General features: G+C 45.1%; 56 protein-coding genes, 1 tRNA gene, 6 pseudogenes and 1 CRISPR repeat array (2 of these 64 running past the window's edge). Of the genes and pseudogenes, 31 read left to right on the forward strand and 32 right to left on the reverse strand.

Features of this window, described 5'->3' with window-relative positions:
- Together ADU37_RS09305 and ADU37_RS09310 are read left to right on the forward strand one after the other, a co-directional pair.
- Positions 1–372: the 3' portion of a flavin reductase family protein gene (locus ADU37_RS09305; protein ID WP_058947320.1), read on the forward strand. 144 nt of this gene lie to the left of the window's left edge; only the last 372 of its 516 coding nucleotides appear in the window; the start codon falls outside the window, past its left edge; the stop codon is at positions 370–372.
- A 485-nt stretch (positions 373–857) separates the two neighbouring features.
- A CRISPR array of direct repeats spans positions 858–1,572; the repeat unit is 30 nt; unit sequence GTTCCAATAAGACTTCAAAAGAATTGAAAG.
- Positions 1,573–1,619: 47 nt separating this feature from the next.
- Complete coding sequence (locus tag ADU37_RS09310; protein ID WP_058947673.1) at positions 1,620–2,594, forward strand: bifunctional N(6)-L-threonylcarbamoyladenine synthase/serine/threonine protein kinase; 975 nt, start codon at positions 1,620–1,622, stop codon at positions 2,592–2,594.
- Position 2,595: 1 nt separating this feature from the next.
- Here the strand turns inward: ADU37_RS09310 and ADU37_RS09315 are convergent, their stop codons facing one another.
- Genes ADU37_RS09315 through ADU37_RS09345 form a run of 7 tightly spaced genes read right to left on the reverse strand, consistent with a single transcriptional unit; the run spans position 2,596 to position 12,029 of the window.
- Positions 2,596–3,426 (reverse strand): NAD(+) kinase, encoded by an 831-nt coding sequence (locus ADU37_RS09315; protein ID WP_058947321.1) that lies wholly within the window; start codon positions 3,424–3,426, stop codon positions 2,596–2,598.
- A 4-nt stretch (positions 3,427–3,430) separates the two neighbouring features.
- The gene (locus ADU37_RS09320; RefSeq protein WP_058947322.1) at positions 3,431–4,444 is read right to left on the reverse strand and encodes a flippase-like domain-containing protein; all 1,014 of its coding nucleotides are present in this window, start codon (positions 4,442–4,444) and stop codon (positions 3,431–3,433) included.
- Positions 4,444–5,595: an RsmB/NOP family class I SAM-dependent RNA methyltransferase gene (locus ADU37_RS09325; RefSeq protein WP_058947323.1), complete on the reverse strand. Its 1,152-nt coding sequence runs from the start codon at positions 5,593–5,595 to the stop codon at positions 4,444–4,446. Before ADU37_RS09325 ends, ADU37_RS09320 begins: the two co-directional genes overlap by 1 nt.
- 8 nt (positions 5,596–5,603) lie before the next feature.
- On the reverse strand, positions 5,604–6,116 hold the full coding sequence (locus ADU37_RS09330) for a DUF3201 domain-containing protein (RefSeq protein ID WP_058947324.1): 513 nt from the start codon (positions 6,114–6,116) through the stop codon (positions 5,604–5,606).
- A gap of 46 nt (positions 6,117–6,162) precedes the next feature.
- A complete protein-coding gene (locus tag ADU37_RS09335) occupies positions 6,163–7,050 on the reverse strand; it encodes an LEA type 2 family protein (RefSeq protein ID WP_058947325.1) in 888 nt (295 codons plus the stop codon).
- A gap of 33 nt (positions 7,051–7,083) precedes the next feature.
- Positions 7,084–9,786, reverse strand: a complete 2,703-nt coding sequence (locus ADU37_RS09340; protein WP_058947326.1) for a COG1361 S-layer family protein — start codon at positions 9,784–9,786, stop codon at positions 7,084–7,086.
- A complete protein-coding gene (locus ADU37_RS09345) occupies positions 9,783–12,029 on the reverse strand; it encodes a hydrophobe/amphiphile efflux-3 (HAE3) family transporter (RefSeq protein ID WP_058947327.1) in 2,247 nt (748 codons plus the stop codon). The genes ADU37_RS09340 and ADU37_RS09345 overlap by 4 nt, the downstream gene beginning before the upstream one ends.
- Positions 12,030–12,122: 93 nt before the next feature.
- On the opposite strand from ADU37_RS09345, the gene ADU37_RS09350 reads away from it, so the two are divergent.
- The 8 genes from ADU37_RS09350 to ADU37_RS09385 all read left to right on the forward strand — a co-directional run bounded on the left by ADU37_RS09350 (position 12,123) and on the right by ADU37_RS09385 (position 16,564).
- Entirely contained in the window at positions 12,123–12,653 is a 531-nt protein-coding gene (locus ADU37_RS09350; RefSeq protein WP_058947328.1) for a GbsR/MarR family transcriptional regulator, read from the forward strand.
- Positions 12,654–12,686: 33 nt separating this feature from the next.
- Positions 12,687–13,193, forward strand: coding sequence for a CDP-2,3-bis-(O-geranylgeranyl)-sn-glycerol synthase (locus ADU37_RS09355; RefSeq protein ID WP_058947329.1), 507 nt, complete (start codon positions 12,687–12,689; stop codon positions 13,191–13,193).
- A gap of 61 nt (positions 13,194–13,254) precedes the next feature.
- Positions 13,255–13,524: a ubiquitin-like small modifier protein 1 gene (locus tag ADU37_RS09360; protein ID WP_058947330.1), complete on the forward strand. Its 270-nt coding sequence runs from the start codon at positions 13,255–13,257 to the stop codon at positions 13,522–13,524.
- Position 13,525: 1 nt separating this feature from the next.
- Positions 13,526–14,224 carry a ThiF family adenylyltransferase gene (locus tag ADU37_RS09365; RefSeq protein WP_058947331.1) on the forward strand — a complete coding sequence of 233 codons (699 nt, stop codon included), beginning with the start codon at positions 13,526–13,528 and terminating at the stop codon, positions 14,222–14,224.
- A complete protein-coding gene (locus tag ADU37_RS09370) occupies positions 14,214–14,657 on the forward strand; it encodes a molybdenum cofactor biosynthesis protein MoaE (protein ID WP_058947332.1) in 444 nt (147 codons plus the stop codon). The genes ADU37_RS09365 and ADU37_RS09370 overlap by 11 nt, the downstream gene beginning before the upstream one ends.
- A 310-nt stretch (positions 14,658–14,967) precedes the next feature.
- A complete protein-coding gene (locus ADU37_RS09375) occupies positions 14,968–15,456 on the forward strand; it encodes an adenosine-specific kinase (RefSeq protein WP_058947333.1) in 489 nt (162 codons plus the stop codon).
- A 40-nt stretch (positions 15,457–15,496) separates the two neighbouring features.
- Positions 15,497–16,057: an XTP/dITP diphosphatase gene (locus tag ADU37_RS09380; protein ID WP_058947334.1), complete on the forward strand. Its 561-nt coding sequence runs from the start codon at positions 15,497–15,499 to the stop codon at positions 16,055–16,057.
- 54 nt (positions 16,058–16,111) lie between these two features.
- Complete coding sequence (locus tag ADU37_RS09385) at positions 16,112–16,564, forward strand: Lrp/AsnC family transcriptional regulator (RefSeq protein ID WP_058947335.1); 453 nt, start codon at positions 16,112–16,114, stop codon at positions 16,562–16,564.
- A gap of 91 nt (positions 16,565–16,655) precedes the next feature.
- Here ADU37_RS09385 and ADU37_RS09390 read toward each other — a convergent pair.
- A tRNA-Trp gene (locus ADU37_RS09390) sits at positions 16,656–16,795 on the reverse strand.
- Between the two features lie 123 nt (positions 16,796–16,918).
- Here ADU37_RS09390 and ADU37_RS09395 point away from each other — a divergent pair.
- From ADU37_RS09395 to ADU37_RS09410, 5 genes and pseudogenes are all read left to right on the forward strand, one after another.
- A pseudogene (locus ADU37_RS09395) lies at positions 16,919–17,567 on the forward strand (IS6 family transposase).
- A 731-nt stretch (positions 17,568–18,298) separates the two neighbouring features.
- On the forward strand, positions 18,299–23,029 hold the full coding sequence (locus ADU37_RS09405; protein WP_058947337.1) for a DUF3883 domain-containing protein: 4,731 nt from the start codon (positions 18,299–18,301) through the stop codon (positions 23,027–23,029).
- Positions 23,030–23,422: 393 nt separating this feature from the next.
- Positions 23,423–23,997, forward strand: a pseudogene (locus ADU37_RS11115) (ABC transporter substrate-binding protein); the annotation flags it as partial.
- Positions 23,992–24,099, forward strand: a pseudogene (locus tag ADU37_RS11700) (iron ABC transporter permease); the annotation flags it as partial. The pseudogenes ADU37_RS11115 and ADU37_RS11700, both read left to right, overlap by 6 nt.
- 1 nt (position 24,100) lies before the next feature.
- Positions 24,101–24,586 (forward strand): annotated as a pseudogene (locus ADU37_RS09410) (ABC transporter ATP-binding protein); the annotation flags it as partial.
- On the opposite strand, the gene ADU37_RS09415 reads toward ADU37_RS09410, so the two are convergent.
- From ADU37_RS09415 to gapN, 3 genes are all read right to left on the reverse strand, one after another.
- A complete protein-coding gene (locus ADU37_RS09415; RefSeq protein WP_058947339.1) occupies positions 24,575–25,663 on the reverse strand; it encodes a VIT1/CCC1 transporter family protein in 1,089 nt (362 codons plus the stop codon). The pseudogene ADU37_RS09410 and the gene ADU37_RS09415 overlap by 12 nt on opposite strands.
- 50 nt (positions 25,664–25,713) lie before the next feature.
- Positions 25,714–25,890 carry an HTH domain-containing protein gene (locus ADU37_RS09420; protein WP_058947340.1) on the reverse strand — a complete coding sequence of 59 codons (177 nt, stop codon included), beginning with the start codon at positions 25,888–25,890 and terminating at the stop codon, positions 25,714–25,716.
- 83 nt (positions 25,891–25,973) lie between these two features.
- The gene (gene gapN / locus ADU37_RS09425; protein ID WP_058947341.1) at positions 25,974–27,494 is read right to left on the reverse strand and encodes an NADP-dependent glyceraldehyde-3-phosphate dehydrogenase; all 1,521 of its coding nucleotides are present in this window, start codon (positions 27,492–27,494) and stop codon (positions 25,974–25,976) included.
- 153 nt (positions 27,495–27,647) lie between these two features.
- Between gapN and ADU37_RS09430 the strand changes: the two genes are divergently transcribed.
- The gene (locus tag ADU37_RS09430; RefSeq protein ID WP_058947342.1) at positions 27,648–28,172 is read left to right on the forward strand and encodes a ferritin family protein; all 525 of its coding nucleotides are present in this window, start codon (positions 27,648–27,650) and stop codon (positions 28,170–28,172) included.
- A gap of 155 nt (positions 28,173–28,327) precedes the next feature.
- Here ADU37_RS09430 and ADU37_RS11450 read toward each other — a convergent pair whose 3' ends face one another.
- Positions 28,328–28,495, reverse strand: a complete 168-nt coding sequence (locus tag ADU37_RS11450; RefSeq protein ID WP_158508494.1) for a hypothetical protein — start codon at positions 28,493–28,495, stop codon at positions 28,328–28,330.
- A 95-nt stretch (positions 28,496–28,590) separates the two neighbouring features.
- Here ADU37_RS11450 and ADU37_RS09435 point away from each other — a divergent pair, with 95 nt between their 5' ends.
- Both ADU37_RS09435 and ADU37_RS09440 read left to right on the forward strand, forming a co-directional pair.
- Positions 28,591–29,217 carry a DOMON domain-containing protein gene (locus ADU37_RS09435; protein WP_058947343.1) on the forward strand — a complete coding sequence of 209 codons (627 nt, stop codon included), beginning with the start codon at positions 28,591–28,593 and terminating at the stop codon, positions 29,215–29,217.
- A gap of 5 nt (positions 29,218–29,222) precedes the next feature.
- Positions 29,223–29,576: a hypothetical protein gene (locus ADU37_RS09440; RefSeq protein ID WP_058947344.1), complete on the forward strand. Its 354-nt coding sequence runs from the start codon at positions 29,223–29,225 to the stop codon at positions 29,574–29,576.
- Here ADU37_RS09440 and ADU37_RS09445 read toward each other — a convergent pair.
- Positions 29,573–30,103, reverse strand: coding sequence for a GNAT family N-acetyltransferase (locus ADU37_RS09445; protein ID WP_058947345.1), 531 nt, complete (start codon positions 30,101–30,103; stop codon positions 29,573–29,575). The two genes, ADU37_RS09440 and ADU37_RS09445, sit on opposite strands and share 4 nt — an antisense overlap.
- Before the next feature lie 93 nt (positions 30,104–30,196).
- Between ADU37_RS09445 and ADU37_RS09450 the strand changes: the two genes are divergently transcribed.
- The 6 genes and pseudogenes from ADU37_RS09450 (at position 30,197) to ADU37_RS09475 (ending at position 33,672) form a co-directional block, all read left to right on the forward strand.
- Entirely contained in the window at positions 30,197–30,667 is a 471-nt protein-coding gene (locus ADU37_RS09450) for a peroxiredoxin (protein WP_058947346.1), read from the forward strand.
- A 12-nt stretch (positions 30,668–30,679) separates the two neighbouring features.
- Positions 30,680–31,156 (forward strand): ferritin family protein, encoded by a 477-nt coding sequence (locus ADU37_RS09455; RefSeq protein WP_058947347.1) that lies wholly within the window; start codon positions 30,680–30,682, stop codon positions 31,154–31,156.
- Positions 31,157–31,330: 174 nt separating this feature from the next.
- Positions 31,331–31,507: pseudogene (locus tag ADU37_RS09460) on the forward strand (DNA protection protein DPS); the annotation flags it as partial.
- A 78-nt stretch (positions 31,508–31,585) separates the two neighbouring features.
- On the forward strand, positions 31,586–32,626 hold the full coding sequence (locus ADU37_RS09465; protein ID WP_058947349.1) for an encapsulin: 1,041 nt from the start codon (positions 31,586–31,588) through the stop codon (positions 32,624–32,626).
- Positions 32,627–32,657: 31 nt separating this feature from the next.
- Positions 32,658–33,167: a hypothetical protein gene (locus ADU37_RS09470; protein ID WP_058947350.1), complete on the forward strand. Its 510-nt coding sequence runs from the start codon at positions 32,658–32,660 to the stop codon at positions 33,165–33,167.
- Between the two features lie 58 nt (positions 33,168–33,225).
- A complete protein-coding gene (locus ADU37_RS09475) occupies positions 33,226–33,672 on the forward strand; it encodes a ferritin family protein (protein WP_058947351.1) in 447 nt (148 codons plus the stop codon).
- On the opposite strand, the gene ADU37_RS09480 is transcribed toward ADU37_RS09475, so the two are convergent.
- Positions 33,640–34,200 carry a ferritin family protein gene (locus ADU37_RS09480; protein WP_058947352.1) on the reverse strand — a complete coding sequence of 187 codons (561 nt, stop codon included), beginning with the start codon at positions 34,198–34,200 and terminating at the stop codon, positions 33,640–33,642. The genes ADU37_RS09475 and ADU37_RS09480 overlap by 33 nt on opposite strands.
- A 133-nt stretch (positions 34,201–34,333) precedes the next feature.
- Here ADU37_RS09480 and ADU37_RS09485 point away from each other — a divergent pair, with 133 nt between their 5' ends.
- From ADU37_RS09485 to ADU37_RS09515, 7 genes are all read left to right on the forward strand, one after another.
- A complete protein-coding gene (locus tag ADU37_RS09485) occupies positions 34,334–35,146 on the forward strand; it encodes a mechanosensitive ion channel family protein (protein ID WP_058947353.1) in 813 nt (270 codons plus the stop codon).
- Positions 35,147–35,237: 91 nt separating this feature from the next.
- Positions 35,238–36,557 (forward strand): beta-galactosidase trimerization domain-containing protein, encoded by a 1,320-nt coding sequence (locus ADU37_RS09490; RefSeq protein ID WP_238981963.1) that lies wholly within the window; start codon positions 35,238–35,240, stop codon positions 36,555–36,557.
- Positions 36,554–37,912, forward strand: a complete 1,359-nt coding sequence (locus tag ADU37_RS09495; RefSeq protein WP_058947354.1) for a glycosyltransferase family 2 protein — start codon at positions 36,554–36,556, stop codon at positions 37,910–37,912. The genes ADU37_RS09490 and ADU37_RS09495 overlap by 4 nt, the downstream gene beginning before the upstream one ends.
- Entirely contained in the window at positions 37,906–39,201 is a 1,296-nt protein-coding gene (locus tag ADU37_RS09500; RefSeq protein ID WP_238981964.1) for a helix-turn-helix domain-containing protein, read from the forward strand. Before ADU37_RS09495 ends, ADU37_RS09500 begins: the two co-directional genes overlap by 7 nt.
- Positions 39,140–39,595: an archaeosortase family protein ArtF gene (gene artF / locus ADU37_RS09505; RefSeq protein ID WP_394325713.1), complete on the forward strand. Its 456-nt coding sequence runs from the start codon at positions 39,140–39,142 to the stop codon at positions 39,593–39,595. Before ADU37_RS09500 ends, artF begins: the two co-directional genes overlap by 62 nt.
- Before the next feature lie 141 nt (positions 39,596–39,736).
- Positions 39,737–40,483, forward strand: a complete 747-nt coding sequence (locus ADU37_RS09510) for a hypothetical protein (RefSeq protein WP_144433254.1) — start codon at positions 39,737–39,739, stop codon at positions 40,481–40,483.
- Positions 40,484–40,487: 4 nt separating this feature from the next.
- Entirely contained in the window at positions 40,488–42,989 is a 2,502-nt protein-coding gene (locus ADU37_RS09515) for a 6-pyruvoyl-tetrahydropterin synthase-related protein (RefSeq protein ID WP_082663052.1), read from the forward strand.
- Positions 42,990–43,297: 308 nt separating this feature from the next.
- Here the strand turns inward: ADU37_RS09515 and ADU37_RS11895 are convergent.
- The 18 genes and pseudogenes from ADU37_RS11895 to ADU37_RS09605 all read right to left on the reverse strand — a co-directional run.
- Positions 43,298–43,378, reverse strand: a pseudogene (locus tag ADU37_RS11895) (hypothetical protein); the annotation flags it as partial.
- A gap of 46 nt (positions 43,379–43,424) precedes the next feature.
- On the reverse strand, positions 43,425–44,168 hold the full coding sequence (gene heR, locus ADU37_RS09525; RefSeq protein WP_058947358.1) for a heliorhodopsin HeR: 744 nt from the start codon (positions 44,166–44,168) through the stop codon (positions 43,425–43,427).
- 56 nt (positions 44,169–44,224) lie between these two features.
- Positions 44,225–45,007, reverse strand: coding sequence for an SDR family oxidoreductase (locus ADU37_RS09530; protein WP_058947359.1), 783 nt, complete (start codon positions 45,005–45,007; stop codon positions 44,225–44,227).
- Positions 45,008–45,025: 18 nt separating this feature from the next.
- Positions 45,026–45,820, reverse strand: coding sequence for a glycine betaine ABC transporter substrate-binding protein (locus ADU37_RS09535; RefSeq protein WP_058947360.1), 795 nt, complete (start codon positions 45,818–45,820; stop codon positions 45,026–45,028).
- Between the two features lies 1 nt (position 45,821).
- Complete coding sequence (locus ADU37_RS09540) at positions 45,822–46,439, reverse strand: ABC transporter permease (protein ID WP_058947361.1); 618 nt, start codon at positions 46,437–46,439, stop codon at positions 45,822–45,824.
- The gene (locus tag ADU37_RS09545; protein ID WP_058947362.1) at positions 46,426–47,055 is read right to left on the reverse strand and encodes an ABC transporter permease; all 630 of its coding nucleotides are present in this window, start codon (positions 47,053–47,055) and stop codon (positions 46,426–46,428) included. The genes ADU37_RS09540 and ADU37_RS09545 overlap by 14 nt, the downstream gene beginning before the upstream one ends.
- Before the next feature lie 9 nt (positions 47,056–47,064).
- Positions 47,065–48,159 carry an ABC transporter ATP-binding protein gene (locus ADU37_RS09550; RefSeq protein ID WP_144433256.1) on the reverse strand — a complete coding sequence of 365 codons (1,095 nt, stop codon included), beginning with the start codon at positions 48,157–48,159 and terminating at the stop codon, positions 47,065–47,067.
- A 25-nt stretch (positions 48,160–48,184) separates the two neighbouring features.
- Positions 48,185–49,087 (reverse strand): glycine betaine ABC transporter substrate-binding protein, encoded by a 903-nt coding sequence (locus ADU37_RS09555; protein WP_058947363.1) that lies wholly within the window; start codon positions 49,085–49,087, stop codon positions 48,185–48,187.
- Between the two features lie 79 nt (positions 49,088–49,166).
- Positions 49,167–49,976 (reverse strand): ZIP family metal transporter, encoded by an 810-nt coding sequence (locus ADU37_RS09560; RefSeq protein WP_058947364.1) that lies wholly within the window; start codon positions 49,974–49,976, stop codon positions 49,167–49,169.
- Between the two features lie 58 nt (positions 49,977–50,034).
- Entirely contained in the window at positions 50,035–51,369 is a 1,335-nt protein-coding gene (gene rbcL, locus ADU37_RS09565) for a type III ribulose-bisphosphate carboxylase (protein ID WP_058947365.1), read from the reverse strand.
- A 136-nt stretch (positions 51,370–51,505) separates the two neighbouring features.
- The gene (locus ADU37_RS09570; RefSeq protein ID WP_058947366.1) at positions 51,506–52,024 is read right to left on the reverse strand and encodes a ferritin family protein; all 519 of its coding nucleotides are present in this window, start codon (positions 52,022–52,024) and stop codon (positions 51,506–51,508) included.
- A gap of 317 nt (positions 52,025–52,341) precedes the next feature.
- Entirely contained in the window at positions 52,342–52,716 is a 375-nt protein-coding gene (gene sorA, locus ADU37_RS09575) for a superoxide reductase SorA (protein ID WP_058947367.1), read from the reverse strand.
- A gap of 10 nt (positions 52,717–52,726) precedes the next feature.
- Positions 52,727–52,888: a rubredoxin gene (gene rd / locus ADU37_RS09580; RefSeq protein WP_058947368.1), complete on the reverse strand. Its 162-nt coding sequence runs from the start codon at positions 52,886–52,888 to the stop codon at positions 52,727–52,729.
- Between the two features lie 78 nt (positions 52,889–52,966).
- Complete coding sequence (locus ADU37_RS09585) at positions 52,967–53,482, reverse strand: rubrerythrin family protein (protein WP_058947369.1); 516 nt, start codon at positions 53,480–53,482, stop codon at positions 52,967–52,969.
- An 87-nt stretch (positions 53,483–53,569) separates the two neighbouring features.
- Positions 53,570–54,658: an NAD(P)/FAD-dependent oxidoreductase gene (locus ADU37_RS09590; RefSeq protein WP_058947370.1), complete on the reverse strand. Its 1,089-nt coding sequence runs from the start codon at positions 54,656–54,658 to the stop codon at positions 53,570–53,572.
- Positions 54,659–54,668: 10 nt separating this feature from the next.
- Entirely contained in the window at positions 54,669–55,208 is a 540-nt protein-coding gene (locus ADU37_RS09595) for a ferritin family protein (RefSeq protein WP_058947371.1), read from the reverse strand.
- A gap of 116 nt (positions 55,209–55,324) precedes the next feature.
- The gene (locus tag ADU37_RS09600; RefSeq protein ID WP_058947372.1) at positions 55,325–55,954 is read right to left on the reverse strand and encodes a DUF1122 family protein; all 630 of its coding nucleotides are present in this window, start codon (positions 55,952–55,954) and stop codon (positions 55,325–55,327) included.
- Positions 55,955–55,989: 35 nt separating this feature from the next.
- Positions 55,990–56,591, reverse strand: partial view of an FprA family A-type flavoprotein gene (locus ADU37_RS09605; RefSeq protein WP_058947373.1) — the final stretch only. The gene runs 625 nt beyond the window's last position; only the last 602 of its 1,227 coding nucleotides appear in the window; the start codon falls outside the window, past its right edge — the gene reads right to left on this strand; the stop codon is at positions 55,990–55,992.

A 56,591-nucleotide genomic window follows, 5' to 3' on the forward strand; every position in this document is an offset into this window, starting at 1 on the left:
TCCCATAGGTTGATCTCCAAATACAAGGAGTTTGTCATCAGCGTTCCAAGTTTGGAAATGCTTCGAGACGTCTGGATAGCGGGAACAAAAAGCGGGCCATCAAAGCTTAAGGAGATGAGCATAACCTTAGTTAACTCCACTAAAATAAAAACACCAAGCATAAAGGAGGCGTTGGCGAACATAGAATGCAAGGTGGTGGATGCTAGGGATTACGGGGATCACACGTGGTTCGTGGGTGAAATCGTTGGCTACACCTACAAAGAGGGAGCTTTCAAGAACGGGAAGCCAGACGTTATGGAGGCAAACTTTCTGGCACATGCGGCATGGACGGACTTCGTTACCTTCGAGAAGAAGATTTATAAAACAGAATAATCTTCGAATATCATTATATCACGATGTAAACTGATATTTTTGAATTTTTCAGCTTTTTCCGTTCGTATTTTGATTTTTAGCCTCCAAGGTTGCTTTGGGTGTTTTTAGTAACTGAAGGTTATTATCGAACAAGGAGTTATGATATTTTGAGGTTTTTGTAACGAAATTTTTTCGAGTTTTTGAGCGAAGGCTTCTCAGGAATTATTTAATGTCCTCTCCTCGCGGGAATTCGACCATTTTTAATTTAAAGTGTTTTTATTAGCCTATTTTTAATTTTAGCCTTCGTTCTGTCTCTGGAAGTCTCGTGGACAAGACTGGACATGGGAGAAAAAGAGTAAGTTCAGGCGAGCGAGTGTTTCGGAGTCTTTTCTGAGGGCCCGGATTCGAGCTTTTTGAGGGGAGTTTTATCAACCCTTTGACGAAAAGCTTATAAGATTCAAGCCATCTAATTACTTTGTAAGGAATTTCAAGGAAAATTCACCCCTGTTCCAATAAGACTTCAAAAGAATTGAAAGTCTCTCACATATAATGTAACTTCTGACAATGCATTTTCAAGTTCCAATAAGACTTCAAAAGAATTGAAAGACGGAGCAGTGCATGTAAAGAACGTGGCCGGGACTGGTTCCAATAAGACTTCAAAAGAATTGAAAGCTTTTGCTCCGGCAAAAGCTTGTGGGCAGTCAAGTTGGTTCCAATAAGACTTCAAAAGAATTGAAAGAGGACTGCTACTGTCTGTGGGACTTTTAGGTTAAGGGTGTTCCAATAAGACTTCAAAAGAATTGAAAGTAGGGCATGTCGAATGTCGTCCCTTACTGCGTAATCTAGTTCCAATAAGACTTCAAAAGAATTGAAAGACTGTCACGACTACGGGTATCAACTTTGTTGACATAACGTTCCAATAAGACTTCAAAAGAATTGAAAGGACGGCTTTAGCCTCCCCGCCCAGCACACATATGAGCTCTAGTTCCAATAAGACTTCAAAAGAATTGAAAGGGCAATGGGTATACTGTCTCAGTTGCGTATATTTCGTGTTCCAATAAGACTTCAAAAGAATTGAAAGTCCCCGGCTTGCGGATGACAATTCTGTCCGGGTAGACCTCCGTTCCAATAAGACTTCAAAAGAATTGAAAGCCCTGTAGCCTTCCTGTTCACACTATCCCAACTCTCAATGTTCCAATAAGACTTCAAAAGAATTGAAAGCTCTTTAATGAACAACACTTTTAAACCCTCTCCAAATATCTCTTTTGATGATAGCGTTAGGGATAGAGGGAACGGCACATACACTTGGCATAGGGATTGTGACGGAAGATAAAGTTCTCGCCAACGTATTTGACACTCTCACAACCGAAAAAGGTGGCATACACCCGAAGGAAGCCGCTGAACACCATGCAAAACTCTTAAGACCCCTTCTAAAAAAAGCCCTCAAAGAGGCTAAGATTAGCATAGGGGATGTAGATTTAATTGCTTTCTCCCAGGGGCCGGGTTTAGGGCCGGCTTTGAGGGTTGTGGCAACTGCCGCAAGGGCCTTAGCTATAGGATACAACAAACCAATTGTTGGAGTCAATCACTGCATCGCCCACGTGGAAATTACAAAGATGTTCGGAGTAAAAGACCCTGTTGGTCTTTACGTAAGCGGGGGCAACACTCAAGTGCTGGCTTTGGAGGGCGGGAGATACAGGGTTTTTGGAGAAACCCTCGACATAGGCATAGGGAACGCCATAGATACGTTTGCCAGAGAGCTCGGTTTGGGATTTCCTGGAGGGCCAAAGATAGAAAAGCTCGCTCAGAAAGGGGAAAAATACATTGAGCTCCCCTATGCCGTTAAGGGCATGGATTTAAGCTTCTCCGGAATTTTAACGGAGGCCGTTAGAAAATACAAGACTGGGAAGTATAGGGTTGAAGATTTGGCGTATTCTTTCCAAGAAACGGCCTTTGCAGCTTTGGTTGAGGTTACCGAAAGGGCTGTAGCGCATACAGGAAAAGAGGAAGTAGTCCTTGTGGGAGGAGTTGCCGCCAATAACCGCTTGAGGGAAATGCTTAGGATAATGTGCGAGGATAGAGGTGTGAAATTCTTCGTGCCGCCTTATGACCTATGCCGGGACAACGGGGCGATGATAGCCTATACCGGCCTGAGGATGTTCAAGGCCGGCATAAAGTTTAGCCTTGAAGAGACGATAGTCAAGCAAAAGTTTAGAACCGACGAGGTGGAGGTAACCTGGTAGCTTAAAACTTCTTCTTTATCTTCAACGTGTATTTTGGGTAGATTCTTTTCGAGAACCTCACGAACCTTGTTTTTCTCGGGGACTTCTCAATTCTTATTCTCGAATGGGGTGGAAGTTGGGTATAGAACTGTCCATCAACGGTGAGGATAATTTCCCTTTCCGTCAATACCTCTATCTCAATTGATGAAGAGTCCGGGACAACAAGGGGTCTTGCGGTAAGGGCGACTGGAGCTAGGGGGACTAGGAGAATAGCATGCAACCGAGGATCAACTAAAGGGCCTCCAGCTGAAAGGGCGTAAGCCGTTGAGCCTGTAGGAGTTGATATTATCAACCCATCGGCCCTTATCTCCTCGGCAAGCTCCCCGTCGATGTAGTATTTGAGGTGGGTTATCTTACCCGGAATTCCGGTTAAAACCACAACGTCGTTAAGCGCATCGGGGATTTTCAACCCCTCAACAAAAGTTCTGATTTTCATCCTCTCATCTATAAAATAGTCCCCCTCAAGAACTCTGGAAATAGCGAAAAAAGTTTCTGCAGGTTCAACCTCTGCCAAAAATCCCAAAGTCCCCATGTTTATTGCCAAAATGGGGATATCCTTAGGAATTTTGTGCTCGACCCTTAGAACACTTCCATCTCCTCCAATGACTATCATCATGTCAACGTCCATTCTCTCAAGGGGGATTACATCGTCGGGAGAAAAATGTGGAAAATTCTCATGGGCCTCTTCATCAACGTAAACATCATAACCACTTACCTTGAGAAAGTCGTATACCCTATATGCAAGCTTCAAAGCCTCCTCACGATCTCTTCGAGCGGCGATTCCAAACTTCATGATCTCACGCTCTGTCCTTGCCTAGCTTTGTGCCGAGATAAGCGCTCAATCCTCCCCCAATAATTGTTGGGAGCCAGAAGGATATAAACCTATCTAAGATGGTTGCAGTGACTGCTAAACTCTTATTGATCCTCAAGCTGAGATAGAGGGCAGAGTTAACTGCCTCCGTTATTCCCACTCCTCCGGGGAGGATACTTATCATTCCCAGGGCAATGCCGGCCATTTGAACAATTAAGATTTTTTGGAGCTCAAGATGGTATCCGATGCTCTCAAAGACAAAATAGGTTCTGAGCAGCATGAAAACCCAGAGGGCTAAAGAATAGAACAACGTCTTGCCCAGCACAACGGGGTCTTTGGAAAGCTCCACGAAAGTTTTCCTGAAATCTATTATAGATTTTTTGAGCTTTTCTTCAAGCGTCTCCTCTACCCCCGCAAATTTTTCTGGGAATATACGCTTTATAACCCCTGCTATTTTATTAAGCACCCTAAAAGCCAGAGTCTCATTCAAAGAAATCATAAGGCTTATAATCACTATCAAAAGGAGCACCAGTGTTGAGATGGAAAGAACAGACAGCAAGAGCTTTATCCTTAATGAGAGAGCATATTTGAATGCGACAAGGGTGAAAAGCAGAACGGGAATGACATCCAGAATCCTATCGGCCATTATGGTTGCAAAAACCTGGCCATAACCGCTGTTGGACTTTTTGGTTATCACGTACATTCTAGCCGGCTCTCCTCCGGCTCTAGCACCGGGGGTTAGATTGTTTGCAAATATTCCCACTATGGTGGCAATTATAACGTCCCTTATCCGAACCTTCACTCCGGCTCTTTTTAGAAATATTCCCCACCTAAAAGCCCATGCAAGGGTTGCAAGAATTTGCATAAGCAATGCCAAGAGAAAGTATTCGGGCTTGGCTTCCATCACAAGCTTCAACGTCTCCTCTATTCCGGCCCACCATATAAGTGCCATTATAACCCCAATCCCAACAAAGATCATGAGGGAGTTCCTTTTCTTCATCAGCTCACCTTCCTTAGCTTTGCAATGAAGAAGCCTTGGGTGAGGTGCTTATGGGGATAAAAGCGTTGTACCTCCTTTATCCCCAATCCGGGTGAGCCTATAAAAATTTTCTGCTCCTCAAGTTTTAGCCCCTTCTTTAGCATATACTGCACATTTCCCTCATTTTCCTCGTAGCTTAAGGTGCATGTGGAGTAAACAAGTATCCCCCCTCTTCTAAGGCTATTTATTGCGGCGTTTATGAAATGCCTCTGGTACCTTGCCGTCGCTTCAATTTCCTTTGGCGTTTTGCCTTCCCAGAGCTTTGGCCTCACTCCCAGAGCCGTGCACGGAGCATCCAGAAGGATTTTGTCGGCCTTAATCCCAAGATCCGGCAGATTTCTTGAGTCCATTTGAAGGAGCTTAACATTTTTTACCCCGAGTCTCTTGAGCTCTTTCTCCATTTTGGCAAGTCTGTTTTTTGATTTGTCTATTGCTATTATCTCCCCCCTGTTTTCAAGGAGCTGTGCTATGTGAGAAGTTTTTCCACCCGGGGCAGCTGCCATATCAATTATAAGGTCTTCTTCCTGTGGTTCCAGAATATGGGCAACAACCATGGAAGGAAGGCTTTGCGCATAGAAATAGCCCTTCTCATAGGCCTTCAACTCATTCAGACTCGGTAGTTTGAATTTGGGGAGGGTTACTTCAACGGCTATTCCCCTTGTGGCAACCACCATCTCCTTGGCGCTCATCCGTGCAATCCCTATGCCCACGAGAAGTCCTTTTGGATCCCTGATCTGGACTTCATCTCCCTCTTTTATCCCTTTATCGGCCTTTAATACGCCGGGAGCATAGAGCTGAGCCCCCTGGTAAACGCTCTCCGCTGCAAATTTATTTGCAATGACTTCTGGCAACTTAGGTTCATAGTCGTCGGAAAAATTCGGACCTTCCCTTTCAAAATAGATGCCTTCCTCAAGATATGGACTTCTTTTTGGTTTTAGCCCTTCTTTTCTAAGCTCTTCCATGAGCTTCTGCCTGCTTATCTTGAGTGTGTTGACCCTTATGTAGTACTTCTCTACCGGCTCCCTTAGCTTTTTCATTATCTCCTCCGCTTCACTCCCAAAAAGGTTGTAGTAGTACCTCTGTAACTCTTCTGGAAAAGCTTCCTTGTACATGAAATCACCTAAATCTCAAGGGTCTCATATCGTTTTGCCAGTTCTATAAATTCGAGGAGCTTGTTTTCAATATCTTGGCTATCTTTGGCCTCGACCTCAAACTGAAAAACCTGTTCTTGACTTTTTTCTATTTCTCCATAAACTTCATCGGGGTTTCTGGGGGTGTTGTGATTGTAGATGTCCTCCAAAAAGTTTTCCGTCCCGTAAATATAGCTTTGCGGGAATTTCTTGAGAAACTCAACGACAAATTCTTTGGTTATTTTTTCCTTAGGAATCGCAAACACGAAGTAAAAGCTCTGAATCGTTGCCCCCACTTCTCCCTGGGGTTTTATCTCAAAGGCGGGATGAGGATAGAGCATTTCCCTCCACTCGCCCTCAAGAAAAATGTAGGCATTGAAAACTTCCTCCACAGGCTCAACCTTAAAGCCAAGGGGCCTAAGCTTTTCCCTCAGCACCTCGTTTAACTCAAAAATCTCGCCCCAGATTTTGTTTAGATGATTGTGAATTTCGATCATTCTCATCCTCCCACCTCAAGGAAAAATAGAAGGGAAAATTTAAAGGTTTAGGTCAACCCAAAGCCAGGTTCAGCTGTTCAATTATGTTCGTCTCAACTCTCTTCTTGATTTCTGGGAGCGGCATCTCCATTTCCTGGTTGAGCACCTTCACACTTAGAGTGAGCTTCAGCGTTACCTCGCTCCTCTCCCCTCTCTTTATGTGCTCTGCAATTACCTCTGGAAGAACGTTCGTGTCAACTACCGTTCTTATTTTTGCCGTGCCCCTGCCGTTTGCTGGGATTATGACTTTCTCAAGGAGCTCTCCCTGTGCTACTTGGTACCCATTGGCATCTATGTAATATTTAACCCCAAAAAGGGGCAGGGGGAAAGGATTGGGGTTGTAAAGCTTTAGATCGCTTAGAATCTCAATGCTATTCTCGTTTATTTCTCCCCATTTAGATGGCATTCCCTCTATTGCGGGAGTTTTGATTAAGTCCCCGGAGCTTTCTATCGTTATATTGCCAATGTAGGAGAGCAGGTCAGTCTTGAGTGGCTGTGAAAAACTTCCCCCAATGATTGGAATGCCAAATATTGAACCTCTCACCTCTATCTTGATATCACTCTGCTCCCCGTTTCTTATGTGCTCCTTTAGGGCTTCAACTATCTCTCTGTTTTTAAGAACAAGCACTCCCCTCGCACTGTCCTTTAAGAATCCAATTTTCAGGTCTTTTAGCGTGCCCACCTTTATTCCTGCCCAGTATAAATCCGCTTCCTTAATATTTATCGAAATCGGGAGGGATTTCCCAAAATATACTGCTGCGTCAAGTTCAATAGTGTTCTCATCAACATATCCCCACTCGGCTCTTATTTGGGGGGTTAGAGTAATTAGCGTATAGCCCAAGTAAGCTACCCAAAGAAACACGATGAGTCCTATAACCCCAAGTATCTTGCCTATGCCCATAGCTTTCACCTAAAAATTGAAAAAATTGAAAGCTTAAAAGGGTTTGCCACCTTTTTTCCCTCTCCAGTACGTCCATAAGATTACTACCAGAGCTAGAATCCCGACAAACACCCCAACGGTTCTCAGATTCCTTTTTGTCTTTATATTTTCCTTAACGGGAATTGTAATTGATTCCTCGAAGACGTACACGTTGTCGTCTCCGCTCTCTTTATCACCAACTGCCCTGATCCTTACCTGAATCGTGTAATCTTTGGGAATGGCGTTGTTTGCAATGCTCAGCTCCAAAACACCTTCCCCTTCTTTGCCCGGGTCAAGAGTTCCAATGTAATCGGATCTCTTTGAGAGTGTGAAGGGCTGATCGGCTTTCACAACGCCTTCTATTATCACGTTTTCGGCCTGCTCTCCACCGATGTTTTTGACCCTTATGTACACAAGCACCTCCTCACCCTGCGTGGGTGTTTTGTCAAAACTGACCTTCTCAACGGTTATCTTTGGTTTTTCATTCACTATTACTGGTATCTTGATTGTGTCCTCTCTAACATTGCCCGATGAGTCTTTGTATTCCATCTTTATCGGGATTTCGTAGGTTCCGCCTTTTGCCCCCTCTCTAACGTTTACTTTGAAGCTAGCTTTTGCTGAGTCCCCTTGTCTTAGAGTGCCTATGTTTATTATCTGCTCGCTCGTCTCACTTAATTCGAATGGATCCTCGGGCATTGGTTTTAGGATTACGTAACGAGCACCTCCACTGCCTATGTTCTCCACTTCAAAGTTTATCTCCACGTTGTTTGTTCCAGCCAAAACCCTGCTCGGAGACGTTGAAACCTTTGAAATTATTATATGCTCCCTGCCGAGAATTGGTATGCCAATTAACCTGTCTTCCGTTAGTTTTTCGTCATTTGGTGTGCTAAGATACTCCAGCGAAACCTTTAGGGGATAAATACCGTTTTCGAGCCTTTCATTTGCCTTTAAGTGAAACTCCAGAATCTTCTCTTCTCCCGGAACTAACTCGGGTAAGTACTTTACGTTATCCTCTCCAATGGGCAGGAAAGCATCGATGTTCTCCCTAGCGAGCTGCTCCATTATTTGGTTTATGGCAACTTGAAGGTTTTCGCTCATACTCTGGCTTCCCTGTATCGGAAGGTTCTGGAGGAAAGAGAGATCGACTTTTGTAACATCTCCGGGCACACTCACTTCGCTCGGCTCTATTCTGAAGGAAAAAGCCCTTGCCCTCTCTTCGCCTACGTTTTTCACCTTTACCTTGAGCACAAACTCATCTCCAGGCTCTATTGCCTTTGGATCCATTTCAACACTCTCAATCTCGATAAAGGCTTGATTTCTTCTCACAACTTGAATTGAAAAGTCAAAGGTCTGCTCCCTCTGCTCTTTTGAATCACCGCTGTAGTAGGTAACCTTCAGCCTCATCGGATAGCTTCCTGTGGAGGCATCTTCACTCACGTGCAGCCTGAACTTATACTCCATGACCTTGTTGGTTCCCACTATGTAGGTAAAGTGCTGCTTTGTTGTGTTATCGATTAATATCGCCCCATTTTGGAATTCCAAAGAGGGAGAGAGATCAACAAGCACCTCTTTTGCCGGCTCGAAACCAAGGTTTCTAAGACCAATGGTTACCTCAAAATCCTCTCCCGGGTGAACTGCTTCGGGTTTTTCGATGTTCTCTATCTCAAAAGTTGCTTCCCCCTCTCGAATTACGGTTATGGAGAAATAATCAAAACCTTGCAACATTTGCAAATTCTCTCCTCTCTGCACGTAATATGCAAGTGAAATGTAGAGGGGATAAATACCGGGAGCGATGTTTTCATTTACCTTGAATTTGAACTCAATTACTTTCTCCTCTTTTCCGTCAAGATATTCTACGTACTTCACCGCGCTATCAACCGGCAAAAGAACACTCTGCACAACTCCGCTCTGGGATGCAACTTGGGCTATTACCTCACCTGCCCCTCCACCGGAAGGAGCCAATGAAACCGGTGTCGGGGACACAACCACCGTGATAAACCTTGCCTTTAACGCCCCTTCATTCTTTATGTGCACTTTAACGGTTATTTCATCACCCGGCCTAACTTTCTTCGGAGTTTCAGCCCACGCCGTAAGGTATGCCGGTATCATCGAGGCTTTCCATTCAGAAGGGCCGCTTATGCTTATTCTTGCACCGTTTGGATAAATCTGAAGGGCTGTAATAGCCACTTTCTCCCCATCAACCTCAACTTCTATGGTCTCGTTTTCACCTATGAGGCTTATATTGGGATAAGTGACCGTCATAAGAAGGTCTTCTTTCGAGATACCCAGTTCGGGATGCTCTTCGACGGTTTTGAACACCGCATCCACAATCTCCTCTTGGGAGGCACTGCTGAGCCACAGATAGAATTGAGCTAACTCTATGAGATTTGTTGTGTTGTAGCCGAGAGTTTCTGCCATTGCGTAGAGGAAGGTAGTATTTGTGAGAAGCTTTTGTATTTTTTCTGGGTTGGGGACTTTAAACGAGGTATAGTTCATGTTGAGTACCTTGTTGTCCTTTATGATGAGTATCATGGCCTTGTACCCGTTCTCTACGTAGTCCTTCTGGACATCCTGGAGGACAACCACAAGCGGTCCTACGAGTATTGAGTCGCCTTTGTTGAGATAACCCTCAAAGAGAAGCTCTTCCTCAGCCATAACAAGATTAAAACCCCCCATGACAATCAGCAGCACCAGTATAGGTCCGAGGTATTTTCTCATTTTTCCTCACCCCTTATCTTTTTTCCATAAAACAGCTGGAGCAAAGCAGGTGTTACCGTAAAAGCGGCAAACATTGAAGCGAAGATTCCAACCGCTAGAGTTTTTCCAAAGTCGTGTATTGCGGTGAGCTCTCCACTAAGCAAAGCTAAAAATCCTCCAGCCGTAGTTAAAGCCCCAACCAAGATCCCGGGGCCAACTCCTTCGACAGCAGAGATTAAGGGATACGGATTGCCCTCCCTAAGTTCTTCCAAAAACCTGTGGGTGAGGTGCATTCCGTAGTCAACTCCAAGACCAACTATCATCGAGATAACCCCAGCTAAAGTTTGAGTGAAAGGTATGCCCGCGAGCCCCATGTAGCCAACGGTCCAAAGGGCACCAAGGAACATGGGGAGTATCATCGCAATCGAAACTAACGGCCTTCTGAAGAGCAGTATAACTACCAGCACAACAAGAACGCTACCATAGGTGGATATTTTGCCGAGCTCTTGATTTGTAAGGCCATCTAAAACGTAGTTTAGGTACAAATCTCCAGCGGGTCTTATCTCAACTCCCGGGGGAAAATCAGCGTTTTTTGCCTGCTCTTCAAAGTAGCGCATAATAGCCCTAAAGTCATCCGGCCTAACTCCACCGAAGTTACCCCTTAGCTGAATCAGAGTCATCGAGTAGTCCTCATTTATGGGAGCTCTACCCTCTTTTATGGCCTCCTTTATTTTTTCCTTGTCTTCGGGAATGTAACCGTATTTTCTGACAACTACATCCGCTATGCTGTTGGTCTCAAAGACATTGTTGTAATGAGAATCTGCAAGTATCTCCTGCTCAAAGCGGTATATGTCCCTCACTATTGTTGGGTCCCTTACATCGTCTGCCTTCACTATTAAATCCAGCTCGTCCTGGCCTCCGAATTCATATCTAACATTCTTCATGGCCTCAATTTCTGGTATGCCTTCGGGAATCATTTTCTCAAGTCTGACCTCCGTTGTCACCTGAGTTAAACCATAGAGAAACACGAGGGTAATCAGAGATACAATAAGCAGAGTTGTTTTTGGATGTCCCTTAATGATCCTGCCAAGGGTGTTAAAGGACTTAGCAATAAAACCCGAATGAGCCCTTATCTCCGGAACTTCGTGTTTGCCTGTGATTTTCTTCATAATATCCTCGTAGAGGATTATAAGTGAGGGGGTTATTACAACCGCATTTATTGCTGCTAAGCTGAGGCCCATTATCAAGACAAAGCTTAGCCTTTGAAGAGAGGGGAGGAGAGAAAAGGCCAGTGCAAAAAATCCCGCTATAGTCGTTAGAGCTGCTCCCAATAGGGCCTTCCCCGTCTCTGCCACGGCTTCTTCTGCAGCCTCTTCAATACCTCTACCCTTTTTCCTTTCCTCAAAATAACGGTTGGTTACGTGAACTCCATAATCAATCCCCATTCCAACTATCATTGCCCCAACTACGGTAGTTACCATGTCTATTGGAATCCCAAGCAGTCCCATAAAACCAAGGGTCATTGTTACGCCAAATACCAGAGGTATAAGGGGAAGCATTGCCCTAAAAACGGATTTGTAAAAATAGATCAGCAGAAACGCCACGAAGAGGAAGGCAATTGCCATTGTCCTGTTTAGATCACCTTGAAGCATTGCCAAGATTCTATACGTGATTCCAATTGTTCCGGTTTGAATAACCTCCACATTTTTTGGGAAGCGTACCTCATTTATATCCCTCTCAATGTCCTCATAAACCCTCTGCACCGCTTGAGATCCAGAGCCCGCAGTAAGAGCGGCTATTACAATGGTCGTTCTGTAATCGGAGCTTATCAACCCCTGCAGGGCTTCTGGGGGGAGAGTATTCAAAACAAATCTAACTTCTTCTTCGTTCTCAGGCAATCTGCCAAGAATTTGAATAAAAATATCAGCAATGCTTGTCGTGTCCGTTACATATTCGTGCTCCCTTAAACGCTCCTCGAGCTCGTAGATTGACTTTATAACCTCGGGATCCCGAATATCGTAAACCCCTCCCTCTTCAATAGATGCCACCTTGACAATTATAAGAGCAGAATCCCCACTTTGAAATTCATTTTGGAGTGTCAAATAATCTCTCACTGCCGGTAAATCTTGGGGAAGCTGTTTAGTGAGGTCACTTTCGAATTCCAGCAGCTGTACCCCGTATACGGAGAGAACTAGCAAGAATAGAGCTACCAATGAAAACGCCACCCTGTATCTCACTATTACCCTCGCGAGCCTCTTGAGCATTCTCCCACCTCTGAACTTTTGAACTTTCGGAATTTTCCGAAAGATTTATAGCCTTCAAATTTTAAAAACATTGTGGAGATAGGAGGTGAAGGCATGGGTGTTGAGGAGGCTAAGAGGATCATGATGGAGCATTTCGCAAATACCGCAAGGAAATTTGGATTGAGCGAGCTCTACGGATATATCTATGGAGTTCTCTTCTTTGAAGACGAGCCTTTAAGCCTGGGAGAGATTGCGGAGAGAACGGGATACTCGCTTTCTCATGTGAGCACTGCATTAAAGTTGCTGGAAAACATCGGGCTTGTAAAAAGGCTCAAAAAGCCAAGGGACAAGAGGGCATATTATAAGGCAATAAACAATATTCGGGAGTGGAGGAAAGAGGCCTACTATAAAAAAATAGAAGAAGACGTAAGGCAGACCAGAGAAAACCTTTTGAAGGCTTTGAAGGAAGTGGAAAACGATAAAAGCGAGGAGGCAGAAAAAATACGGCAGAGGATAGAATTTGCCCTTCAAAGAAACGCGATTACGGAAAAAATCTTAAACATATTTCTGAAACATGAGGATGAAAAAGCCCTTAAAGCCCTTCTTGAGTGCCTCGAAGAAAAGCTAAATAGTGAAAACCCTTAAAAACAAGCCCAAGTTAATTAGGCCGGTGGTTAAATGAATGAACTGCTCGAGGCTTTTTGGTACATTCTCCCAGCGTATTTTGCAAATGCCTCCCCGGTAATCTTCAAAGGCAAAATACCAATGGACTTTGGAAAGAGTTTTGTCGATGGAAGAAGAATTCTTGGCGATGGGAAAACCTGGAGGGGCTTTTTCGGAGGACTTTTTACGGGAGTTTTAATAGGGATTATTCAGTATCAAATCCGGCCCGATTTTTATGGCTCGTTTCCGATTGCCTTAAAACTTGCTTTTGCACTCTCCTTTGGGGCTCTTCTCGGAGATCTGATCGGGAGCTTTGTTAAGAGGAGAATAGGTATGGAAAGAGGTTATCCGGCAGTTGGTCTCGACCAATGGGGCTTTTTAGTCTCTGCACTGGTTTTAGCCTATCCAGTAAAAACTCTCACGACTGGGCAGGTGTTGTTCCTTTTCCTTGTAACTCCCTTCATCCATTGGGGGGCCAACGTTTTGGCGTATAAGCTGAAGTGGAAAAGCGTTCCGTGGTAGGCACTTTTGTTTTATGACAAACCTTTTATAAACCACGCTGGTAATTTTGGATGGTGAGAGGATGAAGGTGAAAGTAAGGTATTTTGCCCGCTTTAGGGAGCTAGCTGGAAAGGGAGAGGAGGAAATTGATCTTCCGGACGGAAGTAAGATAAGAGACCTTGTTGAGAAGATAAAAGAACTCCATCCTGAGTTTAAAGGGGAGGTTTTCGGCGAGGACTACGATGACAGCGCAGATGTGAACATCTCAAGAAACGGCAGATACGCTTCTTTCGATGAGGAACTAAAAGATGGTGACATTGTAGCTTTATTCCCACCCACGAGTGGTGGATAACATGCTAACGGAAAAAGAAATGGAAAGATACGACAGACAGATCAGGATTTTCGGGGTTGAAGGGCAGGAAAAGCTCAAGAAGAGCAAGGTGGCCGTTGTAGGTGTGGGAGGGCTTGGAAGCCCCGTCGCTTATTATTTGGCGGCTGCGGGAGTAAACCTCCTGCTCATAGATGAGCAACTCCCAGAACTGAGCAACTTAAACAGGCAGATTCTTCACTGGGAAGAAGACTTGGGGAAGAACCCAAAGCCACTATCAGCTAAATGGAAGCTTGAGCGCTTTAATTCCAGTGTGAAAATAGAGACCTTTGCTGGAAAGCTCACAAGAGAGAACGTAAAAGAGGTTCTCAAAAACGTCGATGTTATTGTTGATTGCCTGGACAACTTCGAGACGAGATACCTTCTGGATGAGTTTGCCCATAAAAGTGGAATTCCCCTTGTTCATGGAGCCGTTGAGGGCCTTTACGGGCAGGTAACCACCATTATTCCGGGAAAAACAAAAAGTCTCAGGGATATTTTTCCCACTCCTCCAAAAAAGAAAGAAAAGTTCCCAATTTTGGGGGCAACAGCTGGAGTTATAGGAACCATACAAGCGGCGGAGGTTGTAAAGCTCATAACCGGGAAGGGTGAAGTACTGGCAAATAAACTGCTTATCGTTGATTTAATGCACAATTCCTTTGAGGTGATAGACCTTGAAGATTAAACTCTTTAAAAAACCCGAGGATTTTGACATTGCTGAAGCCATTGAGCTGGTTTCGTCTCCAAAAAGTGGAGGAATCGCGATATTTCTCGGAAGAGTTAGAGACGAAAGCCACGGTAGGAGGGTTAAAAAGCTCATTTATGAAGCCTACGAAGAGATGGCGATAGAAGAGATGAAGAGAATTCGAGAGGAGGCACTGAAAAAATTCCCAATACTGGATATGCTCATATGGCACCGGTATGGAGAGCTTGAAGTTGGAGAGAACACGATTCTTATAGTGGCCGCTGGAAAGCACAGAAAAGAAGCTTTTGAAGCCTGCATGTGGGCGGTGGATGAAGTAAAGAAGAGGGTTCCGATATGGAAAAAAGAAGTGACCGATGAAGGTGTGTTTTGGATTGAAGGAGAGAAAGCAATACCCGACAAAAAGGTGCATTAGGCTCCTTTTTAACTGTTGTTTATTGTAATTAAGAGACAATGAATAACAGTAAATTAATAAAACACCGTTACCTTCGTAAAAAGACCCCGGGAGGATATCACCAACAAATGTTAGGCCTATTGGGGAATTCTATAGTTGAGAGTGCAGAGATTCTGGAAAGTGGGAAAGGAAAACATAGAAGGCTGCAAACTCTGTCCATTTATATCCACGGGTCATTACTGAAGAGCGCTGTCCACTGGATCATCCTTTAGGAGATAATGCCCAAAAAAGTTTTATGTGATGAAAAATTAAGTAGTAGATGGTGATGGGAATGGTCAAAATAGAGGTTGTAGAGGTAGAAAAGCCCGAAGGAGTAGAGTGCATAATCGGTCAGGGAAACTTCTCAATCTTCACAGTTGACGACTTGGCAAGGGCTCTTCTCACTGCAGTCCCCGGAATAAAGTTTGGAATTGCAATGAACGAGGCAAAACCACAGCTAACGAGATACACCGGGAACGATAAAGAACTCGAAGAACTGGCTGCAAAAAATGCTTTGAAGATTGGAGCGGGCCACGTTTTTGTAATACTCATGAAAAATGCCTTCCCAATAAACGTGCTCAACACCATCAAAAATCATCCGGCAGTGGCCATGGTCTACGGTGCCAGTGAAAACCCCATGCAGGTCATAATAGCTGAAACAGAACTCGGGCGCTCCGTTCTCGGAATAGTGGATGGAAAAGCCGCAACTAAGATTGAGACCAGCGAACAGAAGAAAGAAAGAAGGGAACTTGTCGAAAAAATTGGCTACACTATAGATTAGCTTTTTAATATTTCACCTCTTTTCTCTTTGGGTGAAAACAATGCGACTGGTTTTTGTAACGTCCAACAAGGGGAAAGTCGAGGAGGTTAGAAAATACCTTTCCCCCCTGGGCGTAGAGGTTGTGCAGAAGAATGTAAAATACCCGGAGATACAGGCAAACACCCTTGAAGATGTTGTCGCTTTTGGAGTAGAGTGGTTAAAGGATCACATAACAGAGCCGTTCTTCATAGATGACTCCGGCCTTTTTATCGAGAGTTTAAAGGGGTTTCCCGGAGTCTACTCGGCCTACGTTTACAAAACCTTAGGGAACGAAGGAATTCTCAAGCTTATGGAGGGAATTAAAGACAGAAGAGCATACTTTAAAAGCGTGATAGGGTATTACGATGGGGAGCTCCATATGTTTACGGGAATTGTGCACGGAAAAATAATCAACGAGAAACGCGGCAGTAAGGGATTTGGGTTCGACCCAATATTCATGCCGGAAGGCCACAGCAAAACATTCGCCGAGATGGAAATAGAGGAAAAAAATGAAATCTCCCACAGGGGGCTTGCTCTGAGGGAGTTCGCACGATGGCTAAAAGAAAACCTTAAAAAGGATTGAATGACAATAAAAACCGATGTTTTATTGAAAATTTGACAATTATGGGGGATTTGCATGAGTGAGGTGTTGGACACAATCGATTTAAAACTGTTAAAAGAGCTTAAGGAGAATTCGAGGGAAAATATAGCCACCCTAAGCAAAAATCTGGGCATCCCAAGGACAACGGTTCACTACAGGATAAAAAAGCTCGTAAGTGAGGGCATCATAGAGAAGTTCACTATCAAACCCAATTATAAGAAGCTCAATCTAGGAACTACAGCATTCGTCCTTGCCAGGTATGAACCCGATTCAGGGTTAACACAGAGGGAAGTTGCCAAAAGGATCGCCCAAATTGAAGAAGTTTATGAAGTTCACATAATTGCTGGAGAATGGGATCTCTTGATAAAGGTTAGGGCCCCTTCAGCTGAGGACATTGGAAAGGTTGTTATTGATAAGCTTAGAGAAATAAAAGGCGTTGGACAAACCGTAACTATGGTCTCCTTCGTTACCGTGAAAGAAGAACCCTAAAGCGGGCGATGATTGACGTTCTCCTTTCTGATTTTTATGATGAAGTAGCAAGAAATGAGCCTGCAAAATCGTTTTTATTTTCAAAACAAATTGGTGGGGGCGCGGGGATTTGAACCCCGGTCCGCGGGTTTCTCCGGGTCAGAGCTCCAAAGGCTCATCCCCTATCAGCAAACCCGCTCGTCTTCACACCTCTGGAGCCCGCGATGATGGACCAGGCTACACCACGCCCCCGTCAATAACACTAAAGCCAACACCAATTTATAAACTTTACGACATACTGTTAGATACTGTTAGGATAAGCAGAGGGGGCGTTAGGTTTAAGTTTCTGATACTTCTTCAGAAAAAGGGGGAGAGATGAGAGCTGAAATCATCCTATACTGCTTGTTTTCAGCCTTAAAACCTTTTCGCCGGAACAAAATCCCAGCAGAAAAGAAAATCTGGGCAGTAGAATTATTGCAGGGCCTCAGTTACCGGCAAGTTGGAAGAATACTGGAAATCAGCCACACAAGAGCCGAAACAGTTCAAAAACTAGCGGAAGCAATTTACAAGCCAAAAATCCTCGCAGTGAGGAAACAGAGGAATTTTATCGCAGTTGATGAGACTGTAATAAAAATCAATGGACAGAAAAGATTTCTCTGGGCTGCGATTGATGTTGAAAGCAAAGAAATCCTCGCAGTCTGGATTACAGCCACCAGAAACTGGTGGGTTGCTAGAGATTTTATTCTGGTTGTTTTAAAGTCCTGCGAGGGTCAGCCTGTTTTTCTGATTGATAATGCTAGGGTACAAGTCTGCTTTTAAATCCCTTGGGCTGGCTTATGTTCACGTAACTTTCGGGCCAAGGAATAGTATTGAGCGTTGGTTTAGGACTGTGAAGGAGCGGACAAAGCGTTTCTGGAATAATTTCAGAGCTGAGAACTGGAGGAGGGTTCAGTGGTTTATTTTTCTGTTTGCCTTCTGGTATAATTTTGTCAGGATTCATTCTCGGTTTAATGCTCCGCCTTGAAACATCGCTGAATGGGTTCAGGAGGTGATACCCAAGTTATCCTAACAGTAGAGACTGTCAAAATAAGAATCTTCAAAGCAAAATAGAAAAAGATTCAGACTAAAAGTCTCGGCCACAATCCTGTATTATCTCGGAATCTCCCCAGAAAAATAAGCAGCTTTATGACAGTATTCCAGATAATGAGTCACAAGGCTATCTTTCGTTTGGATTGTCGTTGACATGGATACTCGAGAAGTCCTACTGTTTACATTTCTGGGAGAGAAACAGTTTAGACACTTACTTGTTCTTGACTCAAGCTCTCAAGTATTGTGAGGGTGAGCCCGAGTTCGTGGTTGATAAGGGCCCATGGTATCCGTGGGCTTTTCAGAGGTTGAGGTTTAGACAAGAGGGGTTTGGTGAGCAGAGTGTTGTTGAATCTGTTCTCTCTTTGCTGATATTCACGTGCAATCCACACGAAAACTTGAGGACTCGAGCCAAGAACAAGTATAGTGTCTAAACTGCTCTACCTCCGAGAAACGCGGACAGCCAAGACTTTTCGAAAGAGAAGAACCGAGAGATTTTGGAACATTTTCCATACAGGTTCTCCTTTGCCTCTGTTTGGAGCTGGCTGGAAAGTTTCTTTACAGTCCCAGATTATTTTGATAATCCCAACAAAGTTAAGCAAAATCTTTAAATGCTTTTCAAGTCCTATAAAATCTGTCTGAATACAAAAGCTATGGAGGAAGGGGGTTGTGGGAAACATTAACCCCCAAAGCAAATCAATGATGGAACCAAAGGATGTAATTAGGAAAATTCGAGAGGAACTATTTGGAATTGGTATCGACTCCAGTGGATTACCTGAGAATGTAAAAAATTACATTCGACGCAATGATGAGTTTAAAAGGGATGCCGCAAAACTTGCCGAAGATATTCATACTAAAAAGCCCCATTTTATTTTTGAATTGATTCAAAATGCAGAAGACAATGAATATGAAAAGGACGTGATTCCAAAAATCAAATTTGTTCTAACCTCAGATTATTTAATAATTCAAAATAATGAGACTGGGTTTAAAGAGGAGAATGTCTGGGCTTTGTGTAAAATTGGAGGTTCTACAAAAACAAACAAATCTCTTGGGTACATTGGTGAAAAGGGAATAGGATTTAAGTCCGTTTTTATGGTAGCAAACGAAGTTCAGATATTCTCAAATAGCTTTCAGTTTAGGTTTAAATACGACAAAAAGGATCCGCTAACAATGCTAATTCCAGAGTGGATCGAGCAGGTTCCTGATTTTGTTGATCTCACTCAGACAAACATTATATTGGTGCTAAATGACGAATCAAAGGCAGAAGCTCCTAAATATTTAGATGATATTCATCCTAATTTGCTATTATTCCTCCGAAAGTTAAGGATAATTGAAATTGAAGACCAGACGAGAGGTATATACAGAAGATTCGAACGTTTTGAAAAAGACAACGTGGTTGAGATTAAAATAGTGGAAAAGGTAGGCAAATTAAACAAAATCTCCATACTGAGGTGGTTTGTTGTCAAAAAACTTCTAACAGTGCCTCCTGAAATTTCTGAAGACAAACGAAAGGGTGTGAAAGAAACAGAAATAATCTTGGCATTCCCATTAAAAGAAGATGGCTCGCCAGATGATTCAAAGGAGCAACATGTTTTTGCCTTTTTACCTGTCAGAAAATATGGATTTAAATTCATCATCCAAGCTGATTTTATCCTTTCCATAACTCGGGAAGATATAAAAGAAGATAATATGTGGAATCTCTGGCTCAGAAATTCCATTATAGATGTTTTTATGGACGCTGTTAGGGAATTTAAGAAAGATGAAAAATTAAAATACAGCTTTTATGAATATCTTCCCCTCAATGAAGTTAAAGATGAGTTCTTTTTGCCAATAGTGGATGGGATATATAAACGACTTAAAGATGAAGAGTGCGTCTTAACAGAGGCCAACACATGGAAGAAGCCTTCAGAAGTTTTAATAGGTGATAAAGAAATAAAGAGAATAGTAACCAATGAAGATTTGCAGAAGTTCTTTGGAAGAGAATACGTATCAAACAAAATAAAAGCAAAAAAGGAGATTTTACGCAGATTAGGAGTTGAAGATTTTTCAATTGACTATCTGATTAGATGTTTAGAAAACACTGAGTGGCTTAAAAAACAGAGCGACGAATGGTTTGTCTTTCTTTTTAAGTATTTAAGCAATAAAAATCTCTCTAAGGAGCAATTAGAGAATCTAAGGAGTTTGAACATTATCAGATTGGAGAACGGGGGGTTAACTTCCATAAACAAAGGCATCGTGTTCTTCCCGATAGAAAAAGAGATAGAAAAAGAGAAAACTTATGGATTTGAGAGTGAACTTAGGATAATTAAGAGGGGTATCATCAATACTATTTTAAAATATAAGGAAGAGAGAGGTAAAATTTTTGAGTTCCTTGAAAAATTGGGAGTTCGGCATGCAACACCCTACGAGATTATTGAGAGCCATATCTTACCTGTCTATGAGAACGGTATGTGGAGAGGAAAGGACCCCGACATTCTAACGGGGTATGTAATGTTCATTAAATACCACTTAAACGAATACTACGAAGAAAGTGACAGGAGACTAAACGGAAATAGAAAGTGGTTGGAATCAAAGAAAGATCCATTAGAACGGCTTAAAAAGTCGCTTCTTATCCGCACTAATAGGAACAGTTATGACCATCCAGAAAACATATACCTACCCAAGAGTTACGGGAACGAGAATGACTTGGAGAGGTTATTTGAGGGTCTTAATGTAAGTTTTGTGCATCCGTGTTATCTTGAACAGGATATTAAGCATATCAATGATGAAATTGCTGAGTTAGAGAATAAACTGAAAGATAAGAGCAAAACATGGAAGAAAAAGCACAGAAAAGAAGTGAAGAAAATAGAAAAGAGGATTAAAGAGCTGGAAGAGAAAAGAAAGGAGAAAATTAGGGAATGGAAGGAGTTCTTTTTAAAAATAGGGATTCATGAGGTCCCGAGGGTTGAGGATTACGAAGGAAGTTGTGGATTAGTGGGGAATCCCCATACACGGTGTGCTTTCCAAATGGAACATGGAATACCAGAAGAGGAAATGGAGTATTCAACTAGAGGGCATACAATTAGAGACTGGATGCTCTCCCCAGAGTTTAGGAGTGTATTGGAAAAAGAAAATGCAGAAAACATGAAAATTTTATTGGCTATACTGGACAAATACTGGGACAAAGAATATTCAAAATACTTGAATATGAGTTACTACTGGTTCTATTATTACGAGCATCATAAGACAGTTCCTTCCTCGTTTATTAGGGAGTTAAAAGAAAGGATTAAGCTTCCTACAATACAAAATACCTTGGCGAGACCCTCAGAGGTATTCTTGGATAAACCAGAAATTCGGGAACTTTTAGGTGATACTGTTCCATATTTAGCAGTGGAGATTAAAAATGAAGAGCTTATTAAAGCCTTGGGTATCAACACGCGAGCTAACGTAAGGGGTGTGCTGAATTACTTAAAAGCTCTTGTTGAGCAGGGGGACACGGATAAGGAAAAATTTGAGAAACTGTATGAGTTCTTGGATAAGCATTTTGAGGAAGATGCAACTAATATTAGGAAGGAGTTTTCTGAAAACCCCCTGATTTTTGTCCCAAATGCAGAGAAAAAGTATTACAGTACTAAGGAAGTTATATGGAGGGACGTAAGCAATATTTTCGGCAAAAATAGAATATATTTGGAGAGATACTATCCCAAGCTCAAAAAGCTCTTTGTTGAGAAATTGGGCATAAGTGAAAGACCCACTCCTAAAGATTACGCTAATGTTTTGCTCTCTATATCCAGAAAAATTGAACTCTCGGATGAAGATAAAAAGACAATAGTAAAGATATATGAAGAATTGAACCGCAACTTGAATCCCGATAAAGTTGAGAACCCCATATCTCAGGAAGATTGGTGGAAGAACTTTATTCAGGAAGCAATTTTCCTAACGGATAAAGGCGAATTTAGGAGAAATCTTGGGGATATCTTCATAAATGATGATAATGAACTTTATGAACTGTTTAAAGACGAAGAAAACATACATTTCCTATGGTTGCCTAAGGACTATCACATAGACAAGATCAAATTTTTCATTGGAGCATGTGGTCTTCGCTATATATCTAAAAGCACCAAAGTTGAACCGCTGCTTGAAGAAGGCAAATATTCAAAAGATTATGAACTCACAGATCGCATTCGGGCTATCATACCCTATGTTTTGCGGTACCTTTATTGGAGAGAAAATGCAATCTATGAAAAACTCAAAAAAGAGGGAGTATTTGAGAAAATTAGAACGATTAAAGTCTATGCCGTAGAGACTCTAAAAGTTAAATATTCGACAGGTATTAGTGGAGGAGAAACGATAGATAAAGTTACCGAGAGAAAGTGTATTTACCATGATGGGAACTTGTATATTGAAAGAAACAATGCCAGCCTTAACGATCTTGCAGTAGAATTTTCCAAAGTGTTCGGTGAAGTTAAGGGTCTTGATTCATTCTTGTTGCTTATTATAAATACATCGGAAATATCGGAAATAGAAGAAATTATAAAGATACAAAAAATAGGGAAATTACCTGAGAATGATGCCGAGTTTCTAAGAAATGTTCTCAACACTGAAAAGATAGAAGAAAAGAAAGAAGAACTATTATCTGAAAAGAAACCAGAAAAAACGTTTTCTAAAGAAGAGGGTGAAGGTAGCGAAGAAACACCGCCTTCAATATCGACAGAAATTACCTCTCAACTGCTAACAGAACCAACAGGAGGAGAGAGTGTTATCGAAAGTAATAAAGGTATTCCAGATAAAACAAGAGAGAAAGAATGGACTCCAGAATTTTCTCCAGAGGAAGTTCCAGTTATGGTAGAAGAATACGATGTCCAAAAACAAAGCCAACTAAAGGAGGAAGGAGAAGAGCATAACAAAAAGTCTTCTATGGAAGAAATTCATCTTTTATCACCTCTTGGAACTACTGCTTCACCTGCAGAAACCTTGAGCAGAAAAACAAGAGAGGATATTGGACGATGGGGAGAAGAATATGCTTTAAGATGCATTAAATATGAATTAATGGAAAAATATCCAGATGCTATTGTGGTAGATACTGAACAAGGCTTTAGATTAGAAAGGGACGGTAATGTAGTTATGGAGGTGATATGGGAAAATAAAAAATGCGAAAGCGGCAAGCCTTATGATATTAAAATAATCGAGGAAGAGAGGGAAATTTTTGTCGAGGTGAAAGCTACCCCCTCAGCCACTAAGGGAACATTCCAGCTATCAGAGAATGAATGGAGTTTCATGAAAGAAAAAGGTGATAGATACTGTATCTATAGGGTATACAGGGCAGGAAGTGGCAATCCCAAAGTAACTAAGATTCAGAATCCAATAAAGCTTATATATAAAGGAAAAATCAAAGTGAAAAATGCAACTATAGAAATATAGAGGCCCATCTCTTCTTCTTACAATACTGTCAAAGCAAGTAGTTGAATGTCGGATTTGTTTTAGATTTAATTTTCTACCCCTTACTTTAGAAAAAGTCACGTAATATTCAGGCCAAGGGACAGTATTACTAACTCAAAACTATTAAAGAGCAAACAAAACGCTTCTAGAATAACTCCAAGAGTAGCAACTGGCAAAAAGTTCACTAGTTCTTGTATCTCTCTCCTTTCAGGTATAATTAGGGTTCATTCTCAGTTTGATGGACACTAGGCAATATTACTCAATGGCTCCAAGATGTGACATACCAAAGTTACCCTAACAGTAGCGTCAAAGGAACAGTAACGGTAAAAGACCTCATTGGAAGAGAAGTCAAAGTTCTGGCAATGTTGAGCGAATAACGCCAGTGACAAAATCGTTGGAGTTGAGGATTTTGAAAAACTTCACAGATACGGCAGAGCATACATTCCAGCACATCCAGAACTTGGAGAACTTCCCAGTATTGGGCCCGGGGGTCCAGGAAAGCTTCCTAACTTAGAAGCGTTGGTTAATCTAAGGCCAGATGTAATTTTCACGACCTATGTAGATGCTAAGACAGCTCAAGATATCCAAGAAAAAACGGGAATACCCGTTGTTGTATTAAGCTATGGACAAGTGACAACTGCTCTTTAAATCTTTACAGCTCGCAGGTAAAATCCTTGGAAAAGAAAAAAGAGCTCAGGAGGTTATCACCTTCATTAAATCTCTCCAAGAGGACTTATTAAAACGTACAGAGCTACGCAACCAGCATAGGAACTGCCCTTGCAGATGCCTACTTCATCGGAAAGGTCCTTTATCCAGAGAGCTTTAAAGATGTAGACCCCATAAAGACGGCAAACGATATTTATGAATTTTTAGTGGGCAAACCAGTATACGAAACACTTGCCGAACAGTTTGGAGGATTCGGAAGAATCAATCTTTCGACTGGAAGTCTTGTCCAGTACTTTGCGGACGAACTCCAACTGGCGGCGATGGTCTACTGGGGCTTTGGGGATTTAGGAGGGGCAACATGGAGAGAGAACACAATACTCATGATTCTTAGGGTATGTTCCACAGAGCGTAAATCCCGGATTTATGAGGGTTTTTGATATCGTTCTTTTGGGCAGGAGGCTATATATGGGCTTTAATCCTTCAGAAAAGGACATTAGAATCGTTAATGAAATCCTCAAGAAGAGTGGAGGAGAGCTGCAAAAGGTAAGCATCGCCAGAGCCCTAGCACAAGAACCAGAGATACTACTCATGGACGAACCAACAAACAATCTTGACCCAAAGAACCAGCTTAAAGTTATGGAGATAGCCAAAGACTTCGCAAAAGTGGGCAAAGTCCCGATAGCGGTTATGCACGATGTTAACTTAGCTCTACGTTTTGCTGATAGGTTTATTTTCATGAAAAATGGTAGAATAATAGCGGATGGAGGGAGGGAAATTCTAAGGTCTGAAATTTTTGAGAAAGTTTATGGAATCAGAGGGCTTGTCGGCGAAGTCTCTGGAGTCCCAGTGTTCATAGCTAGCTCAGAGAGTTGAAATGTGGAAAAGGTTTTCCATTAGCCTTCCAAAAATATAACTCAGGAAAGCGGCCCCCAATCCGGTAGAGACCATCTCAAGGACTTTCTTCTTTATTGAAATTCCCGAAAGTACGGAGATTACGCTTGCAACTATGGCCAAAGCAGTTCCAGCCAAGAGAATCGAGAAAGGTAGGGCTAATAAAGAAGAGGAAGCCATGAAATATGGCAATACCGGAAAAGCCACCCCGGTTAGATAAGCCAAGCCAGTATAAAGGGCCGAACGGAGTTCATTTTCATTGCTTTCTTGCACAAGAAGATTTATCATTGCGTTTTCATTGGAAGAGAGCTTTTCCGCAACTTCTTTAGCAACCTCCCCCGGCATACCGCTCTCCAAAAGCCTCTCTATAAGCTCTTCCTTTGCTCTCTCCGGAGAAACTTTGAAAAGCACTTCCATTCTCTGCTTTACACTCTCATTCACCTGCCTCTGAGACCTGACGGATATAAACGCCCCTATCCCCATTGAAAGTGCTCCTGCGACTCCAACTATCAAGCCGCTAATTCCCACTATTTTCGGATTGTGGATGTAAACTGCCGAAAGTCCCGTAACTGCCCCCAAAAGCTCTACGAGACCATCGTTCATTCCAAGGACAAAATCCCTTATGTTTTCTACATGAAGGCGCTTCTTGCTCTCATAGAAAAAGCGCTCATGCTCAAGTTCATCCAAGATTATTTTAGAAATTGCCTCCCTCTCTTCATCGCTAAGCTTGTATTTTGTCAGAAAGCTGGAATACTTTTTAATAGCCGAGTTTTCCCCCATTTCAAGCAGAGAAACAACGGTTCCCGGCCCCAAAAGCTTTCTAAGCAGTTTTACAGAAAAGAAACCAAGCCTGCCTATCTTTATTTTCTCAGGTTTTTTGCCCCTTTTGGCCAAAAAGTCGTGCCAGAATTTTGCGTGATTGGATTCTATATGAGATAGCCTTAAAAATTCTTCTTTCAGCTTTGGGTCTTTTTCCCCTCTACTCAAGGAAGCATAGAGAACCGAATCTCTGTATTCGTCCTCGTAAAATTGACCCGCCAGTTTGAGCATTTCCTCCATCTTGCCCACCAAAAATGTAAAAGCTTAGGGGTTAATAAAATAAACGGAAATCACTCGGCGGGAGCATAATAGCATCTCTTCGGAGAAATTATTTTTCCTTCCTTTTTGAGCTTTTTAATGACTTTATCTACCTCTTTCTTGTCAATTCCAGCCAGTTCAGCTATTTCAGCGCTTTTTAAGGGTCTTCCTGCTTCTTTTAAAACTTTGAAAACCAACTCCTCGCTCATGGCCATCACCTTAAAATTTGCATTAAAGGATTAAATCTTCGAACTTATAAAGTTTTCAGTTCAAAACAAAAGAGGGGAGAAAATCAAAGGTACTCCCAGACACCGTAGCCCTTGAAGTTGTGGACTATCGTTTTTGTCGTCGTAAGCTGCTCGACAGAGTAGCCTATGCCCTCTCTTCCCACACCGCTGTCCTTCATGCCTCCAAAGGGGTAGTAGCCTATGCCATGCCTCGGGTACTCGTTGATGAAGACGCTCCCAACTTCAAGCTTTCTCGCGACCTTCCTTGCCCTCCTCTCGCACTCGCTGAAAACAGAGGCATCCAGTCCAAAGCGGGAAGAATTAGCTATGGCAACTGCCTCGTCTTCATCCTTGACCTTGATAAGTAGGGTGAGGGGACCAAAGACGTCCTCCTGAAAAGCCCTAAGCTCTTTAACCTTCTCTTTGTCCACTTCAAGGAGTACTGGCCACACATAGTTGCCCTCCCTTTTGAATCCGGTCAAAGGCTTCGCTCCCTTCTCTATGGCGTCTTTGTAAATCTCTTCAATATAATCCGCAGAATGTTTGTCAATAAGGGGTCCCATTACAGCGTTTTCATCCTCTAAGGGGTTTTTGGGTTCTATCTCTTTCAGCTTTTCGAGAATCTTTGCTTTTAACTCTTCATAGATTTCTTCCTGAGCTAAGATGAGCCTTATTGCATCGCATCTCTGACCGGAGTAGCTCACCATGCCCTTAATGATTTTTTCACTCGCAAGCTCTAAATCCGCATCATCCAAAACTATCGCAGGGTCTTTGCCGCCAAGCTCAAGGTGGTAGGCTTTTATGCCGCCGGTTTTTATTATGTGCTCCCCAACCTCTGTGCTTCCGGTGAAGGTTATGGCCCTTATACGATTGTCCTTTACCACATCATCCATGAATCTTCCGGGTATTGTTAGGAGGGCAAAGCTCTCCTTAGGGAAGCCCGCAAGTTCTAAGACCCTGATGAAGAGAAGTGCCGCAAGAGGATCTGCAGATGCAGGTTTTAACAGCACTGCATTTCCACTGAGAAGGGCGGGTATTACCTTTGTGGCAGAGATGAACAGCGGATAATTGAAGGGACTTATTGCCAAGATAACTCCATACGGTTCCCTCTTGACTATTCCCTCACTCTCGAGGGTCTCTTCACTCCAGTCTCCGGGGATGTAATCGCCAAGCATTCTCCTTGACTCAAAGGTAGTTTTTTCGAGCCTTTCAATGGTGGCTTTTGTTTCCCCAGTTGCATTGCTCTTTGGCTTGCCGGCATCGAGGATTAGAACTCTTACGAAGTCGTCAAAGGCCCCCCTCATTAATTGTGCTGCTTTTAAGAAGCTTTCTATTCTCTTTTCTCCGGGATAGTTCCTTATTTCTTCTCTTCCTTTTTCATAAACTGTGGAAAGAATTTCCTCGATTTGTTCCTTGCTGAGCCTTGAAACCCTTGCTATAATGCTGCCATCTATAGGGCTCCTAATATCGGAAAAACTTTCTCCAAAGACCCACTCCCCAGCGGCGTAGGTCTTAAATTCGGGGACACCATCTTCGCCAATCCTGTATATCTCATCAAAAATTTTGTCATGGACAAGTTTGTCCATTTGTAATCACCAATATATACTATTGCACATACATATAAAAGGTTTTATCTAACCAAACTGAAATTTTACCTTCCAAAAACTTTCCAAAGAACGAATCACCAAAGTTCCGAAAACGTTAATAACTTTAACGAGAATATATAACCGGTGGTTTCTATGAAGATAACGGATAAGGAAGTTTTTGAAATTGCCGTAAATGCCGAAATAAAAGCAAAAGAGGCATATGAAAAGATGGCTTCGCTTGTAAAGAGCGATATTATTAGAGACGAGCTCCTGTTTCTGGCTAAGGAAGAAGACAAGCACAGACAGATAGTGGAGAAAATGGCCGAGAAGTTTAAGGGGAGCGAAGAAGAACCAAAACAGATCGAAATTGAAATAATGGGAGAGTTCAAAGTTATTGCAGAAAAAATGAGTGAAGCCATTAAAAAACCAGATATCAACCTTGACGAAATTTACGAGATAGCCATGGAAGCTGAGCTTGTGAGTGAAAAGCTCTACAACGAGCTTGCAAAGTATGCAACAAATGAAAAAACCAAAGTTCTGCTCAACATGCTTGCCGATATGGAGAGGCAACACTTTAACATCCTTAAGAAGCACTACGACTACATGATGCAGTACCCCGATGTCTATAAAGAGGAACTCTACGACCAGCTCATGAAGGACATAAACTTCAACTTCTGATTTTTTAACCTTCTTTTCTTATTGTAGAGCTTCCTTCAATCCCTCACATCCTTGAAACTGAGTACAGTTTAACCTTCTCAAAGGGCCCGCAACTTCCTTCTCAAATCCCATACTTGCCCTCTGGACTATGGAGACGAAGGAGACTCCAAAGAGCCTCATACCTGTCCTTTTAGGTCGTTTACCTGCTTTTCATAGTCATTTATTTGTCCCTTGAGGTCGCTTATCTGCCCTTCGTACTGGTTAACTTTCCCCTGAAGGTCACTGACCTGATTTTCGAGGCTTTTCGCCTGCTTTTGGAGGGCGTTGTACTCTTCTTGGCTCACGCCCTTAGGCGCAAGCAGTATCCGGCGAGGGCCCCTATGAGAAGTCTCAAAAAATCTTAAAACAACTTAGACAAAATACAATCAGGTGACACTGCATGAAAGATTTGAAAAAACTCGGTTTTGTTGTTTTGTTCCTTGTTGGAATAGTGCTTCTAAGCGGTTGCACCGGGGGCAACGGAAGCCCTTCCACAACCCAAACAGCTCAAAGTGGAACTCCTATTCAGCTCGGAGAATGGAGGGCCAATGGCATCATCGATGAGAACGAGTACGCCCATGAGCTCTCACTCGCCGGAGGAAAACTCACCGTTTACTGGAGAAACGACGGCACTTACCTTTACATGGCCCTTAAGGGGCAGACTAGTGGTTGGGTGGCTATAGGATTTGAACCCACTGACAAGATGAAGGATGCGGATATGGTTTTTGGATGGGTTCAAGACGGCAACACCGTTGTGATCGATGCTTATTCCACCGGAACTTATGGCCCGCATCCACCCGATGAGAAGCTTGGCGGAAGTAGTGATATCCTTGAGTATGCCGGAAAAGAGGAGAACGGGGTTACGATAATAGAATTCAAAAGGAAACTCAACACGGGCGACCAGTACGATAAAGCCTTTACTCCCGGGCAGAAAATAAGCTTCATCTTTGCTCTCGCTGACGTGGATGACTTCACGACCAAGCACAACATAGCGAGAGGTTATGGGGAGCTACAGCTCGACGGGTGATTCCAGTGGAGCCATTCCAGATACACGCAGTGATGCAGATTATCTCACTCCTTTTCTTTCTCTTGGGAATTTACTACGCCAGAAAGCATAAACGAAGGTGGCATCATTTCTTTGTGTATTCCGCTGTGGGATTGCTGACAATTGGTGTAGCTTACATGCTATACATCGCCGGAGGCGTGCCCTCAATCCATGGAAGATTTGGGCTTTTTGTATACTCATACGTCCTCTTTGCGGCTATGAGCGGGAGGCTGTTCTGGAGGAGGAAGATAAAGAGAAATACACACAAGCTAATAGCGCTCTCTGCAGTTTTACTCTTATCCCTTCAAATACTGCTTGCACTTTATCTCTACGTCCTTTAACTCTCTTTTTTCAGCACAACGAACTCTTTGTAATCCATGAGCTTTTTGAAGCCCTTTTTAAGGTAGTATGAGTAAGCCTCAAGATGCGGAAAGGTTATCACATATGCTTCTTTTCCGAGCTCCCTAAGCCTTTCAACTGCAAATTCCAAAAGCTTTGAGCCATAGCCTTTTCCTTTGTATGTTGGATCAACCATAAAGAACTCTATGAGGCCTGTCTTTTCATCCTTTATCTCCTCGGGCACCCACCATGCTTCTTTGCCATCAAGATTGTACACCAAAGCAACAGTGCCTATTAGTTTTCCATCCTCGTCGCGAAGGGCATAGAGCTCATCAAACTCTTTCTTAAGCCTAAATTCAAGAAAAGGCCCATAAACTCTTTTAAAGCCTTCAAAATCATCAGGGGATGGTTTGTTTTTCACCCACTCCAATGCGGGATAAGCTCCATTTGTTCCTTGGTAGACTCTGAAGACAAATCTGAGGAGTTCTTCCTTGAAGAAGGGCGGATTTTCAATTTTTACAATCTTCATGGCATATCCCCGGAAATTTTTACCCGGCTTTCCTTAAAAAGCCTTGTGAGAAAAGTTTATGAATTAGGATGCCCTAATAATTTTGGTGATCGCATGAGCTATCTCGATATTAAAGTTATAGATGAAGGAGGAAAAGAAGCTCCTCTGATGGAGTTTGTGAAAGGAAAATACACTGTGCTGTATTTTTATCCGAAAGATAACACTCCTGGCTGTACAACAGAGGCAAAGGAGTTCACTGAGCTTATTGAAGAATTCGAAAGACTTGGAGTTCAAGTTATAGGAGTTTCCCGAGATCCCCCAGAAACTCACAGAAAATTCAAAGAGAAGCATGGACTTAAAGTTAAGCTTCTCAGCGACCCAAATGGCGAGCTCCACAAAGCTCTTGGAGCCTGGGGAAAGAAGAAACTTTACGGTAAGGAATATGAGGGAGCAATAAGGAGCACCTTCATACTTAACCCAGAGGGAGAGATAGTCTGGAAGAAGATAAAAGTTAGAGCCAAAGGGCACGCGAAAGAAGTGCTTGAAGAGATCAAAAAGTTAATATCCCCAGAAAACCAAATTTAAACAGGTGATGGGATGAAGGAAATCAATGCTCTCGCACTCGCTTTGGAGGTTGAAAAAGCGGAGCTAAGATTTTACATAGAGATGGCCAAAAAGGCAAGGGATGAGAGGGCAAAAAAGATGTTCCTCTTTTTGGCGGGGGAAGAGGCTGAACACTGGGATGTTTTTGAGAAGAAGTTTGTAGAAAAGCTCCTTCAAAAACCAGAAATGCCTCAGGTTGACGAGGAACTTTTGGAAAAGCTTACCCCGAAGTATGAGGGAGAGCTTAGCGAGGTTAAAGCTGTAGAACTGGGGATGGAGCAGGAAAAGCTTACGTGGGAGTTCTATGAAAAAGCGGCGGAAGGAGCTGAGGATGAAAACGTTAGGAAAATCTTTAACGAGCTGGCAAAAGTTGAAAAGGCACACTATGAGCTTTTGAAGGCACAGTACGACTCCCTCATGAAGACGGGCATATGGATGGATTACCAAGATTTCAGCCTTGAGGTTGATTGAAGAGGTTCATCCGCCCTTAATTAGAACGTTAACAAGCTTTACTTCTTTTCTTAGCTTTTCTTTGATCAGTTCGATAATCTCCGGGTCGGTAAGATCGACTATTTCACCATTTTCAATCAAATTCACATGAGGTTCTGTGTTGATCTCAACCCTCGTTTCCCCCTCAACGGAAAAAACTACACACTCGGAAAGGATCCAAGAACCTATGACCTTGCACTTGCTATCCTGCATGAGGAAATAGAACATGAAGCATGGTTCGAGGAGCTCTTAACCGGAAAGCCGAGCGGCCATTTCAGGAGAAGCAGACCGGGGGAAAGCCCCTACGTCTCAAAGTTTTTGAAAACGAAGTGAGTTTTGAATTAACATCCCTTTTATTTTCTTTGGAAAACCTTATTAACATGAAAGTCGAACATTAAAACGGTGGTTTAAATGCTGGCAATAAATCCGACCCTGATAAATAGGGATAGGCCCTATTCTAAGGAAGAACTTATGGAAGCCCTAAGGTTGGCAACAATAGCTGAACTTGATGCCATAAACCTCTATGAACAGATGGCAAGGTTTACGGAGGATGAAAGGTTCAAAAAGGTATTCTTGGATGTTGCAAGGGAAGAAAAAGCCCATGTTGGAGAATTTATGGCTCTTCTGTTAAGCTTAGACCCAGAGCAGATCAACGAACTCAAAGGTGGATTTGGGGAGGTTGAGGAGTTAACAGGAATTAAAACCGAACTCGACCCATTGGAGGAGAATGAAACGGAAGAAAATGGGTATCTCAAGATTTTGAGGGAGGCCCTTCTAGATGCAATTGAAAAGGGGAGAACACTTCTCCACTCACTTCCAAAAACAAAGATAAGCGGTCAGTCATTCAGGGTGGACATTATAAGCTTTAGAGACGGAGTAAAGGTAGTTAAGCAGGAGTACAAGCCAATTCCGATGCTCACAAAGAAGTTCTACGTTGGACTGAGAGAACTAAGCGATAAAACCTACGATCCTGCAATAGCGGTAAAAGCGGGCGAACTGCTCGTTAAGGACGAAGAGGCCCTTGTAATAAAGGAGATACTCTCAAACGAAGGTGTAAAGAAGCTGAAGCTTGGTTCTTGGGATAATACAGAAGAAGCTCTGAGCGATCTTATGAACGCTCTCCAAGAAGCATCAAAGGCCTCTGCAGGGCCATTTGGAGTAATAATACATCCAAAGAGATATGCCAAGCTGTTAAGGGTTCACGAGAAAGGTGGAAGAATGCTCATAGAGGTTTTGAAGGAAGTTTTCAAGGGTGGCATACTGGTAACTCCAAGCATTGACGAAAACAAAGTAATCGTGTTCGCAAACACCCCGGCAGTTCTTGACGTTGTCATTGGCCAAGATGCAGACCTAAAAGAGCTCGGACCAGAAGGGGAAGAAGTAGCGTTTTTAGCAAGTGAAGCCCTCGCAGTAAGAATAAAGAGCCCGGAGGCAATTGTAGTCCTCGAATGATCTTCTTTCTTATTTTTTTGGAGGAAAACTAATGGAAAAGAACATCCAAAAAGATATCGGAGAACTAAAGAACAACTTCAGGAGACTCTTAGAAGAATTACCAACGGAGGAACTTTTATCACTTTATTTTGATCTTGTCCTTCAAGAAAAATTGTTAAAAGAGCTCCCTAAAGCAGAAATGGAAATAGAGAGAGTTTTGGAAAAATTCTGGAAAGAGAGTGTTGTGGAGAACGTTGAGGTGTACAATCTGGGGGGAATGTGTTATAAGGAAAAGGTTCCAGCAGTCAGAATGGGAAGAGAGGAGCTTGCAGAGTGGAAGGCCCTTTTTTATGCGGAACCCTTTCCAGAGAACCTTCCCGAAGAAAAGAAAGCTACCGTTAAAGGGATAGTGTTCAGGTTGATTGAGGTCAACAACGCGGAACTTGAAGTTTTTGAAAAATTAAAACCAAAAACTCCCTTAGAAGACATGATTTTCAAACTAATTGGGGAAAGTTTACTTCAGCATTCGAGACTTTTAAAGGAGCTACTGGCACTTCTCTGACGCTATAATGGGAAAGGTATATAACTTTCAAATACCATATTATAAACTGGTGATTCCTATGGTAGATCCTCTTGTTAAAAAGGCTGCCGAAGTTGAGGACAAGGCGGCCAAGAGTTATACCGAAGGATTGGCAAAGATTAGGGGTCAGGGGCTGAAGTATACCGCCGCGGAGGCGGTTATAACGCGGATAGCCGTTGATACAATAATCCACAAACACCTGATGAAGGCCATTCTCGAGGCTCAAAAGGAGCTTGAGAAATTTAGAAAAGGTTATGAACATGTAAAAGAGCCGATGGAAATAGAACCCACTAAGGAACAGGCTCTTCTTGTGAAAAGGTTTGCCGAGATGCACCTTGAAATTGAAAAGGACATGATAGAAACATACAAAAAGATGGCCGAGAAGATGACGCATCCTCTCTTCAAGGGAATAGCGGAAGCACTCGTTAAAAACGAAGAAGAACACCACAGGCTCTTAGCGGAGCTCATAGCCAAGTACAAGGAGTGAGCCCATGGGATTTTTCCTTCTCTTTAGCTTTTTAAGTATTTCAAACTCGCCCTTTAGCCTCTCGTAGTGGGAACTTTCCACCGCCGCGAGGATCAGGTAGATTTTTTTGAACTCTTCCCTTTTCTCGTTCTCGGCAAGGTGCGTGTATAGTTTCTTCGCCAGCAGTTCACTCTCCATTGCAAGTTTAAGCACCTCAAAAACGTCCTCGGCCCTTTCGAATTTATCCAGAAGTGGTGCAACCTCGATAGGGGGTAAATCAGGTGGAATGGGCTCTTCTCCGTAATTCCGGAGGAATATATTTCTTAGTGTGTCTCCGTGCTCCTTCGACTCCTTTGAGAGGATGATGAAGGTCTCCACCAGGGATTCGGGAAGGCCGAGTTCCTTTGCCCTCTGAGCCAGCTTTTCGTAGAATTCAGCCTCATCGTGCTCTCCTTTGATCCAGTAGGCTAACAGGGACTTTTCGTCCAGCTTTTTGAGTTTATCGAGTATTACCTCAAGGTCCTCAGGGGTAAAACTCCCGCTCTCCAATGATATCCCTTTGAGAGTTCGTTCCTCATGATTTTAACTTTTTCGTCTTAGTTCGAAGAACTGACTAACAATGCTTTAAGCAGAAGCAAGTGTTAAATATAACAAACGCAAATTGCTAAGGGGGTGATTGAAGGTGGCAGCTCTTGATAAACCGCTCCCCTACGTGGGAGTTACCCCGATGCAGGTGATAACCGCGATAGCAATACTTACAGTGGGCTACATCGTGGCAAAGGTCATCACGGCCTCCTTCAAGAGGGGTCTGAAGAAGACGAAGCTCCCGGAGCTCGTCGTCGAGTTCCTCGGAAGGTTTCTCAGCGCCCTCCTCTACGTGGCGGTGCTACTGCTCGCGGTGAGGGCCTTAGGCATTGAGGTTGGCTCGGTTGTGCTCGGCCTGTCAGCAGTTATAGGCTTAATCCTGGGCTTTGGCATGCAGGACACGCTAACGAACCTCGCAGCCGGCGTGTGGATAGCCGCTCTAAGGCCTATTGACATGGGTGAGGTCGTTGAGGTAGCGGGAAAGACCGGAACAGTTAGGGCCGTGGGCATAATGAGCACCGAGCTCTTAACGGCCGACAACACGCTCATAACAATCCCCAACAAGCTCGTGTGGGGGAGCGTAATAACCAACTACACCAGGATGCCCACGAGGAGAGTTGACGTCAACGTCGGCGTCGCCTACGGAACTGACCTCGATAGAGCGATAAAGATAGCGATGGAGCTTATGGAGAACCACCCGAAGGTTCTCAAAGACCCGGCTCCGAGTGTTGTGATAACTGGGCTTGCGGACTCGTCAATAAACCTCCAGCTGAGGGCTTGGGTTAAAACAGAGGACTTCTGGGGGGTCAAGGGAGACCTCACCAGGGGCATCTACGAGGCCTACGTGAGGGAGGGAATAGAGATACCCTTCCCGCAGCTGGATGTCCACATCAAGGAGATGCCAAAGTGAGCTTTTAATTAGTTTTTTCTTCAAACTTTGGCGAAGCTCTTGAAGGTTATCCATTTAAAGGGCACAAGTAAAATTGGACAGGGGATGATGGTTGAACCTGAAAATCACTATGACAATAACGCTGGTAATCTTGCTTATTTCTGCTGGCCCGGTTACCTCAAACTCCCCTCAGAATCAGAACCCTAAAATTCTGTTTGTGTGCAGCGACTTGGAAGACGTTACACTGGCGAATTCTTTCGGGGATGACGTTGACATCCTTTACCTCGGCAAAGACCTTCCAGATGATCGCTCTCTCCTATCCGATATTCTGTATCTTTCCAAATACGATGAAATATGGATTCTCGACCTCAACGTCCAGTGGACAGAGGGTGGAAGGCTGAATGAAGGGGAGATAGAGACGCTGGCGGAGTACGTTGGGAGCGGCGGTGTCCTCGTTGTTGGCCTCAACACCTACTCCCAGAGCTGGAGCAGAAAGCTGGACAATGTCTTTGGGGTCAAGATACTGCGTGTGGAGAGACCAGTTGAGGACGGGGAGGATTGGGACATAGTGTTTGGCGGTAAGGTTTACCCCTATAACGACACCTACCAAGAAGTAGTTGTCAGAACAGCGGGCGCAAAGGTTATTGCAGCTTATAAGAACGGAAACCCCGCCGTAACGATGAACCACTATGGTTCTGGTGTTGCCGTCCTGATGACATTTAACCCGATAAAAGCCTATGTTGAGGTAGACCATTCTTTCCTCGAGGTTTATCTGGCGATTTCTAGCGAAGCCTTGAAAGAGAGAAAGAATCCTCCCACTGTGGGTACTGCTAAGAAGACGTTGATCCTTTTGAAGAGAGTTCTGCTTCATCCGCTTACCCTTGGGCTAATTGCCTTTATCTTCCTCGAACTTCCTGCGTATCTTGGCTTCCTGCCCGTAGATCTTACAGTTTTCTTTGTGGCTCCACTGGTGCCCTTCTGGGGCCGCATTAAGAAAAGAAAAAGGTGTAAACACCTCCTTGAAGCTATCTCCGTGATGAGAGGGGTTACCATATCCAAACTGGCAGAAGAGATGGGGGAGAAAGCCCGTCGCTTAAAGTTCTGTGTGGCCGTCCTTAAGCTGAAGAGAACGATCAGCATGCTGGATATCTCCCGGCTTGGCGAGAAGGACTATCTTATAACCCTCCACGGTCTTGAGGCCGAGGGCGTTGCGGCATGGATGATAAAGCGGTATCCACGCCTCATGGAGAAAATAGCCTCTCATCCAGGGATTACCATACTTGACCTAGCTCGCACCTCAAACATGCCTCCCTACGAAGTCCTTGAGCTGCTCAGGGAGATGTCTAGGTATGGAGTTGTTGAGATACGAAAAATGCCCTTCGACTACGAAGTATACCCCACCAGAGCCCTTTCGAGGTGGTTTGAGGAATGAGGAGAAAGGTTTTTTCGTATCTCTCTGCTTATATAGTCTCCGCGTATGTGGTCTATCTGGAATATTCCTTTCTCCAGTGGGCCAGCTGGAAGTCAGTTCTCGTAGTTTTCGGGTCTGAAGTCGACAGATACTCTGTTTACTCCTTCGTCCGCTACCTTTTCTACCTCACCGGGGCTTTTATCATACTCTTTTACAGTGCTTATTTCATCTTCTACCTTTACTACCGGTCGAATGAGGGGCTTATCAAACTCCCCCGCTTCTATCCTACAGTGTCGATTGTGGTGCCCGCCCACAACGAGGCGATGAATATAGAGAGGTTCATCGAGAGTGTTGAGTATCAGGATTACCCTCGTGAACTCGTTGAAGTCATAATCGTTGATGACGGAAGCCAGGATGAAACATCTGAGATAGCATCGAAATACGGGGTGAAGATAATCCGACACGAAAAAAACCTTGGAAAAGCTCAATCTCTGGAGGATGGAATAAAATCTGCGAATGGAGAGGTTGTACTAACGATGGATGCCGATTCGTATTTTGGGAACGGGTACTCCTTGAGGAGGATCGTCGAGAGCCTGTATGAACGCCCCTTCATTGGGATTTCAACTGGGGTGATAAGGATAGAGCAGCGGTTTGGAAGCCTGCTCGAGAAATTCCAAGAGATAGAGTTCCTGCATTCATTTGAAGTGGGGAGAAGAGTCCAGGGTTACCTTGGCTGGTTACTCGTTGTTTCCGGCGCTTTCTCAGCTTTTAAGAGCTATTTTATAAAATCCCTACCCGCACTTCCAAAGGATACTCTGGCTGAAGACTTTGACCTCACGGTTATAGCCTTCAGGGTAGGGCTTGACTCAAATTTTGAGCCCGGAGCCATCGTATACACCGAGCCGGAAATGAGCTGGAAAAGGCTGTACCGTCAGAGGATACGGTGGTACTACGGCGGTCTTCAGGTTTTGAGTAAGCACCATGACCTTATTTTGAATAGGAAATACGGGGAGAAGGGCCTCTTCATGTTTCTTCACCTAATTCTGCTGGAGTACGTTCTGGCGGTTCTTCAGATCATAGGGATGATTCTCCTACCCCTTATCGTCCTCTCCAGGCACTTTCTGGGAATTGCCATAACCGACATAAACCTGCCTCCGGACGTTATGGCGTTTCTGTTCCTCGTTGTCATCTCTACCCAGTATCTGCCGGCCATATTTATGAGCACCGTTGTGGTGGCCATTGAAAGAAGTCCAAGGAGAGCTTTGAGAAACTTCCCTGCGATCTTTCTATACTACCTCCTCTACAACCCTCTGCTCTCCCTGGCAAAACTAGATGCAACGTTGAGGTTTCTCAGGGGGGTGGATCAGGAATGGTGAGGGCATCACACTTCTTCGCGCTTATTGTGGTTGCACTCTTCACTCTTTTACCACCTGTTGTTGCCTTTACGGTGGTTTACGTTGCTTCCGATCCGGGGGACATTCCGCTTTACAACGCCATTTCGAACCGTACTGGAGTCCTCCTCAGCAAGGAACCATCGGGAAACCTGATAGTTGCACTCGACGTAAACTATGCTTTTCTGAACGGGAGTGACAAAGACCTTCCAGTGAATCTTATTGGTGAGGCTAAGAAAGGAAAAACGGTTATAGTCGGGCTGAACACACTGAGGGCAGTCGAAAAGGTAAATCCAAGGATTCTGGAATTCGCCGGGATACAGCTGAACTATACAACTGTGGGAATACTCCCGATTGAACCTAACGGCCTTCTTAAGTTTGAAAAGTTTGGGTACGATTCCGACAGATATGGGCTCGTTATTGTACGTGCAAGAAACTCGAAGGTTCTCCTTGATTCGGGGGGAATGCAGATAGTTACTGAGATTTCCCTCGGAAAGGGAAAGCTTGTTGTGGTAGGAATCAATCCAACGGCCTACTATCTGGACACCAGCAATCCTGGGGTGGTGGAGTTTGTTGTTTCCCTGATAGACCACTACTCTCGCCCCGGTTCTTCACGGGCCCTTCTGGTGGGTGGCGCCCTTGGAGCGGCAGTTTTGGCTGGATACGCGGCGACTTCGAACAATCCGCATGTACAAAGGTTTAGAGAGCTGATCAAGTCATTTCCCGTAATCGTTATCGGCCGCTTCCTCACGCCCCCCGCGGAGGTTCTGCAGAACAGTACAAGACGGGGAATATACGAGTACATAAAAGCCAAGGGATACTCAACTCTCATCGACGTGGTTTCGACCTTTGGGATATCAAGAACAAACGCAAAGTGGCACTTACGTGTCCTTACCAGGGCAAAGCTCCTTGAGGAGACGAATGTCGGCAATACAATCGTATTTCACCCAATCGGGAAAAAGGAAGAAGCCATCAAGCTCTTCCTGCTCGAGAACAAGACACGGAAAAGGATTTATGAACTCATAATTGAGAGACCGATGGGGGTGAGTGAGCTCTCCCGGTTACTCGGTGTGAGCAAGTCGACGGTTCATCACAACCTCACCACAATGGAGGAGTACGGTCTCGTAAGGAAACGGGAGGATGGGGTGTATGAGGCGATTAAATCTGTCTCAGGAGAGAAAGAACATTCTGGTACTGATAGTCTATCTCACGGTGTTTCCGGTAGTAACATTGTTGATTGGCTTCGCGGTGGGGAAGCCCCTCACGAGGATTGAGGCATCTAATATCCATCTCTTGCTCGGAACTTTTGGGATAGACAACTACCTCATTGGAAAGCAGGTATATCTCCCCACGGACAGGATATCCTTTGAAATAACCTGGCAGTGTAGCGGAACCTTTAGCATGACGCTTTACACCCTGATTTACCTCTTCCTCCCCGGACTTAAGAAGAAACCCCTTGAGTGGCTCTTTGGAGTTTCAACCTTATACATCGCAAACATCTTCCGTGTGTTCTTTTCTATCTATCTCTACCACCGATTTGGGAAGGGTGCCTTCAATACGTTTCATTATACAATTGGGCCAATCCTGCTGTTCCTACTTGTTGTCTTCCTCATAGCCAATGCATTTTTGCTTGGTTTGAGGTCTTCCGGGAAATCCCCCAAATTTTGAGAATTTTTACCTATTTTTGGGGAGAAAGATTTAAATATTTTAGCTTGGTACTATCCAATTAGGGGATTAGGGAAACCTAACCCGTTTGAAGAACTGACTAAATATGTTATAAAAGCGAAAGTCGAATAATTTTTGGAGGCGATGGTGAGGATGAAGTTTGCGAGACCGGGTATCATTGGAGTCACCCTCATCCTCGTTCTCGCAGGGTTAAACAACGTTAGCGGTGCCCAGATAAGTGGGAAGATGCTCCACGTCTGGGACCACAGTTTGGAGAGCTCCTACTATGTGTATAGATATGTCGGAAATGACAAACCTCTAAATATCCAGTGGGATGCCATAGTGACCAATTATAATACGGGAGACCAATACGTAGCTATCATGGCAGTGATTGATGACAGTGGATATGCATGGGGCTTTTTCTGGAGAAACGGGACGGTGGTTATCTTCTCCAACACGGGTGATCCCTCCTCGGACACTCCGGTCAAAGATACTAACGTCGATGGGTCATCCCTACATACTTACAGGATTGAGGTCGTCTATAACAAACGGGGGAAGGTAAAAAAGCTGGTGTACTACATAGATGACAATAAGGTATACACGGAGCCTGATGCACCTCCCGGGAACATACGCTACATCGCTGCGGCGGGAATTTTCCGTGGGGGAAAGGAGTTCGACATGTTTATAGACAACGTTGAGTACACCTATTCGGAGGGAACGATAAGCGAAGACTTTGAAGACGGTCAGGACGACTTCTTTGTCTGGGGACTCGCCGGTACCGATGACGGCAAGAGTGGAGCAGAAGTTGTTGACAGCGCGCAGGTTCCTGAGTTCCCCTTCCTTGAGCCAATCTTTGACTATCTCTCTTCAATAGTTGGATTAAACTGGTGAGCATATGCTTAAAATCAGGAGCACTAAACTTCGAGAGATTCCTTTTATACTGTCTGTTTTTCTCCTCTCCTTGGTGGTGTTAAGGGGCTTCCTCTCCCCCGGCTATCCTCCCTCATGGGGCGGCGATTCTTATGGTCACCTCTTCAAAATCTGGAAGCTCATACATGGCTACAAGCCCTGGATTGCGGACTGGTACGGTGGTTATCCGTTCCTCCGGTTTTACCCGCCGCTTGCATACTTCATCGGTGTATTTTTTGGAAAAATAACTTCGTCTACAGTTCTCGGGTACAAGTTCACCGTGCTGTTCTCGATCCTCCTTGGGGCAATCTCCGCGAGGCTTCTCCTCAGGGAGCTTGGTTTTTCTGACGCTTCATCTTATCTGGCTGGAATCGTCTATGCGTTCTCTATCTACCACCTGAGGGTTCTCGCGCCTGAGGGGAACTTTCCAAGATTCGTTGCCCTGAACGTTGCACCCCTGTTCCTTTTGGCGTTCCTCTATGTAACCCGCAGAAACTGGAAATACTCCATACTCTCCGGACTGTTCCTGGCCATTGTGGGACTTACACACCATACGCTCTTCGTGAGCTTTGGCCTGCCCGCGCTCTTCATGATACCCTACCTCTGGATAACGCGAAAGGAGAATATCAGGGGGATAGCCATCAAAACCGCCATAGCTAGTACCGTCGCTTTCTCAATTTCGGCCTTTTGGGTTGTTCCGTTTTTGCTGGAAAAGAACAACGCTCATTTTCTGAATGAGAATAGCATTGAGTACCTCTTTAAGTTCCAGAGCGTTAAGCTGGAAGACTTTCTATTTCCCACCTCCCCATGGTCGTTCTACCAGGGAGTGGCTTTCTATCTGGGAATTGCTGGTGTTGTACTTCTCCTACTGAAGCGGGAGAAGCCTGAGAAAGCGCTTGGAGCGGGCCTGCTTGGGGCTTCTCTTACAGCCCTACTGCTTTCGCTTGGCTATTACGGCCCCACGCCTTTTCTAAACAGGCTTCCCCTTCTCAACATGATTCCTCCGTACAGATGGCTCGACAGCCTTTCGCTCGTCGGTGCAATTGGAATGGGGGTTCTCTTCGAGGTTCTTGGTGAGTCCCTCTCTCAGAAAATCGAAATCAATGCGGCTAGAAAAAGCATAGTGGTGGGGATTTTCCTCGTGTTTCTCGTTATCCTATCCCTATCAGACGTCAGGCTTCAAACCGATTCATTAAAGGCCGAGGACTTTCCCGGTGATTACCTTGCGGTTCTTAACTATATGGGAAACGACAACTCGACAGGCTGGAGGTTCTACCAAGCGGGCCTTGAAATAACCCAGGGCTCGAGGGTGTCCTGGGCACCTGCTCTTGCTGGTAAACCCGCCCTCGAAGGGTGGTACCGGCAGGGAGACCCAGCCTATCCCCAGCACAGCTACCTCAACTATGCCATCGAAAATGAACCCGGCTTCGCTGAGAAGGCCCTCAGAGCATATTCCATAAAGTACATCCTAACGGACGAACACTACAAGGGTTACAGCGCCATAGTGAAGAACCTGAAGGACTTCGGCTTTGAGGAGGTCTATTCCTCCGGTTCGTTCCACCTCTACCGCTGGAGCAACTTCACCTTCCTCCAGCCAAAATCAAGCGTCCTCGTTGTTGGAAGCTGGCCCTTTGATCTGGGAGTTTCTTATGAAAAGGCCGAATACGTGGACGACTACGCAGACAGGCTGAACGAGTACTCCGTAGTAATCCTCAACGCTTACAAGTACCGCGATCCTCTGGTCTGGGTCGATCTTGAGGAATACGTTAAAAACGGTGGAACTCTCGTGCTGAACACTTTTCTAAGTCCAGACGCCGAGGCAACCCGCTTCGGTGTGAAGTCGGTTATAGTCAGGATTCTCGGAAGGGCAAACTTAAGCTCTTCTATCTACAACGTCTCTGCCTTCTCGAATTTCACCTACGAAGGCCAGCCGTGGACCGCCACAGCCTACGAAGGCGATCTAATCTCCCTGATAAAGCTCGGGAACTATGCCATGCTCGGGTATAAAGATTACGGCTCCGGTAGAGTTTACTTCATCGGCCTAAACCTGCCATACCACTCGGCTTATACCGGCAACGAGTATGAGGCAGAGATCATTAGGGAGCTTTTAAAGGACTACATCAAGCCGCCGAAGGTTTCCTACGCCATTATTGAGATGGAGGATTGTTACATAAAGCTGGGCTTCAACCTCTCGCGCTCCTCTACAGTCATCGTTAGCGAGAACTACTATCCACACTGGAAGGCATACGTTGATGGAAAAGAAGTCGAAATAAAGAAAAACGAGGAGTTCGGCCTTATTGAAGTCGCACTTACCGCCGGAAACCACGTTCTTGAGCTTAAATTTGAGGACCCGTTCCTTCTCCTCAGGTATGTGAGCGTTGTGGCATTGATCGTGGTGGTTCTAATTCTGGGCATTCCTGAACGATGGATCAAAGCCAGTAAAAAAGCGAAAAATGAAGGCACACAAATCAAGGAGATGCCGAAGTGAGGTTTCTCCTTTCCCATTTCTCCACTCCGCCTTCGGCCTGGAAGAACACGGCGCGAAAAACGCCACCACCCTCGTCCCATCGCTTATGTGGTTCTGCCAGACGTTTGGGAATATGAACTCAAGATAGCCACACCATGCCGGCTTTTTCGGCAACGTGGTAGGTCTTGACCCTGAACTTTTCGGGAACTTTGTAGTTCCTTCCGAGCGCCGGGATGAGCCTTACCAAACCACCTTTCCTGCAGAAAGCCCCCCCTCCTGTGCACGCAGAAGTCCTCAAGGGCGTGAACTTTCCCTTTGCTGTCCCTCCAGAAAACTATGTCTTTACCGAGCCTTCTAACACCTACGGGCTTTTTCCCAACTTCCTTTGACGAAAGGACCGCGAACCACATGCTATCACCTTGGAATAAGCAAAAACCCAAATTCAAAAATAAAACCTCAAGGCTGGAGAGTTCCAGCGTAGACCTGCCACACGAGTATGGTCTTCGAGACGAGGCTCAGTATTATGTATACCTTCTCGCCGTGGAGATAGTCCGCCCATTTGCCCCACTTCTTGTACTGGAGTACCATGTTGAGCGGGAAGAGGTTGAAGAACACCGCTATGCTGACGAATATCCATATCACGAAGCCCGGCGGGTTTGAGCGGAGAATTGTCATGAATATCACTACCCACGGCATTATCCCCGTGAAGGAACCGAAGATGAAGGGACTCCAGTTAACCTTCTCGGTGTACTGGTTGAGGAGCTCCATGAGGTAGCCGAAGAATATCATGGCCGCGTTGATTGAGAAGATGAGAATCAAAGCTCCTATGTCCGAGATGCCGACGAGGAGGGCTATGATGACCACCATGATTGAGGAGGTCACCGAGTACTCGGCCCAGCGGTAGGGGTTGATGCCCTTCGAGAGGTTCCTCCTGTAGGAATCAAAGAGCACCGTTGAAACCGCGAGATGGGCCAAAGCCGTTAGGAACGGGAAGAGGGCTATGAGATACACCAGCTTGACCTCAAAGAGGTTCTCCGTTACCGTTAGGAGGTTCCTAGTGGCCTCGTCAAACTTAAGGTAGTTTCGGGTTACGGTAACGGCGAAATCGCTGGAAAGCAGGAGTATGAGAACACCCTGTATCAGGTGAAACACTCCCGCTATCATGTTGAGCCTTTTCAGCGACCTAAACTTGTCATCCATGTACATCACCTAACTATCTGGTACGACAATGGTGTATTTATAGTTTTTCCAGCTTATCACTCCGCGTAGATCATCTTGACCGTCATTCCGCCGTCAACGACGAAGTTAACGCCCGTTATAAAGCCGGCCTTTTCATTATCGGCCAAAAAAGCACATATGTGGGCTATGTCCATTGGCTCTCCAACCCTTCCAGCCGGGTGCTGCTCGTGGTCTATGGGTCTAAGATTTGGCTCGGAGCGCAGTTTTGACTTCTTCCAGCGCGACGTCTCTATCCAGCCCGGGCTTACGGCCACCACCCTGATTCGATACTTCGCGAGGCTTATAGCTAAGGAGTGCGTTAATGCCAGAAGGCCACCTTTGGAAGCGGAATATGGCTCCGTGTCCGGCTCGGACATTAAAGCCCTTGTGCTCGCGATGTTGATGATAACTCCCCCTCCGCGCTTTATCATCTCCTCTGCTGCATAGCGCGAGCATATGTATGGCCCGGTAAGGTTCACCCTTATTACCCTCTCCCACTCTTCGAGCGTTCTTTCAAAAATACTCTTGACGGACATTATCGCTGCATTGTTGACGAGTATGTCAACTCCCCCGTAGAGCTCGACGGTTTTTTTGATCATGTTCTTTACCGACTCCTCGTCGGCAACATCTGTCTTTATGAAGGTCACCTCAAGGCCCCTCTCGCGGAGCATTGCCTCCCTTTCCTTTCCGGCTTCTTCGTCTATCTCCGCTATCACCACTTTCGCCCCGTTTTCGGCGAAAAGCTGGGCTATTGCCGCACCGATGCCCTGCCCCCCACCTGTAACGATTGCAACTTTATCCCTAAGGTTGTAGGTTGTCATTACAAATCCCCCCAGCGTTTAAACACCGAGACTGACCAGAAATTCCTCCGCTATGTCCTCTTCCTTCTTTCCTCCGAAGTCAAGCATGTGGTTGAGCCTCCTCATAGTTTCGGTGCTTATCCTGCCTTCCAGCGCCTTCAACGCCTTCACTGCTCCCTTGGGAAGCCCTCTGGCTATTATGATGGCCTCGTAGGGCGGTATGGCCTTTTTATCGTCCTCAAGGAGAGCAAGCCTGTAGGCGTCAACCCTCGCATCGGTTGTGAAGGCCGTGATCACATCTACTTCGCCCTTCGATATGGCTTCATACATCTCCCGGGGCATAAGGGGCTTTATCTTCCCGAACTCAAGGCCGTAAACTTCTCTAAGCCTCGGCAAACCATCGGGCCTCTCGATGTAGGGGGCGGGACAGGCGAAGGTGAGGCTTTTCGATATCCTCGCGAGGTCGCTTATCCTCTTCAGCCCTTCACCCTCCGCCAGCTCTTTCTTTACCGCGAGCGCAAAGTCGTTCCTGAAGCCGAGCCTCGCGATTACCTCTATTCCCCTCTCTCTGAAGCCCTCTCTCACGGCTTCAAAGACTCTTTCCTCGTCCCACTCCTCCATTGGCGGGAGCTTAAGAAGGGCGTTGTAAGCCGTTCCTGTGTATTCCACATAGATGTTTATCTCCCCCTTTTCAAGCGCCTCGATGTTTGCCTCCAGCCTCGGTTCGCTCACCCTCACCTCGTACTCAAAGCCTTCCCTTTTCAGGAGCTTTCCGATCACATGGGCGAGGATTCTCTGCTCGTTGAAGGGCTTTGCCCCTATAACAATCCTCACATCACCCACCTCCTATTCCCTTTGGAGTAACCCTCTTTTCGAGGTAGGAAAAGCTGATATCAATAAACACCGCCATCATTATGGCCGGGATCGAGCCGGCAAGGATTTTGTCCGTGTTGAAGCTGGCCAAGCCCTCAAAGACCAGACTCCCCAGCCCCCCTGAGCCGATTATAGCCGTCAATATCGCTATCGAGTTGGCCAGAACAGCGGCGAACTTTATCCCCGCGAACATCGCTGGATAAGCATGTGGAAAGCGGACGTACCTTATGATCTCCCACTCAGTGAGCCCAATTCCCCGGGCAGCGTCTATCATCGCTTCATCCACTTCACTAAGCCCCACGTAGGTGTTCTTGACTATGGGGAGAAGTGCCCGGAGGAATATTGCGAAAACCGCGGGAGTGAAGCCTATCCCGAGGAGGGGAACCACTATGGCAACAACGGCAAAGCTCGGTATAGCCTGGACAAGGTTGGCGAAGCCGGTTATAAATGAGGCTAACCTTTTGCTCTTGAGTGAGAGTATAGCTAAGGGTATCCCAACCGCTATGCTCAGGAAGAGGGAAGCATAAGTCAAAACGAGGTGCTCCCCAAAGGCCCCAAGAACCCTTTCAACGCCTACCATAGCGATCCCTCAGATAGCGTTCTATCAATGCAGCAACCCCATCCAGTATTAATGCAAGAATCCCAACCCACAAACCGGTGACTATGATTATGTTCCTATCATAGAGATGTATGCCCGTCTGTATCGGCGCCCCAAGGCCGCCGGCCGCTATAAGGCCACCGAGTGTAACGACGCCCATGGTAAAAACAACCGCTATCCTTATTCCTGCGGCTATGAGCGGTAAAGCCAGGGGAAAGCGGACCTTAAGGAGTATCTCCATCTCACTCAGCCCTATCGCTTCGGCCACCTCGATGTAGCTCCTCTCAACGCTCGTCAGCCCGGTATAGGTGTTCCTCGCTATGGGGAGGATGGAATAGAGAACGGAAGCCGCTATGGTGGGCTTCTCCCCGAGGCCGAGGAGGGGAAGGAGAAGGACGAGGAGTGCGAGCGTTGGCACCGTCTCAAGGATGTTCAGGACGTTGAACGCTATTGGAGCCAGCTTCGGCCGCCTGTAGAGCACAAAACCTAAAGAGATGCCAATAACGAGGGCCAGACCCAGCGCTATTCCGAACATGCGGAGGTGCTCAAGCGTTCTTTGGGTGAGGTTCTGGCTCTCCCATACCCATCTAATGTCCATTGGAGACCCTCACAAGAGCTTTAAAAGAACTTCATTAGCAAGTAAAATGCCAATGGGCTTTTCCCTCTCAACTACAACTCCAAGAAAGGCATTCCTGCGTTTCATCTCAGCCAGGGCGGAAGCGAGTGAATCACCGGGAGAAAATACAAGGGGCTCCATGAGAGCTTCCTCTAAATCCTGCGACTTTAATAGAGATTTTAAATCCGTAACCCCTTTAAGTGCCCCTTTTTCCACCATAACTGCAAATTCAAGGTTTCTATCTTTCATCCACTGGAGCAACTCGTCCTTTCTCTGCACTTCCACCGTGTATTTCCCGGCATCCACCATGAGGTCTTTCACCTTCAGGGTGTCGAGATGCTTGAACTTCTTGTCCGCATTAACTAACTTAGCGACGAACTCATCCGCTGGATTGAGGACGAGCTCATCAGGATAGCCGATCTGGATGAGCTTTCCGTCTCTCATTATCGCTATTCTATCCCCGAGCTTGAAGGCCTCCTCTATGTCGTGGGTTACGAAAACAATGGTCCTCCCGAGAACTTCTTTTATTCTCAAGAACTCTTCCTGAAGTTGTTTCCTCAAGATTGGATCTAAAGCGCCGAAGGGCTCATCCATCAACAGAAGAGGGGGGTTTAGAGCGAGGGCCCTCGCGAGGCCAACCCTCTGCTGTTGACCACCGCTTAGCTGGTGAGGATAACGAGTGGCGAAGTCTTCAGGAAGGGCCACAAGGTTCAAGAGCTCTTTAACCCTCTTATCAATCTCTTCCTCACTCCGGCCCTCCAGTTTCAAAAGAAGCCCTATGTTATCTCTCACGGTCATGTGGGGAAAGAGTCCTATCTGCTGGATAACGTAACCAATGCTCCTCCTGAGTTTTACAACATCAAACTCCCCAATGTTTCGCCCATTGATAAAAATCTCCCCCTCATCTGGCTCCACAAGGCGGTTTATAGTTCGCAGAAGAGTGGTTTTGCCGGAGCCGCTTGGCCCTATGAGTATTAAAAGCTCACCGCCTATGATCTCGAGATTGACATGATCGACAGCCGTGAAATCTCCGTATCTTTTTGTAACATCTCTGAGCTCGACGGTTTCTATTCTTTCGAAGAGCATTTCAATCACCATAAAGAAAAAGGAATCAGCCCTTAAGGAGGCCTTTCTCAATTAAAAACTCCCCCGCTATTTCCCTCGCATCCTTCTTTTCTACGTCGTACTGGTAGTTTAGAGCGCGCATGGTGTCGGTGTCAATGAGCCCCCCGAGCTTCTTGAGGACCTCCACTACTTCCGGATATTTGTCGGCGAACTCCTTCTTTATTAAAATCACGGCATCGTAAGGGGGTAGAGCTCCTTTATCGTCCTCGAGGATTTTGAGGCCGAATAAGTCAACCCTCGCATCGGTCGTGTACGCTGAAATCGCATCAACCTGTCCGTTCTTTATTGCCTCGTACATAAGCGTTGGCTCCATCTGCTTTACTTCCCCAAAGGTGAAGCCGTAGACCTCCTTAATCCTCGGCAGGCCGTCCGGTCTCGTTGCGAACTCCGGGTCGGTTCCTAATGTCATCTCAGGTGCGTATGGAGCAAGATCACTGAGTTTTTCTAAGTTGTTCTTCTCTGCAAATTCTTTCTTAACGGCTATCGCGTAGTCATCCCTAAAGCCGAGCTTTACGAGGGTTAGAATACCATCGCGCTTTAACATCTCCTCCTTGCTCCTCTCATAGACGTAGTCGGGGTCCCACTTTTCAGGAGGCTCAAGCTTTAGGATGTTGTTGTAGGCTGTTCCGGTATATTCTACATAGACGTGAATCTGGCCCCGTTTTAACGCCTCGTAGTTGACGAGGGTTCCGCCGAGACCCTCCTTAACCTCTGCCTTGAAGCCGTTCTCCTGAAGGAGAAGAGCTATCATGTGGGCTAAGATGTACTGCTCGTTAAAGGGCTTGGAACCTATCACTATAGTGGGAACCTCCTCCTTCTGGCCGATGCAACCGCTTAAAAAAGCGACTACAATCAAACCAGCTAAAGCCAATGCACCAATTCTGTTCATCCTTACACACCGATATTTAATTGTTCGGTCTCTCTAATAAAGTTTTCGAAAAATTAAAAACAAAAGTACAGAATTCGAACTAACCGAGCATTGAGTCAAGGAAAAGCATTACATAAAAGCCCAAAAAGAAGCCTGCAGTTACCAAAAGTTCATTCTCTTCGTGTTTGTAAATCTCCGGAATCATCTCCTTCACGGTAACGTAGAGCATAGCTCCACCGGCAAGTCCGAGACCATAGGGGAGCAAACCATGGAATATGGTGAAGAAAAACGCCCCCACAAGAACCATGACCCATTCCGCAACTCCACTTAGAGCACCCATCAGAATGGGCTGAAACCTTTTCTTTTGAAGGGTCGCAAGGGGCAATGAAACAACTGTCCCCTCGGGGAAGTCCTGTATACCAATGGCTATTGCCGTCACAACTCCTGTCTTTAGGTCAAACACAATGGAAGTCCCAACGGCCAGGCCTTCGGGAAGGTTGTGTATTATGACCGCCAATACTATCAGCCAAACGACCCTCAGCTTATCCTTAAGTTCTTCTGGTCCCTCGTAGCCCTTGACAAGGTGCTCATGAGGTACAAAGCGGTCGATAGCGTATATGAGGAGTATGCCGAGCAAAATCCCCACTCCAGCCGGTGTAAAGCCATCAGCAGCTTCAATCCCCGGGAGTATTAAACTCGTAAAGCTCGCAACGATCATTACTCCAGCGGCGAATGATAAGCTAAAGTCCATTCCCCAGTCAGGCATCCTATGGGATATTATCGCAAGTAGAGAGCCAAGAGTTGTCATTAAAGCCACAAAAAGACCCGCATAAAAAGCAACCATCATCAAGCTACCATTTGAAACCGCAAGAAGGTAAGTGCTCAGTGACGTTATGAAGTTCTCTAACATAATTAGGTCACCCTAACTAAAAGTTAAGCGAAGAAAATATATAAAGTTTGTGGAAAAATCAAACCGGGGTCACGTGACCCCACTTTTCTAATGCCCTTGCGAGCTCCTTGTGTGTCTTCGCGTACTCCTCCAAAGCAATTCCCTGCATTATGGCATCTATAGCCTGCCTGACTGCCCTCGCTCCAGCGGCGGGTCCGTCAGGGTGACCGAGGGTTCCCCCGCCGAGCTGGAGGACAACGTCGGTTCCTAAAGCCTCTATGACCGCTGGCAAGTTGCCCGGATGTAATCCACCGGAGCTGGTCGGGAATGCTGCTCTTATGCCGTAGAACTTCTGCTCAAGGTGGAAGACGTCGTTTTCATCGGGCTTGTAATGGGTTTCCCTTAAGATTCTGGCGTTTTGAATAACGTCCCACTTGCCACCTTCGAGCTTTCCAGCACCAGCAGTTCCAACGTGGAGCTGGTCGATGCCTATTAACCTGTAGAGCTTAGCAAGGACGAACATTGAGATGCCGTGATATGGGTTCCTCGTGAAGGTAGCGTGCATCGCCCTGTGGCCGTGTATAGCGAGACCATAATCTTCAGCCAAATCCCTTATGTATTCCAGAGCACCCCAGCCGGTTATGACAACATCGACCATCGCGTGCTTGAGACCAAGGTCTGCAAGGAGCTCAAGTCTGGTTTCCATTTCCCTTATGTCCGCAGTAATGTTGGCGAACCACGTCTTCTTTTCCCCGGTTTCGTTCTCGACTTTTTCAATTATTCTCGCCATTATCTCTGCTCTCTCCTCGAAGCGGTTGTACCACGGGCTTGTAAGATTTTCATCGTCCTTCATGTAGTCGGCACCGTTTGAAAGGAGCTCATAGGCAAGCTTCTCAAACTCCTCCGGTGAATAGCCGACCTTTGGCTTTGGAACCACACCGTAGAGGGGCCTATCTTTGATTTCAAGCATCTTTCTTACTCCCTCTATACCAAAGGCAGGTCCGTTGAACTCTCTGATTATTTTCTCGGGCAGGTAGAGATCCTCAAGACGGAGCCCTTTCACTCTTTTCATTCCAAAGACGTTTCCAGCAATGCTCGCAAGAAGTCCCGGTAAATTGGCTTCTTCAAAAGTGTGGAACGGATAGGCGATCTTAACTATCCAGCTGCCATCCCCCATGTCGTGGAAGTCGTAAGCTTTTGCAGATAGATCCGCCCACCTTTCCTCCTCATACCATGGATAGAGGGTAGTCCAGGTTCCGGTTGAGCTCTCCGCGGCAACTCCTCCGGCCGCTTGCTCAATAGTGTATCCTTCAGCTGGAGTTATCCTAAAAACGGCTATGATATCCCTCTTCTTGCTGGGTTCATAGCCTTTGTCCACATAGTAGTCATATATCTTGTCAAACTTTTCAGGCATTTTTCGCACCTCCTTGTTCGTTAGGTTTTCCTAACTATTAAGCCTTTCGCTTGGTGGTATAGAAATAGAAAAGCGAAGGCTATTAAGCTTTTCCTGACAGTGTAGAGGAAACCAAAAGGAAACTTAATGAAGGGCTTCACGGCCCAACATGCATCATCTGGCTGTACATTTCCCAGTCTAATAGGAGCTCGTATTCTGTTCTCAGGATAAAGTAGTGTGTATTTTCCATTGAAGCCAGATACCTGAGAAGGCCTTTCTTTGCATTGTCCTCCGTCATCTCTTCAAGCTTAGAATAGAATTCTTTGGCAATCCTCTCAGCTTCCATAGCCCATCTAATCAACTCAAGAATATCCTGAACGTTTTTGATTTTCTCTGCAACGGGCTTTAACTCTGGCCCCACATGTTCCTTGGGGAACACTATTTCCTCTCCAGGGAACCACTGGGCGTAAAGCTTCCTTAAAAATTCCTCGTGCTTTTCCTCCTCTCCGGCAAGAAACTCCAGCTTTTTCCTTAAAGTCTCTATATCAACGTTTGCGGCCATGCTTTTGTAAAACTCCCTTGCCCCTATTTCCGCCTTTATGGCCATTCCCAAGAGCTCCTTCAGAGAGAACTCATTCACCTTTTCAAGGGGAATCCCCATGTCAATCTCCACCATTTTTTCCACCCCATTTCAAAAACAAGACATTAATTAATAGGGCTTTTTCATACTAAAATCTTTCCATCAAATTGAGGTTCTGGTGACAAACCCCCTAACTCGAATATAAAAGTCTCATGTAGAGGGGTTCTAACGTAGCCCGAGATGGCATTGACGAGGAGCACAATAGCCACCGAAGAAGCCCGCTTAAACTTCGTGAAACAGAACTTCTTGATGGTAGATTTCATGTGGGGTGAGGCTTCAAAAATCCCACGCCGTAAGTAATTGCATACCAACAGAAAAAGTAGAAAAGTCATCAAAGAAAACTACGGAGAGAATCACTCAAGCTGAACCTCGTTCTCCCAGAGGCCGTGGATGTTGCAGTAGCTCAAAGCATAGAGCTTGCCCTTCTTCTTGGTCTTGAGTACAAAGTAGGCTATGGGCTCCGTGTATACGTCGCTCGCGTTTGGACCGTTTACAGACTCCCCATGGGCTGTAAACTCAGCCCTTCCAACATGGTAAACAAAGTTCTCGCCCTCCGGCAGGAAGTAAAGCTCTATGTATCTGATGTGGTGCTCGGTGGTGTTTGGATGGGGGATTTCTTTACCAACTTGCACCTTAACTTTAACAAGCTCCCCCTCCCTTTCGTACTCTATAACGGGGACGTGCTTTTCTCCTTTCCAGTCTCCACTTCTTATGGTTTCGCTTATCATTTCCACCACCTCAATCTATCTTCTCAAACATGTCTTTTGGAGCTCCACAGAGCGGGCATACCCAGTCATCCGGGAGCTCTTCAAACTTTGTCCCCGGGGCAATTCCACTGTCCGGGTCTCCGGCTTCCTCATCGTATATGTATCCACAAACTATGCACTTCCACTTCGCCATGTTTCCACCACCCTAATATTATTAGATTGACCTTATAAAGTTTGCGCTCCGAACTAAATGGAGCAAAAAACGAAAGAGCTACTCAAACACCACGAACTTATCCCTTGGGGCACCGCAAACTGGACAGTACTCCGGAGCCTCATCAACTGCCGTGTATCCGCAAACTGGGCAGATGTAGACCCTCTTTATCTCTATGTCCTTTTTCTGCTCTGCGAACTCTTTTGCCTTCTTGTAAAGCTCGGCATGGATTTTTTCGGCCTCTAAAGCGTAGTGAGTGCTCCTAACAGCTTCCTTTTCTCCCTGGAACTCTGCAACTTTATTGAAAACAGGGTACATTTCTTCAACCTCATACGTCTCTCCATCAATAGCAACTTGAAGGTTGCTTGGGGTATCTTTAACGTTGCCCAGGGCTTCGTAGTGATTTCTTGCATGAACAAGTTCAGCAAAGGCTATAGCTCTGAAAAGCTTCGCTATGTTTGGAAATCCTTCCTTCTCGGCAACATCTGCAAAAATCATGTACCTCATATGGGCCATGCTTTCTCCGGCGTATGCTTCCTCAAGAAACTTTTTGGTCATTTTTCTTTCAACGACCATACCTATCACCCCAGAGCGGCATTATTAATTTCGATAGAGAAATATAAAAGGTTTTCTCTTCGAAATTTAAAAGATGGGGAAAGGGCATCACAGTTCCTCTACGCCAACTCCGGCTTTTATCTTTTTCTCCAGCATAATTGCCTTTCTTATGTCCTCCATAACGACCGCTCCAACTATCTTGCCTCCTTCAAGGAAAACTTTTGTCTTCTCATCCAGCCACTTACCCTCTCCCCTTGTTTTTCCAATCAGGGCTATTGGGAGATCACCGAATTTAAAAACTGTGGAACGGAATTCAAAGTCATACCTGTCTTCTCTACCTTTTAAAATGTTGGCAAGAACTCTCGCGTGCCCCATGGCGGCTTTTGCGGTGCCGCAGACTATTCCATTGTACTCGGCACAGTCCCCAATCGCATACACATCCTTTGCCGAAGTTCTAAAGCGGTCATCAATCAATATCCCTCTTCCAGCGTGAATACCGCTTTTAACGGCTATTTCCTTGTTGGGAACGATTCCAAAGGCGCATATCTTAACTTTTCCATTTACGTAACCCTTATCCGTAAGAACTCCCCCTTCATCAGCTTTGAATGCATCTGCATTGAGATAAAACTCTACACCATTGCATTCGAGCTTTTCCATTATTATTTTCGTGAGCTCTTCATCAAGGCCAAGAAGATTATTCCTTCTGTGAACCAGCTTAACTTTGTAGCCTGCCTTTGCCAGATTCCCGGCAAGCTCAAGGCCGATGAATCCCCCACCAAGTATCAGGACGTCTTCATATCTTTCTATTTGCTCCTTAATCCTCTCGGCATCCTGGAGTGTTCTAAGGGTGTGTACAAACTCCTTGCCCTCAAGAGTCGGTTCTCTTGGCCTGGCACCGGTGGCTATAACTAAGACATCGTAGGATATCTCGCCTTCACTTGTTATCAGCCTTTTTCGAGCCCTGTCTATTAACTCCGCCCTTACTCCCAGATTCAGGTCTATTCCTTTCTTTTCGTACCATTCAAGGGAATACGGGAAGAGCTTTTCCTTCTCAATGAACCCTGCTATGTAATGGCTTAACATGGGTTTACTGTAATGGGGAACCTTCTCCTGCTCAACTATGCTTATCTCTTCTCCAGAAAGCTGATTGGCCAGCTCTACTCCTCCGGGTCCATTTCCAACTATGACAATCTTCATATGCCTCCCTTCAGAGAACTCTTGGCTTGTAGTAGATTTCCACCTGATTGAATATCACATGGGCGGGAATATTGGCATAATCCGGCTTTCCTCTCATCAGACCCTCAAGGTATTCCTTGTGGACTTCAATTGCTTTGTAATGGGCTCTCTCTTGTGTTGCCAAGAAGTCAAAAAGGGCCTTATGCTCAGGAAGCCTTTTGGCCAGAAGTTTGTAAACTCTCTCTGCTACCTTTTCGTTCATCAGTGCCGTTTTCATGGCCTCAACCATTGTCCCCAATGTTACGGCATTGATAGTGCTCTCAAGGAAGGGAATTCCTTCTGGAACTGTGTAGTTTTCATCTCCGAAGAGTTTCCTGTACAGGTTCAGAAGAAGTGTTTTATGGGCTTCTTCCGCCTTTGCAAGGTCTTTAAAGAAGTTCTCTATAAGCTCGCCCTTTCCCTCAGCAAGTTTGAGATAAAAGGCTTTGGCATCTTCTTCAGAGGCTATTGCATAGCCCAAAATTTCCTTTTCAGAAAGGACTTCCAGTCTTTTAACAATGTCTTCTTCCATAGATGCACCCCCTACGTTAAAGACTTTCTCGCGGGTATATTTAATGTTTACCATTCCACTTCTTCTGAAGAATCAATAGGGGTTTGTCCCGGCTTATGATACTGTTCAGGGAATCTTCATATGAGTTCGTTTAGCGAATTTAAGAGCATCTGTCTCCTTTTTAGTGCCCCCAAAAGATATTCGTCCCTTGCTTCATCCCTATCAAAAAACTCTTCGAGTTCCTTCTTTATGTTCAAAAGATGAGCCCGTCTTTGCTCCTCGTTTAAAGGCTTTTCTGCCTGAAGTTTTTCTCCCCCTTCTTTAAAGCCCTCCGGAAAGTACCAGTCCTTGAACCACGTAAAGCCTAGGTTAAAAAGCTTAAAGCCGAGCCTTGTCGTTGGAGCCGGAGCCCCGAAATAGAGAGCCCTTTTGGTTTCAAGGTCCTCAACATAACTGACAAAGACATGCTCTCCGGGTTTTAAATGACTCGCAAAAAGCTCCAGCAGGGTTTCTTCTACGGGTGAATCAAAGTACAGTAGCCCAACTTCTGGAGTCGGATTTATGGAAGATATTTCAACCCAAGAGCTGTAGTACTTCCTACCAAAATAAACCCTTGCGTAAAGGAGGTGGTCTCTTAAAGAACCTCTTTCAACGAAAATCTCAAGAAGAGTCTCGTTTGGGAATCTTCCGGGGTATTTTTCCGCATATATCTCAAATCCTTCAACTTTAATTCCACTTAGCAGTTTTTCAACGGCGTTTTCAATCATGAGGGCACCTCTAAAAATAATATTAAAGATGAGGCTCACCTTCTGAGCCTTTTAACGAGTTCTCTGACCCCTTCTCTGATTCTCACTTCATCTTCTGGCGTAGTTCTGCCCTTAACCTCTATTGTATCCACGTGGTCAAACTTTGACCTCTTGATTAGTGCCTCTATCTCTCTTCCCGCTACTCCCGCCCATCCGAATGTTCCTATTATAAGAACAGGCTTTTCATAGTTAGCCTTATCGAGCATCTCATAGAGGAGATACCTTATTCTCGGGTGTATGCCCGCTTCGTATGTTGAACTTCCAATGATAACGGCTTCACTGTCTGGAACTTCTCCAAGAATGTCGCTCACCGCTGGAGCCTCTTTGTCGGCATATCCGTAAACTACCGGAGTAAAGCCGAGCCTTTCTAGCTCGTTAACTGCCACTCTAACGCTCTCCTCAACGAAGCCGTACATCGAATCGTAAACCACCAAAACTTTGCCTTTCTTTGGAACTCCAGCGCCGACATTTGCATAGTGTTCAAAGATCTTCTGTGGGTTCTTACGCCATATCAATCCATGCCCCGGAAGAATCATTCTAACGTCATCAACTATGCCGAGCTCTTTTATCTTCTCAATGTTCTCCACGATGTACTTGT

The sequence above is a fragment of the Thermococcus sp. 2319x1 genome (assembly GCF_001484685.1).
Taxonomy (GTDB): Archaea; Methanobacteriota_B; Thermococci; order Thermococcales; family Thermococcaceae; genus Thermococcus_A.

Excerpts from the sequence above, each read along its gene's own strand:
- ADU37_RS09530 (WP_058947359.1), bottom strand. The coding sequence starts at position 45,007 with ATGACAACCTACAACCTTAGGGATAAAGTTGCAATCGTTACAGGTGGG.
- ADU37_RS09435 (WP_058947343.1), top strand. The coding sequence starts at position 28,591 with ATGAAAGATTTGAAAAAACTCGGTTTTGTTGTTTTGTTCCTTGTTGGA.
- ADU37_RS09600 (WP_058947372.1), bottom strand. The coding sequence starts at position 55,954 with ATGATTGAAAACGCCGTTGAAAAACTGCTAAGTGGAATTAAAGTTGAA.
- ADU37_RS09385 (WP_058947335.1), top strand. The coding sequence starts at position 16,112 with ATGAGTGAGGTGTTGGACACAATCGATTTAAAACTGTTAAAAGAGCTT.
- ADU37_RS09455 (WP_058947347.1), top strand. The coding sequence starts at position 30,680 with ATGAAGGAAATCAATGCTCTCGCACTCGCTTTGGAGGTTGAAAAAGCG.
- ADU37_RS09475 (WP_058947351.1), top strand. The coding sequence starts at position 33,226 with ATGGTAGATCCTCTTGTTAAAAAGGCTGCCGAAGTTGAGGACAAGGCG.
- ADU37_RS09560 (WP_058947364.1), bottom strand. The coding sequence starts at position 49,976 with ATGTTAGAGAACTTCATAACGTCACTGAGCACTTACCTTCTTGCGGTT.
- ADU37_RS09415 (WP_058947339.1), bottom strand. The coding sequence starts at position 25,663 with ATGGAGGAAATGCTCAAACTGGCGGGTCAATTTTACGAGGACGAATAC.
- ADU37_RS09355 (WP_058947329.1), top strand. The coding sequence starts at position 12,687 with ATGAATGAACTGCTCGAGGCTTTTTGGTACATTCTCCCAGCGTATTTT.
- ADU37_RS09315 (WP_058947321.1), bottom strand. The coding sequence starts at position 3,426 with ATGAAGTTTGGAATCGCCGCTCGAAGAGATCGTGAGGAGGCTTTGAAG.
- ADU37_RS09595 (WP_058947371.1), bottom strand. The coding sequence starts at position 55,208 with ATGGAAGAAGACATTGTTAAAAGACTGGAAGTCCTTTCTGAAAAGGAA.
- rbcL (WP_058947365.1), bottom strand. The coding sequence starts at position 51,369 with ATGCCTGAAAAGTTTGACAAGATATATGACTACTATGTGGACAAAGGC.
- ADU37_RS09495 (WP_058947354.1), top strand. The coding sequence starts at position 36,554 with ATGAGGAGAAAGGTTTTTTCGTATCTCTCTGCTTATATAGTCTCCGCG.
- ADU37_RS09465 (WP_058947349.1), top strand. The coding sequence starts at position 31,586 with ATGCTGGCAATAAATCCGACCCTGATAAATAGGGATAGGCCCTATTCT.
- ADU37_RS09470 (WP_058947350.1), top strand. The coding sequence starts at position 32,658 with ATGGAAAAGAACATCCAAAAAGATATCGGAGAACTAAAGAACAACTTC.
- ADU37_RS09430 (WP_058947342.1), top strand. The coding sequence starts at position 27,648 with ATGAAGATAACGGATAAGGAAGTTTTTGAAATTGCCGTAAATGCCGAA.
- ADU37_RS09340 (WP_058947326.1), bottom strand. The coding sequence starts at position 9,786 with ATGAGAAAATACCTCGGACCTATACTGGTGCTGCTGATTGTCATGGGG.
- ADU37_RS09570 (WP_058947366.1), bottom strand. The coding sequence starts at position 52,024 with ATGGTGGAGATTGACATGGGGATTCCCCTTGAAAAGGTGAATGAGTTC.
- ADU37_RS09380 (WP_058947334.1), top strand. The coding sequence starts at position 15,497 with ATGCGACTGGTTTTTGTAACGTCCAACAAGGGGAAAGTCGAGGAGGTT.
- ADU37_RS09510 (WP_144433254.1), top strand. The coding sequence starts at position 39,737 with ATGGTGAGGATGAAGTTTGCGAGACCGGGTATCATTGGAGTCACCCTC.
- ADU37_RS09500 (WP_238981964.1), top strand. The coding sequence starts at position 37,906 with ATGGTGAGGGCATCACACTTCTTCGCGCTTATTGTGGTTGCACTCTTC.
- ADU37_RS09350 (WP_058947328.1), top strand. The coding sequence starts at position 12,123 with ATGGGTGTTGAGGAGGCTAAGAGGATCATGATGGAGCATTTCGCAAAT.
- heR (WP_058947358.1), bottom strand. The coding sequence starts at position 44,168 with ATGGATGACAAGTTTAGGTCGCTGAAAAGGCTCAACATGATAGCGGGA.
- ADU37_RS09310 (WP_058947673.1), top strand. The coding sequence starts at position 1,620 with ATGATAGCGTTAGGGATAGAGGGAACGGCACATACACTTGGCATAGGG.
- ADU37_RS09550 (WP_144433256.1), bottom strand. The coding sequence starts at position 48,159 with ATGCTCTTCGAAAGAATAGAAACCGTCGAGCTCAGAGATGTTACAAAA.
- ADU37_RS09325 (WP_058947323.1), bottom strand. The coding sequence starts at position 5,595 with ATGTACAAGGAAGCTTTTCCAGAAGAGTTACAGAGGTACTACTACAAC.
- ADU37_RS09345 (WP_058947327.1), bottom strand. The coding sequence starts at position 12,029 with ATGCTCAAGAGGCTCGCGAGGGTAATAGTGAGATACAGGGTGGCGTTT.
- ADU37_RS09515 (WP_082663052.1), top strand. The coding sequence starts at position 40,488 with ATGCTTAAAATCAGGAGCACTAAACTTCGAGAGATTCCTTTTATACTG.
- ADU37_RS09420 (WP_058947340.1), bottom strand. The coding sequence starts at position 25,890 with ATGAGCGAGGAGTTGGTTTTCAAAGTTTTAAAAGAAGCAGGAAGACCC.
- sorA (WP_058947367.1), bottom strand. The coding sequence starts at position 52,716 with ATGATAAGCGAAACCATAAGAAGTGGAGACTGGAAAGGAGAAAAGCAC.
- ADU37_RS09445 (WP_058947345.1), bottom strand. The coding sequence starts at position 30,103 with ATGAAGATTGTAAAAATTGAAAATCCGCCCTTCTTCAAGGAAGAACTC.
- ADU37_RS09320 (WP_058947322.1), bottom strand. The coding sequence starts at position 4,444 with ATGAAGAAAAGGAACTCCCTCATGATCTTTGTTGGGATTGGGGTTATA.
- ADU37_RS09375 (WP_058947333.1), top strand. The coding sequence starts at position 14,968 with ATGGTCAAAATAGAGGTTGTAGAGGTAGAAAAGCCCGAAGGAGTAGAG.
- ADU37_RS09450 (WP_058947346.1), top strand. The coding sequence starts at position 30,197 with ATGAGCTATCTCGATATTAAAGTTATAGATGAAGGAGGAAAAGAAGCT.
- ADU37_RS09545 (WP_058947362.1), bottom strand. The coding sequence starts at position 47,055 with ATGGACATTAGATGGGTATGGGAGAGCCAGAACCTCACCCAAAGAACG.
- ADU37_RS09555 (WP_058947363.1), bottom strand. The coding sequence starts at position 49,087 with ATGAACAGAATTGGTGCATTGGCTTTAGCTGGTTTGATTGTAGTCGCT.
- gapN (WP_058947341.1), bottom strand. The coding sequence starts at position 27,494 with ATGGACAAACTTGTCCATGACAAAATTTTTGATGAGATATACAGGATT.
- ADU37_RS09365 (WP_058947331.1), top strand. The coding sequence starts at position 13,526 with ATGCTAACGGAAAAAGAAATGGAAAGATACGACAGACAGATCAGGATT.
- ADU37_RS09590 (WP_058947370.1), bottom strand. The coding sequence starts at position 54,658 with ATGAAGATTGTCATAGTTGGAAATGGACCCGGAGGAGTAGAGCTGGCC.
- ADU37_RS09540 (WP_058947361.1), bottom strand. The coding sequence starts at position 46,439 with ATGGTAGGCGTTGAAAGGGTTCTTGGGGCCTTTGGGGAGCACCTCGTT.
- rd (WP_058947368.1), bottom strand. The coding sequence starts at position 52,888 with ATGGCGAAGTGGAAGTGCATAGTTTGTGGATACATATACGATGAGGAA.
- ADU37_RS09360 (WP_058947330.1), top strand. The coding sequence starts at position 13,255 with ATGAAGGTGAAAGTAAGGTATTTTGCCCGCTTTAGGGAGCTAGCTGGA.
- ADU37_RS09335 (WP_058947325.1), bottom strand. The coding sequence starts at position 7,050 with ATGGGCATAGGCAAGATACTTGGGGTTATAGGACTCATCGTGTTTCTT.
- ADU37_RS09585 (WP_058947369.1), bottom strand. The coding sequence starts at position 53,482 with ATGGTCGTTGAAAGAAAAATGACCAAAAAGTTTCTTGAGGAAGCATAC.
- ADU37_RS09330 (WP_058947324.1), bottom strand. The coding sequence starts at position 6,116 with ATGAGAATGATCGAAATTCACAATCATCTAAACAAAATCTGGGGCGAG.